Genomic DNA, 57076 nt, shown 5'->3' with positions numbered 1-57076 from the left:
ATGGCCGACAAGGGTAAAGCACTCAAGAAACCGGCACAGTCGATCAAGGAGCGGCGGGCGGAAAAACGCCGCAAACAGACGAACGCAGACGAATTCGTGACGAGGCGCAAGTCGAACTGATCCGTCGGGACCTGCCGTGACCATCTCCGCCCGAGAACTCCTCGACAGCCTGTACGAGCAGTTCACAGCCATGTCGGACCGCGCGGACGACGGCGGATCGTCGCCCTCGTTCGCGAACGGTCGCCGTGCCGCCCTGGCCCGCGCCCGCCTGTTCGCACTTGATGAGCAGGCCGCCGAATCCGCTGTGATGGTGTGATCTCCGCAGAAATCCACCGAATTCACGAACAACGTAAACAGGAAGCACACGTGAAAAGGACGCTGTCGGCCCTGGATAAAATCCAGGACAGGCTCGAGAACGAATTGGATTCCTCCCCCGCAATGTCGGAAAAGGACGCGGGCTACCGCTCCGGCATTTCCGAGGCGCTGGTATGCGTGATGGAGGTGCGCCGCTCACTCACGAGCTGACGGGTCGGCGGGACAACGGGCCCGGGAACACCGGGGCGGCGCGCGGGTGGCGCGCCGCCCCCGGTGTCTGGAGAATGGGTGAGTTCCGCTGTTCCCCGTGCTAGGAGGCGTCCGTGGCCGACGGACCGTTGATCGTCCAGTCCGACAAGACCTTGCTCCTGGAGGTCGATCACGAACTCGCCGACGCGGCACGCCAGGCGATCGCGCCGTTCGCCGAACTCGAACGCGCCCCCGAACACGTCCACACCTACCGGGTGACCCCGCTGGCGCTGTGGAACGCCCGCGCCGCGGGGCACGACGCCGAGCAGGTCGTCGATGCACTCGTCACCTATTCGCGGTTCGCGGTGCCGCAGCCGCTGCTGGTCGACGTCGTCGACACAATGGCCCGCTACGGGCGCCTGCAGCTGGCGAAGAATCCCGCGCACGGCCTGACGTTGGCGAGCACGGATCGCGCGGTGCTCGAGGAGGTGCTGCGCAACAAGAAGATCGCCCCGATGCTCGGCGCGCGCATCGACGACGACACCGTGGTGGTGCATCCGAGCGAGCGTGGCCGGCTCAAGCAGATGCTGCTGAAAATCGGCTGGCCGGCGGAGGACCTGGCAGGCTACGTCGACGGCGAGGCACATCCGATCACGCTCGATTTCGACTCCGACCCATGGCACCTGCGCGACTATCAGGAACTCGCCGCCGAATCGTTCTGGGCGGGCGGCTCCGGTGTGGTGGTGCTGCCGTGCGGTGCAGGCAAGACGATGGTCGGTGCCGCCGCGATGGCGAAGGCAGGCGCGACCACCCTGATCCTGGTGACCAACACCGTCGCCGGCCGCCAGTGGAAGCGCGAGCTGATCGCCCGCACCTCGCTGACCGAGGAGGAGATCGGTGAGTACTCGGGCGAGAAGAAAGAGATCCGCCCGGTCACCATCGCGACCTACCAGGTGATCACCCGCAAGTCGAAGGGCGAGTACCGCAACCTCGAGCTGTTCGATTCCCGCGACTGGGGCCTGATGATCTACGACGAGGTGCACCTGCTGCCGGCGCCGGTGTTCCGCATGACCGCCGATCTGCAGTCACGGCGTCGGCTCGGCCTCACCGCGACCCTCGTCCGCGAGGACGGCCGGGAGGGCGACGTGTTCTCGCTGATCGGCCCGAAGCGGTACGACGCGCCGTGGAAGGACATCGAGGCGCAGGGCTGGATCGCCCCGGCCGACTGCGTGGAGGTGCGGGTCACGCTCACCGACGCGGAACGGATGGCGTACGCGGTCGCCGAGCCGGAGGAACGATACAAGCTGTGCTCGACGGCCCGCACCAAGATCCCGGTGGTGAAGTCGATCCTCGCCAAACACGGCGACGCCCCCACCCTGATCATCGGCGCCTACATCGATCAGCTCGACGAGCTCGGTGAAGCCCTCGATGCACCGGTGATCAAGGGCTCGACGCGGACGAAGGAACGCGAGGCGCTGTTCGACCGGTTCCGCAACGGTGAACTGAAGGTTCTGGTGGTGTCGAAGGTCGCCAACTTCTCCATCGACCTGCCGGAGGCGTCGGTGGCGGTGCAGGTGTCCGGCACATTCGGGTCCCGGCAGGAGGAGGCGCAGCGCCTCGGCCGGCTGCTGCGTCCCAAGCAGGACGGCGGTCAGGCGCACTTCTACTCGGTGGTCTCCCGAGACACCCTCGACGCCGAGTACGCCGCGCACCGGCAGCGGTTCCTTGCCGAGCAGGGCTACGCGTACCGCATCACCGACGCCGACGACCTGCTCGGGCCGCCGATCGGCTGACGGTCTGTCCGGGGACCGGAACCCCTCCCATATGCTGGAGACGTGCGCCGATTCGAGTTCCCCGTCGACCTGCCCCACGCCAAGTCCGTGAACCAGACCCTCGCCGAGGTGCGAAGTCTGCGGCTCTCCGGGATCGTGGTTGCGCTGCTCTGCGCGGCAGGCGCCGCGTGGCTGCTCACGCTCGGCAAGCCCTGGGCGTACATCGTCGGCGCGGTCCTCGTCGTCGCGGCCGTCACGTCGGCGTGGGTTGCGTTGTGGGCGCCGCGGAAGGTCGGATCGGTACAGGATCTGTATCACGAGAGCCCGCTGGTGCCCGCCGTGGTCTCCGAGATCCGTCCGCGCGGATTGACGTTGCTGGCGCTGGTCGACATCGCCAAGCCCGGCACCACCGACCGCCGGTATGCGCTGGTCACCCGCAATGTGCAGGCGGTGCCCGGGCACCAGAAGCGCGTCGGCGAGCAGGTGCCGTGTGTAGCAGTGTTGTCCGACCGCACCACCCGCAACACCACCGGGTCGTGGCAGATGGTCAGCCCGATGCCGATCGCGTGGGGTACCCGGGATGCCAAGGTACTGCGCGATGCGACCGAGGCGATCGACGACGCCGAGTGGAAGTTGTTGAAGACCAAGGTCGGTCTGTCCGAGAAGGTCAGCGCGACGGACGACCACCGGCTGGTGCTCGATCGCGGCGATCTGCCGGGCGAACTGCGTTGACATGCACGTCAGGTCGTTGTCGGACGGGCGGGTCCATCTGACCGTGCCCGGCCCGCACGACGTCGACGCGATCACCGCCGCCTGCCGGGACCGGGAGATCGTGGCATGGACGACGGTGCCCGATCCGTACACCCGCGCCGACGCGGTGCGCTTCGTCGGGGACATGGTGCCCGCCGGGTGGGCGAACGCCGCGCCGACCTGGGCGATCCGCACCGACCCCGACGGCCCGCTACTCGGAGTCGTCGGCTTCCTGCACCACGAACGCACCGCGCCGGAGATCGGCTACTGGATCGCGCCGGGTGGGCGCGGCCGCGGTCTGGCCACGGCCGCGGTGGAGCTGGCGTGCGATTTCGCGTTCGCGCCGGGCGGGCTCGCCGCGTGGCGCATCGAGTGGCGGGCGTTCGCCGGGAACCGCGCGTCGGCGGCGGTCGCGCAGCGAATCGGCTTCCGGTTCGAGGGGACGCTGCGGCTCGGCAGCGTGCAGCGCGGTGTTCCGCGTGACACGTGGATCGCCGGTCTGCTGTCCGACGATCCACGTGGCCCGGTCGCCGGCTGGCCGACCTGACCCGCCGTCGGACGGCTGCGCGGCGATCCGGGCACCGTCAGGCCAGGTGCGGCAGCACCTCCTTCTCGAGCAGTTCGATGCCCGACGTGTCGTACGCCGCTTCCGGGAAGTAGAAGATCGCGTAGCCGAGGCCCTGCTTCTTCAGGGCCGTGAGATTCTCGACGATCTGTTCGGGGGTGCCGACGGCGGGCATCCCGCGGAACGCGTTGAGGGAGGCGTCGGCGGCGTCGGCGCCGACGAACGGTTCGAGCCGCGCCCGCAGGTTCTCGAGGCGCTCCTGCACCTCCGCTTCGGTGCGGCCGATGGCGACGTTGTAGTTCGCGGACCGGACGATCGCGTCGAAGTCGGTGCCCACGGCCGCGCAGTGCTCGCGCAGCAGACCCGACTTGTGCGCGAATCCCTCGGGTGTGCCGTCGAAGTTGGTGTACTGCGCGTACTTCGCGGCGATCTTCAGCGTGACTTTCTCGCCGCCGCCGGCGATCCACAGCGGAATACCGCCGTCCTGCAACGGAAGCGGACGGACGATCGCACCGTCGACCTGATAGTGCTTGCCCTGCAGGGTCGCCGAACCGGTGGTCCACGCCTGTCGGAAGATCTGCACGCCTTCGTCGAGGCGGGCGAGTCGCTCACCGGCGGAAGGGAATCCGTACCCATAGGCGCGCCACTCGTGTTCGTACCAGCCGCCGCCGATGCCCATCTCGATGCGCCCGCCGGAGATGATGTCGGCGGTTGCGGCGACCTTCGCGAGGTAGGCGGGATTGCGGTAGCTCATCGCGGTGCACATCTGACCGATGCGCACGCGCTCGGTGACGGCCGCGAACGCGGAGACGAGCGACCACGCCTCGTGCGTCGCCTCGTCCGTGGGCGCGGGCACCGTGTGGAAGTGGTCGTATACCCAGATCGATTCCCACGGGCCGTTGTCGGCGCGGACGGCGAGGTCGCGCATCACCTGCCACTGGTCGGCGGGATCGATGCCGACGAGGTCCAGTCGCCAGCCTTGGGGAACGAAAAGCCCGAAACGCATACATGTCCTATCTCGAAGGGATGTCGACGGCAGCCGGGTCGGTGACTACGTCCGAGGCACCCGTCGGTGCCGGTTGGAGCGTCCGACGCAGCCAGGGTGAGTATCGCGGAACGAAGCGGAACATGCAGGCCGCACCGGCCAGGGCGAGACCGCCGATGGTGACGGCCCCGGCGGCGAAGCCGGTTCATGCAGTGGCGGCGTCCGGTTCGGCGGCGGCGTGGCGGCTCACCGGCCGGTCCAGGCCGTAGTGGCCGCGGAGTGTCGTGGCGGTGTAGTCGGTGCGGGGCAACCCGCGCTCCTGCAGGGTCGGCACGACCTTGGTGGTGAAGTCCTCGAGTCCATCGGGCAGGTACGGCGGCATGACGTTGAAGCCGTCGGCGGCGCCTTGCTGGATCTGCACGTCGGCGGTCGCAGGATCAGCGGCAACACGTCGAACACTCTTACACGGCAACCCCCTCGGTGACGATGCGACTCCGGCAAGCGTGCAGTCCGGAGCCGACGCGCTCAACGTTTCTGCGCAGCATGATCCGAAGTTCCGGCTACGCACCCCCTAAGCTCGGTCCTCGATCGACGAGACAGGAGCACACGTGGACGGAATCGACGGCCCGGTCTGGAACCGACGGCGGTTCCTGGCCGGAATGACCGGGACCGCGGCGGCCTTGGTGGGGGTGACCTGCCTGTTCTCGACCGAGGCGACGGCACGGCCGGCAGCAGGTGCCCCGCCGGTCCGCGACACCATCGGCGGCATCCTCGCGTTCGTCGTCCCCGGCAACGACCCCTACTCGCGTCACCAGGGCATGTCCACCGATCGGGTCGGCGGCGCCACCGACGGTGCGATGGCATCGCTCGAGCACACCTTCGACCACGCGTCGCCGGTGCCGCTGCTGGGCCGTGCCGCCGGGAACCTGCCCGGCGCAGCCGCTGTCGCCGCCCTGGTCAACATGTATGCGGTCACCGTCGATGCGCGGTCGCTCGCCGGGCCGTTCGCGGCACCGTTCGCGAATCTGAGTCACACCGCGAAGGCCCGGGTCTTCGAATTGCTCGACACCGAGCCGCAATTCACCGGAACCATGCTCACCTACGTGGTCAACGCGATCCCCACGCTCGCCGCATTCGCCGCGTATTCGGAGGCGTCGGCGTTCGACCCCGGCCGCCGCGTCCTCATCGGCCGACCCGCCGGGTGGGAATTGACCCGCTACGCCGGTGTCGGCGACGGATGGGACGAGTTCGAGGGCTACTACCGAGACGTCGACCGGATCGAGGACTGAATCATGAGGGATGTGATCGTGATCGGTTCCGGCGGTGGCGGACCGGTCGTCGCGAAGGAACTGGCCGCTCGCGGACTGGACGTCCTCGTCGTCGAGGCCGGGCCGCGCTTCGCGGATCCGGAGAGCGAGTGGACGCATTTCGAGGACGACGCGAACAATCCGGTCACCGGTTTCCTCCGGCAGGGACCCGGCGACCGGTCGCGCACCCCGTGGCTGCGCGACCTTCCGCAGAACTCGTACGTGTGGCAGGTCGCGGGGGTCGGCGGTACGACCCTGCACTACTTCGGCAACTCGCCGCGCGCGGTACCCGGCGTGTTCGCCGGCTACGACGGCGCGGACCGGAACATGTACGACACGGACCACCTGTTCCCGTTCGGATACGGCGAGTTCCGCCGCTACTACGAGTGGGTCGAGGCGACCCTGCCGGTGCAGACCGCCCCGATGGGCACGAAGGAACGGATCTTCCTGCGCGGTGCGTCGGCGCTCGGACTGCCGCACCAGACGACACACGACACGACCGTCGCCTCGCACCGCGCGCAGCAGAACGCGGTCCTGCAGCCGGGCGGTACCGCCGGGCGCACCCGCGACCCGCACCGGCTGCGGCATCCCGAGGCGCAGGGTTGCACGATGTGCGGTCACTGCTATCAGGGCTGCTACCTGCCGGCGGGTGCACCCCGCAACCTCAAAGCGAAACGGTCGACGGACAACTCGTACGTCCCGATGATGCTCACCGCGGAGACGTGGTCGCCGCACGGGCGGGCCGCGACGCTGGTGACCGATGCGACGGTCACGAAGATCCTCGTCGAGGACGTACGCGGCGAGACGACCGCGCGCGGGGTGCGGTTCCGCAGCACCGGTGGGGAGGAACACGAGGAACGCGCGCAAGTCGTGGTGCTCGCGGCGGGCGCGGTCGAATCACCGCGGCTGTGGCTGGCGTCGGAGTTGCCGAACCCGAACGACTGGGTGGGTCGTGGCCTGACGGACCACCACATGGACGCGGTGTTCGGGGTGTTCGAGGAGGACACCGGTCAGACCCGGGGCGCCGGATCGAATGCGCGCGTCGACCTGCCCGGTTACGGCGGTATCGAACAGGTCGGGATGCCCCCGGCGTTGCAGGCGTATTCGCTGGCGTTCAGCGACTCCGGCATCCACGGTTACGGCCGGGCGGGCGGTGTCGTCGACGACGCCGGGGCCGACAGTCTCGGCCGGCTGGTGGGCCGCGATCTGCTGGGCACGCTCGACGACGCGAACCGGACCTTGGCGGCGCTGGTGATCACCGACGACGACGTCGAGCCCGGCAATCGGGTCACACGCTCGACGATGCTCTTGCCGGACGAGGGTGGACTGGCACCGAAGGTGACGATCCGGCACCGGCAGCGGTCCGAACGCACGCGGCGAAACCGGGAGTACTGCACCCGCAAGGCCGTCGAACTGATGCGGGCCGCGGGCGCGAAATCCGTGCACCGCTGCGACTGGCCGCCGTTGATCCTGCACGCGCAGTCCAGCATGCGGATGGGGACGAGCGAGGACGATTCGGTGCTCGACGCCACCGGCGAGGCCAGATGGGTGAAAAGGCTTTTCATCGCGGACAATTCGGCACTCGCCAACGCACTGGGCGGGCCCAATCCGACGTTGACGACGCAGGCGCTCGCGACCCGCACGTCCGAGGCGATCTTCCGCGGCTACTTCGGCGGCGACGCGTGGGTCGGGCGCGAGGACCCGGTGTCCTCCATCGACGACCGCGTCACCGCGGCGGTGATCGCACAGGGGCTGTGACCGCGCGGGGGTTGTGACCGCGGGCGGTGGCGGCGTGCGGTCACATCTCGACCGTGTCGGCCGCGGCTACTTCTCGGCGACGATCTGGATGAGGTTGCCGCAGGTGTCGTCGAAGACGGCGACGACCGCGGTGCCGATGTCCGTGGGCGGCATCGTGAACTCGACCCCCTTGGCGGCGAGCCGGGCATGCTCGGTTGCCACGTCGTCGACGGCGAACTGCGCCAACGGAATTCCGTCCTCGCGCAGTGCATCCCGATACGGCTTGACCGCCGGGTGCCCGGCCGGCTCGAGCAGCAACTGCGGTCCGTCGGGCGCGTCGGGCGAGACGACGGTGAGCCACGCGGCGTCACCGATCGGAATGTCGTGGTGCTTCACGAAACCGAGCACGTCGGTGTAGAAGGCGAGGGCGGCTCGCTGGTCGTCGACGAACACGCTCGTCAGGTTGATCCTCATCGGTCTGTCCTTTCGCTGGTGGGCCACCGCTCGGTGATCTGGGCGAGCGGACCGGGGTCGAAGTAGTGGAATTTGGATCGGCCGCGGCGCTCCGTGACGACCAGCCCGGCGGCCTCGAGCACCGCGAGATGCTGCGAGATCGCCTGGCGCGTGAGGCCGAGACCGTGACGCATGGCGAGCACGGAACAGATCTCGAACAGCGTGCGACCGTCGCCGGCCGCGAGTTCGTCCAGGATGATGCGTCGCGTCCGGTCGTCGAGCGCGTGGAAGACGTCGGCCACGAACCCACTATAGGCAAGTGACTGCTTGCCTATCAAGGACGGCGCCCCCACCCACCATGCGACCGGGCGTCGTACCATCGGACGCATGCGCGCTGCGTCGCTCGTCGATTCGTTCGAGGAACACCGGCCCCACCTGCTGTCGGTCGCATACCGACTCACCGGGAGCGTCGCCGACGCCGAGGACGCCGTCCAGGATGCCTGGCTACGCCTGGACGGTGCAGATTCCGACCGCATCGACGACCTGCGGGCATGGTTGACCACCGTGGTCGGCCGCTTGTGCCTGGACCGGCTGCGGTCCGCGGCGGTCCGGCGGGAACAGTACGTCGGTCAGTGGCTGCCCGAACCGATCGTCACCCCGCTGTCCGGGGCGGCACCCCCGGATCCGCTCGAGCAGGTCGTGCAGTTCGAGGACAACCGCCTCGCCGCGCTGGTCGTGCTCGACACCCTCACTCCCGCACAGCGGGTCGCGTTCGTGCTGCACGACGCGTTCGCCGTGCCGTTCGGCGAGATCGCCGACATCCTCGGGACGGAAACCGCCACGGCTCGGCAACTCGCGTCCCGCGCGCGGCGCATCGCGGGCGCCACGCCCCCGCCGGTCACCGACGGCGAGCACAACGCCGCCGTGCAACGGCTTATGGAGGCGATTGCGACGGGCAACCTCGACGCGGTCGTCGCGGCACTACATCCCGACGCCCGGATGATCGGCGACGCGAACGGCACCACCCGCACCGCCGTCAACGTCATCGTCGGACCGGACAAGGCCGCTCGGTTCTTCCTCGGTCTCGTCGCCAAATACGGCGAGCAGTCCCTGCTCCACTTCACGCCGGCACTGGTCAACGGGCAACTCGGATTCGTCAACAGCGGCTCCCCCGGTGACGCCACGCACCAGGGATTCCCCGGCCGCATCCTGGCGTGCACCGTCGTCGACGGGTCCGTGTGGGCGGCCTACGACATGGCGAACCCCGACAAGCTGCGACGCGTCAAGGTCCCGTCCCCGTGGACGACCGACTCCGAGAGGAAGTGAAGTGGATCAACGCCTGAGCTTCGTGACCCTGGCCGTAGCCGACGTCGCCCGCAGCCGCGCGTTCTACGTCGACGGGCTCGGCTGGACACCGACCGTCGACATCGCGGGCGACGTGCTGATGTTCCGGGTCGGCGAGCACATCGTGCTGTCCCTGTGGGATCGAGCGGCGTTCGAAGCCGAGGTCGGCGGGCCGATCTCGAGCGGTGGTATCGCACCGGTGACCCTCGCGCACAACGTCGCGACACGCGACGAGGTCGACGACGTGCTCGCCGCGGCCCGTACTGCCGGCGCCGGGAGGGTCACCGGCGGCACGGACCGCGAATGGGGCGGCTACACGGGCTACTTCGCCGACCCCGACGGGTTCTTCTGGGAGGTCGCCTGGAATCCGGGGCCGGTCGGGGAACTCGTGCTGCCCTGACCGGACACCGCGTCGGCCCACGGGACGCGGCACGCGTCGGTGCTGAAACCCTGGTCCTGAATATCCAGCGCCGAGTTCATGCGGGCCCGCATGTTCTCCAACGCGACCTGATAGGTCAGCTCGACCAGTCCGGCCCGTCCGAAACGACGCTCGAGGTCGGCGACCTGCTCGTCGGTGACATCGTCACGGACATTGCCGGTCATCGCGTCCGCGTATTCGATGGCGGCACGCTCGTCGTCGCTGTACAGGTCCGAGGTCTTGTAGTCGGCGATGTGTTCGAGCCGCTCGGTGTCGAGGCCGTCCAGGCGCTGCAGCATCGTCCCGAAGTCGACGCACCACGAGCATCCGATGTTCCAGGCCGTGCGATACACGGCGATCTCCCGCACGTTCTTCGGCAGCACCTTCGACGCACGCTGCGCGAGCATCTCGTGCACGGCGTTGCTGCGCATCAGGCCCGGGTGGTGGGCGAGCACCGTGAACGGCTCGGGCACCTCCCCGAACATGCGCGCCGCCATCTTGTACGCGACCTTGGTCGCGGGGCCGGCCTGGTCGGGGGTCACCACGGGAATGCGAGCCATGATCGTCTCCGTTCGTCACCGGCCCCGTGCGGGCCGCTCACTCCCTTGGACGAGGTAGCGTTCCCGAACGTGACACCCACTGCCCGACCGAACTCACCGCGCCCCCGCTACGCTGGCGAAATGGCAGAAGCGACGTCACCACGACCGGTCCGCACGGTCACGCGGCTCCGGCCGTTCGCGTCCACGATCTTCGCCGAGATGACGGCCCTGGCCGTGCAGCACGACGCGGTGAACCTCGGCCAGGGCTTCCCCGACACCGACGGTCCCGCGGCGATGCTCGAGGTTGCCCGCCAAGCCATCGCGGACGGCGTCAACCAGTACCCGCCCGGTCCGGGCATGCCGGAGCTGCGCCACGCGATCACTGCCGATCGCGCCGCACGGTACGGACTCGAATACGACCCCGACAGCGAGGTGCTGGTCACCGTCGGTGCAACCGAGGCGATCAGCGCCGCGATCCTCGGACTCGTGGAACCCGGTGACGAGGTGCTGCTCACCGAGCCGTACTACGACTCGTACGCCGCATCGGTGGCGCTGGCGGGCGCGACCCGGCGCGCGGTCCCCCTGGAACGTTCCGGGTCGGGTTTCGTGCTCGACGTCGACGCGCTGCGCGCCGCGGTCACCGGCCGCACCCGCATGCTGGTCGTCAACACCCCCCACAATCCGACGGGCACCGTATACGACGAGGCGACGCTGACCGCGGTCGCCGAACTCGCGTGCGAACGAGACCTGCTGGTGCTGTCCGACGAGGTGTACGAGCACCTGGTGTTCGACGGTCGCCGCCACATACCGCTGGCATCGCTGCCCGGCATGGCCGAACGCACCGTCACCGTGTCGAGCGCGGCGAAGATGTTCAACGTGACCGGCTGGAAGATCGGCTGGGCGCTCGGCCCGCGCAAGCTGATCGACGGGGTGCGCGCCGCCAAACAGTTCATGTCGTTCGTCGCCGGGGCACCGTTCCAGCCGGCGGTCGCGTATGCGCTGAACCACGAGCAAGCCTGGGTCGCCGCGCAGCGCGACGACCTACAACGCCGACGCGACCTGCTGTCCGGGGCACTGACCGACGCAGGTTTCGGTGTACTCGACTCGGCGGGAACATATTTCGTGTGCGCGGACGTCACACCGATCGGCGTGACCGACGCCATCGAGTTCTGTCGCAGCCTGCCCGAGCGGATCGGTGTCGCGGCGGTGCCGGTGAGTGTGTTCGCCGATGATCCCGAGCGGTGGAATCATCTCGTGCGGTTTGCGTTCTGCAAGCGCGACGAGGTTCTCGCCGAAGGTGTCCGACGGTTGCAGACCCTACGGGAGGCGCGCTGACGTGTCGGCACCCACGATTCCGTCCGATTTCGTGAGCCGGGCGGTCCAGCTCGCGGCCGCCGAAGGAGTCGATCTCGCACCGGCGCTGGATGCGGCGCGGATCAGCCGGGCGGTGCTCGCACAGCCGCACGCGCGGCTCACACCCGAGCAAGTCAGCCGGTTCACCCAGGTGACGTGGCAGATCACGGACGACGAACTGTTCGGTCTCGGCGAGGGACCGGTTCCGCGCGGATCCTTCCGGGTGATGTGCCTGACTCTGATCCACTGCCCCGACCTGGCGCACGCATTGACCCGCATGATCGAGGTCAACCGCGTCATGCGGACCCTGCCCGCCCTGACGCTGACGCCCGGTGCGGAAACGACTTTTCTGGATGTGGCGCTCCCCGACGTGGTGACCGAGAAGACCCGGGTCACCGTCGATTTCCTCCTGATGCTGCTGCACCGCTTCGCCGCGTGGCTGGTCGGCGGGCGGGTACGTCTGGAGTCGGTGGTGCTGCCCTACCCGCAGCCGGACCCGGTCCTCGCCCGCAGTTACGACGCGATCTTCGGGGTTCCCGTCACGTTCGGCGCCGACCGCGCGGCCCTCGAGATCGACAATTCCGCGCTGCGGTCGCCGCTCGTGCAGTCCGAGAGCACCCTCGAGGAGTACCTCCGCGAATCGCCGAATCTCATGTTGTCCGAACGTGATTACGAGTCGACCGCGTCCGCTCAGGTCCGTCGAATCTTCGAGTCGGGCATCAAGGGGCGCACCGCCAGCGCGGAGGACATCGCCGACATGCTGTCGGTGAGCGCTCCGCACCTGCGTCGCCTGCTGCGCCAGGAAGGCACGTCCCTCGGTCAGCTGCGTGAGGAGGTACTGCGCGACGCGGCGATCGCCGGCCTGCGCCGCGGTGAATCGGTGGACGACCTGTCCGCGCGGCTCGGGTTCTCCGAACCGAGCGCGTTCCGGCGTGCATTCAAACGGTGGACCGGGTCCACGCCGCGCAGCTTCCGGTGAACCGCCGGCCGGGCCACATCCGGGTCAGGCCACGCAGAATTCGTTCCCTTCCGGATCGGTCATCGTGACCCACTCGTATGGGCCCTGACTCTCCCGGTACAGGACGGTCGCGCCGGCGGCGACGAGCTTGTCGATGAGCGCATCTCGGTCGTCGCCGGCCCGAATGTCGAAGTGCATCCGGTTCTTCACCGTCTTGCCCTCCGGCACGAGCTGGAACAGCACGCGCGGCCGGGCCGGTGTGTCCGGATCGGAGATCGCGGCACCGATCTTCCACACCAGGGTGCCCTCGAAGATCTCGGTGTCGTCCTCGCTGGCATGGCCGGCGGCGATGAGACCGCGGATGAAGTTCTCGTCGCTCGGCTCGACCCGCCACCCCAGCGCGTCCGCCCACCATTTGGCCTGCGTGTGCGGGGTGTTCGAATCGACCGTCACCTGAAATTCGTATCCCATGGGGTGACGGTACTGCCCGCCACCGACAGATCAGGGACGGACGAGGATCCGGATCGGGTTGCCGACGTGGTTGTGCAGCTTCTCGATCCCCTCGGCAACGTTCTCGAGCGGCACGATCTCGCTGATCGAACGGGACAGGTCGAGCCTGCCACGCGAGACGAGCTCGGCGAGGACCTCGATGTCGATGTTCTTGTAACCCAGATGCCCGAGGACCTGCTTCTGCGACAACCCGAAGGTCGCGGTGGGGCCGAGGGACGCTTCCTGGCCGCTCAGCCCGACGACGACAACCCGTCCGCCCCGGCGCACCGCGCCCAGCGCCTGATCGAACGTGACCTTCAGCCCTGCGGAGTCGAACGCGACGTCGAGGCCCTTGCCGTTCGTCGCCTCCGCGATCTTGGCCGGGAGCTCGGGGTCGCGGGTGTCGAAGGCGTAGTCGGCGCCGAGTTCGAGAGCCCGGTCGAGGACGACGGGATCGATGTCCAGGGCGATCACCGGGACGGCGCCGACGAGCCGTGCCAGCTGCACGATGTGGGTACCGACCCCGCCGACGCCCCACACGCCCACCGCTTCGCCGACCCGGACCTGACCGGTCCGCACCACCGCTCCGTAGGGAGTCGAGACGGCATCGGCGAGAATCGCCGCCTGTTCGAACGAGACATTGTCGGGGATGCGGGTCAGGCCGCCGGCCTGCGCGACCGTGTACTCCGCCCACGCACCGTCGTAGGCGAACGCCATCAGCTGGATGTTCTCGCAGTTCGTCAGATCGCCGCGCCGGCAACTGCGGCACTGGAAGCACGGGCGCCCGGCGGACGGGATCACACGATCGCCGACCTGCCATCCGGTGACTCCCGCGCCGAGCGCGGCGATGGCGCCGGACGCTTCGTGCCCCTGCGTGACGACGGGCAGCATCGCCGGGAAGGTACCGTCGAGCAGACTCAGATCGGAATGGCAGATGCCGCAGAACTCGACCTTGACGAGCACTTCCCCGGGACCCGGAGCGGGAATCGGGACATCTTCCAGCACATTGGTTTTGATATCGGCGTGAAAGCGTGCTGCGCGCATCGTCTCGGTCATCGTCCCTCGCCTGTTCGTCGAATCCGTTTCTCGGCTGCGACCATACTCCGCGGCCGAAGGGCACGACGGCCGTACCGACCCCATCGGGCTGTGTACGTGAACGTCCGTTGCGGGTGGGGTGGGGCGAGCATGCGGGTCAGGCGCGACGAGCTCGGACAGCCTCGGCGAGACGGTCGAGCTGGTCGGCGGTCGTCGCCCAGTCGATGCACGCGTCGGTGATGGACTTGCCGTACTCGAGCTCGTCGGCCTTGCCGAGGGTCAGATCCTGACGACCCGCCTCGATGAAGCTCTCGAGCATCAGGCCGACGATGCCCTTCTCCCCCGCCACGAGCCGCTCGGCGATGTCGGCGACAACGTCGACCTGCTTCTCGTGGTTCTTGCTGCTGTTGCCGTGGCTGGCATCGACGACGACCCGCTCCGGCAGACCCGCCTTGCGCAGGCGAGCGAGGGTGTCGGCGACGGTCTCGGCGTCGTAGTTCGGGCCGCCGCTGCCACCGCGCAGGATGACGTGGCAGTCGGGGTTGCCGGCCGTTTCGATCAGCGCGGTGTTGCCGTCGAGGTCGGTGCCGGGGAACACGTGGCTCGCACCGGCCGCGCGAGTGCCGTCGACCGCGACCTGCACGTCGCCCTCGGTGGAGTTCTTGATACCGACGGGCATGGACAGCGCCGAGCACAGCTGGCGGTGCACCTGGCTGGCGGCGGTACGGGCGCCGATCGCGCCGTAGGTGACCAGGTCCGCGTAGTACTGCGGCAGGATCGGATCGAGGAATTCGCAGCCGACGGGCAGACCCAGGCTCGACACGTCCAGCAGCAGCTTGCGGCCGATCCGCAGGCCGGTGTTGATGTCGTACGTCCCGTCGAGGTGCGGGTCGTTGAGCAGACCCTTCCAGCCCAGCGTGGTGCGCGGCTTCTCGAAGTAGACACGCATGACGATGTGCAGATCGTCCCGCAGTTCGTCGGCCTTCGCAGCGAGGCGGCGCGCGTAGTCCATCGCGGCAGCCGGGTCGTGCACCGAGCAAGGTCCGACGACGACGAGCAGGCGGTCGTCGGAGCCGTCGAGGATGCCGACGGTGTCGGCGCGACCCGAACGCACGGTCGCGGCAGCGACCTCGTCGGGGGCGTGCGCGGCGCGCACGACGGACGGCGCCACGAGGGGGCTGATCCGCACGGTGCGCTGCTCGTCGAGACTGGAAGTCGAGATGCTGTCGATCTGGGTACTCATGGGGTTCGGTTTCCTGTTCTCAGGCCGACCCTCGAGAAAATGAAATTCCAGCGAGCCGGTCCGTGTCCGGCTCGTAGGTGGAAGAAGTCAGCGCTCGGTTACGCCGACCGGCCCACCCAGGGCCGGCCTACTAAACCAGAAATATGCGCGCTGCATGATGACGAGGGTAGCAGAACCTTTCGCACCCGTCGGACCCGGCTCCCTATCCACGTGGGCCCGTGGGCATGACTACGCGCCCGAACGTCGTGCTGAGTACCCCGGCAGCGGAGGTGTACCACGCGGCGACGGCAGCGGCGAGTCCGAAGTAGCCACCGACCCTCGTCAGGCCGGTTTGCTCCAGGAGCGCTCCGAGAGTCAGGAAGATGAAAGCGATGAGGAGTACCGAGAAGGTGACGAAGAGGGCGTTGCTGACCTGGGTACTGGCGAACCACATGTAGGCGGTGAAGATGGTCCAGGCCAGCAGAAAGATTCCCACCCCGATGTGCCTGTCGGCGCCCATGTCCTCGGTGGCGTAGGTGACCAGGTACCAGAAGCTCAGCCAGAAGGCGCCGTACGAGCTGAAGGCAGTCGCCCCGAAGACGTTGCCCTTGAGGAATTCCCACATTCCGGCGGCGAGCTGGGTGAGACCGCCATAGAACAACGCCACCCCGAGGACGGCAGCTTCCGCATCCGCCGAGATGAATCCGGCGTTGGCGCAGGACAGGATGAACGTGGTGAGGGCAAAGGCCGCCAGACCCAATGGCCCGGGGTCGGCGATGTGAGCGCCTCTGTGAACGGGGACGGCGATTTCGTTGGGGTCGTCTTCGGTGTACGGCATCCGCCGGCTTCTTTCTGAGGAGAAAGGACCCGGCACAGGCTCCCGGGCCTCCTTCGGATGATTCGAATACCTTCAGTGTGCGCCTCGGCAACCGGCGTGCGCCTGACAACGGGAAGCCACTTTCTGTCGGCGACCGTGTCGTGATCCGGGCCGGCGGATGGTTTCCCACGGGCGGTCCGGTCGACTACCGCACAGCGGCAGCTTCGTGCACATATGGTTCACCCGGCCGGGGGTTCGGGCCTGCACTCAGGACACTCACCGGACCCGACCCGTGCGCGGTTTCGGTAGCCGCCGCTACCGAAACCGCGCACGACCAACGTACGGAGCCAACCGCACGGAATTACGGATCACAGTGCGCGACGCAGGAACTCAACGACGTCGCGGGCCGCGGTGTGCGCCGCGGGCGCCACGCCCGGCAGGGCCGCGAAACCGTGGATCGTGTCGGGATAGTGGTGGTGTTCGGTCGCCACCCCCGCCGTCCGCAGCGCGTCGGCGTAGCGGAAGCCGTGGTCGCGCAACGGATCGTGCCCAGCGGTGAGGATCAGCGCGGGCGGCAGCGAGGCGTGCGAGGCGGCGCGGATCGGCGATGCCTGCCAGTCCTCGGTGCCGTAGCCGTCGCCGAGGTAGAGCCGTCCGAACGTCCGCATCTGCTTCGACGTGAGCAGCGGCGCGTGCGCGTGGGCCGCCTCGGACGGCCACCGCTCGTACATCTCCACCGCCGGATAGACGAGCACCTGCGCGCGCAGTGCGGGACCACCGGCATCGCGGGCGTGCAGGGATGCGACAGCGGCGAGGTTCCCGCCTGCGCTGTCGCCCATGACCGCGATCCGGTCCGGATCCCCGCCCAGTTCGGCGGCGTTCGACCGCACCCACTGCAGCGCCGCCCACGCGTCGTCGACGGCCGCCGGGTAGGGATGTTCGGGGGCGAGCCGATAGGTCGGGGACACGACGATCGCCCCGACCTGTGCGGCGACCCGACCCGCTATCCAGCGGGACTGCTCGGGCGATCCGAGGCACCAGCCGCCGCCGTGGTAGTTCACCACGATCGGACGGGGTCCGGTGCCGGCCGGTGTGTGGATGCGCAACCGGATGCCGTTGTCGATGTGCCGGTCGGCCACGGCGACCCCTGCGGCGTCGGTACCGACGACGAGCCGTCCCGGCGGAGAGTCGATCAACCGGGCCCGACGCGCCCGCAACGCGACCATCTGCGGCCCGCCGGACGGCTCGCTGGCCAGGACTCGCAGGACGGCACCGAACAAGCGGGTGCGGGCCGGCAGCGGCGTGGTGGGGATGTGCTCCATCCCGTGAATATAGGAGGTGTGACCGTCCAGCGAGTTCATCTCGCTTCCTTTTCGCTGTGCGGCAGGTATCTGCCTCGTCGAACCTGTTACCGATCCGACCCTGCTTCTTCCTGCGGAGGGTTGTATAGTCGCCGCTGCGAGCGGTTCGCCGTGCCTGTCGTGAGGAGCCCCGAAGACAACGCACGTGCGTCGAAGCACCCTGTCGGGTGCGAGAGGGAACCCGGTGTGAATCCGGGACTGTCCCGCAGCGGTATGCAGGAACGACCGCCGTCATCAGCACTGGGACCTCGCCGGTTCCGGGAAGCGACGGCCAGTAGGTTCCCGTCCGGACACGGACGTGGAGCGCCTGCGAGTCCGAAGACCTGCCGATCGTGTCGGACACGCCGTGTCCGACGGTATGCCACCTCGTGGAATGGGTGCGCGACCTGATCGGCGAATACTTCGAACCGGGTTCGAAGCAGGGGCTCGTATCGGTGATTCGTGCGCTCGTCGGGTGGCAGGCCATCAGCGACGAATACCGGAGAAACCACCCCCTGATGTCTGTATCGACAGCACCTTTCACGGCCACCGTGCTCGGCTCGGCACGTATCGGCCCCAACCGTGAACTGAAGAAAGCGATCGAGGCCTACTGGTCCGGCCGCCTGGAGCGACCGGGTCTCGAAGCGGTCGCCGCGCAACTGCGCGCGGACACGTGGTCCAGGCAACGCTCCGCGGGCCTCGACTCGATCCCGGTCGGCACGTTCTCCCTCTACGATCACGTGCTCGACACCGCTTTCATGCTCGGTGCCGTGCCCGAGCGAGTCGCCGGCATCCCCAACGACCTCGACCGCTACTTCGCGGCCGCCCGCGGTACCGCGTCCGTCGCACCTCTCGAGATGACCAAGTGGTTCGACACCAACTACCACTATCTGGTGCCCGAGATCGGGCCGGACACTGTGTTCCGGCTCGACGCCACCCGTCTGCTCGCGGAGGTCGCCCAAGCCCACACGCTGGGAGTACCGGCACGCCCGGTGGTGCTCGGCCCGATCACATTCCTGAAATCGAGCAAGCCCGTCGACGGCCAGGGCCCGCTGCTCGACCGGGTCGACGAGCTGGTCCCGCTGTACGTGTCTCTGCTCGGCCGGCTGCGCGACGCCGGAGCCTCTTGGGTGCAGATCGACGAACCGGCCCTGGTCACCGACCTCGACGACACAGATCTCGATGCTGTGACCGTCGTGTACCAGCGGCTCGGTGAGGTCCGGCATCGCCCGGCGATTCTCGTCGCTTCCTACTTCGGGCAGCTCGGCCCGGCCCTTCCGCGACTTGCCCTCACGGCGATCGACGGAATCGCGGTCGACCTGGCCAGTGGTTCTGCGGATTCGCTCACCGATGTTCCGGAGCTGGCCGACAAGCTGGTGGTTGCCGGCATCGTCGACGGCCGCAACATCTGGCGGAACGACCTGGAGCAGTCCCTCACGACCCTCATCGGGCTGCGGAATACGGCAGCAACAGTGGCGGTTTCGACGTCCTGCTCCCTGCTGCACGTGCCGTACACCGTCGTCGCCGAGACCCGGCTGGACAAGTCGTTGCGTTGCTGGCTGGCGTTCGGTGCGGAGAAGGAACGCGAAGTGGTTACGCTCGCGACCGCACTGAGCGACGGGCGTGACGCCGTCGCCGACGCGTTGGCCTCCTCACGAACTGCCGCCGCGGTGCGACGGGGCGACCCGCGTCTCCGGAATGCCCAGGTCCGGGCAGATCTCGGCGTGGTCGGCCACCATCGCGGCCGCAGCACGCCGGCGGCCGAGCGTCGCGGCGTCCAACAGGCGCGTCTCGGATTGCCTGTCCTGCCGACCACGACGATCGGCTCGTACCCGCAGACGTCCCGGATCCGGATCGCTCGCGCGGACCTGCGGGCCGGCCGTATCGAACAAGCCGAGTACGTGCACCGGATGCGTGCCGAGATCGACGACGTCATCGCCTTGCAGGAAGAGCTGGGTCTCGATGTCCTCGTGCACGGTGAGCCCGAACGCAACGACATGGTGCAGTATTTCGCCGAGCAGCTCGACGGCTTCTTCGCCACCGACAACGGGTGGGTTCAGTCCTACGGCACCCGATGTGTGCGACCGCCGATCCTGTACGGCGACGTCACCCGCAACAGCCCGATGACCGTGGACTGGATCACGTATGCGCAGTCACAGAGCGCCAAACCGGTCAAGGGCATGCTCACCGGACCGGTGACGATCCTCGCCTGGTCGTTCGTGCGCGACGACCAACCGCTGGCCGACACCGCCGACCAGGTTGCTCTTGCCATCCGGCAGGAGACGATCGACCTCGAGAATGCCGGCGTCGACATCATCCAGGTCGACGAGCCGGCGCTGCGCGAGCTGCTGCCGTTGAGAGCCGCGGACAAGGATGCATACCTCGAGTGGTCGATCGGCGCATTCCGGCTCGCGACATCGGGTGTCCGCGACGACACTCAGATCCACACCCACCTGTGCTACTCCGAGTTCGGTGAAGTGATCGACGCGATCGCCCGGCTCGATGCCGATGTCACCTCCATCGAGGCGGCCCGATCACACATGGAGATCCTCACGGATCTGGACGCCGCCGGGTTCGACCTCGGTGTCGGCCCGGGTGTGTACGACATCCATTCACCGCGAGTTCCGAGCGTCGAGGAGATCGCGTCGCTGCTGCGCAAGGCTCTGATTGCGGTTCCGGCCGAGCGCCTGTGGATCAACCCGGACTGCGGGCTCAAGACCCGCGGACCGGCGGAAGTGAAGGAATCACTGGCGAACATGGTCGCTGCGGCCAAGGCCGTGCGCGCCGAAATCCTGTGACGGACACGCGATGAACCTGTGGCCCGGACCGGCCTGTCGGTCCGGGCCACAGGTGCGGCCTGTGAGGATCAGCGTCTCGCGCATTCCCGGCCGCGGACAGCAACAGCGAGCTCAACGTGGGCGGACTGAAAGATCGAGCGATTCGTCTCGGCCCGAATCGAATTCGACAGTCCGGACCGAACCGAGGCGCCAGACGGTGAGTGACGCCACTCCGGGGTGCTGCTCGGTGATCGTCAGGCCACGACGGACCTCTGCGGGACGCCTGTGTACTCGCTGAGTGGACGAATCAGCGCATTGGACTGGCACTGTTCGATGATGTGCGCGGTCCACCCCGTGATCCGACTCATGACGAAGATCGGGGTGAACACCTCGATGTCGAAGCCCATCAGGTAATAGGCCGGCCCCGTGGGGAAGTCGAGGTTCGGCTCGATGCCGGTGGCATCACCCATGGTCGTCTCGAGAATGTCGTACATCCGCACCCACTTCTCACCACCGGTGTGTGCGGCGACGTCGAGGAAGGCCTTCTTCATCGTCGGCACCCGGGAGTCACCGTTCTTGTACACCCGGTGACCGAAGCCCATCACCTTCTCCTTGCGGGAAAGCTTGCCGCGCATCCATTCCTCGGCGAGTTCGGGTTCGCCGATCTCGAGCATGTCGTGCATCACGGCTTCGTTCGCACCGCCGTGCAGGGGACCCTTGAGGGTGCCGATCGCGGCGGTAACAGCGCTGTAGATGTCCGACAGGGTGGAGGTGACGACACGAGCGGCGAACGTGGAGGCGTTGAAACTGTGTTCCGCGTACAGGATCAGCGACACCTCGAACGCTTTCACGATCTCGGCGTCCGGCACCTTCCCGAAGCACATGTTCAGGAAGTTCTCGGCGAACCCGAGCGAGTGGTGCGGAGCGATCGGGTCCAGGCCGCGACGGCGCCGATGGTCGGCCGCGACGATCGTCGGCAGCACAGCCATCATGCGAAGTGCCTTCTCGCGATTCGCTTTCGGATCGTTGTCCCATTCCTGCGGATCCTCGGCTCCGAGGAAGCTGATCGCGGTGCGCACCACATCCATCGGATGGCAGTTCTCGGGCAGCTTCGCCACGAGAGCGAGCAGGGACCGGTCCGCACGGCGATTCGCGCGCTCGCGCTGACAGAACAGTCCGAGCTGGGAGTCGGTGGGCAGTTCGCCGTTCCACAGCAGGTAGGCGACCTGTTCGAAGCTGCAGTTCGCTGCCAGCTCCTGGACCGCGTAGCCGCGGTAGGTCAGCGAGTTGGTCTCGGGCACCACCTTGGAGATCGCGGTGGTGTCGACGACGACACCGGCCAGGCCCTTGTAGATGGTGGGGACGGCGGCTTCGGTCATCGCGGGGGTTTCGGTCATCACTGGCTCCTCGAGAGAGTGAAGTTGAAGACTCCGGAGTCGAACTCGTTGTAGCGCTCGTAGTCGAGCAGTTCGTACAGCCGTGACCGTGTCTGCATCTGGTCCACGACGGTCTCCTGCGTGCCCTCCTCGTGGATCACCCGCAGGCCCTTCTCGATGGCGCCCATCGCAAGACGCAAGGTGGTGACCGGATAGATCACCGCGTTGTAACCGATCGCCTCGAGCACCTGCGCCGGGATCAGCTGCGACTTGCCAAACTCGGTCATGTTCGCCAGCAGCGGAATATCCACTGCCGCACGGAACTTCTCGAAATCGGCGTGGGTGTGCAGCGCCTCGGTGAAGATCATGTCCGCGCCGGCATCCGCGTACGCACGTGCACGGTCGATCGCGGCGTCGATCCCGTCGATGCCAGCGGCGTCGGTGCGTGCACAGATCACGAAGTTCGGATCCCGCCGCGCGGACACCGCGGCGCGCAGCCGCCGGACCATCTCGTCGGTCGGCACGATCGCCTTGCCGTCGAGATGCCCGCAGCGCTTGGGGTTCACCTGATCCTCGAGGTGCAGACCCGAGATGCCCGCGTCCTCGAAGACCGTCACGGTGCGAGCCGCCGACATCGGCTCACCGAATCCGGTGTCCACGTCCACCAGCACAGGCAGATCGGTGGAACGCGCGATCTGGGCACTGTGCGCCGCGACCTCGGTGAGTGTGGTCAGACCGATATCCGGCAGACCGAGAGCGGCCGAGAACGCGCCCCCCGAGACGTAGACGCCCTCGAAACCGATCTCCTGGATCAGCTTGGCGGTCAGCGGATTGATGGCGCCCGGGAGCCGAGTGATCTTCTCCGAGATCAGCGACGCACGGAAGGCACTGCGCTTGTCGGCCGCGGAGGTCGTGGCGGAGATGAGACCGGACATGTCAGAACAACCCCTTCGGCGACTTCGGTGCGCGGGCGAGAACCTCGTCGGACACGGTGAACGTGAGCTGGTTCAGCTCGCCGGCCTTCAGCTCGGGGGTGCGTTGCGCGGCGTCGAGGAAACGGTCCTGCTCGGCCGGTGCGACGACCCCCTCGGCGAGGGTGCGGAACTTGGCGATGTACTGGTCGCGGGCGAACGGCCGCGCGCCCAGCGGATGCGCGTCGCCGATTGCGAGTTCGTCGACGATCACCTCACCGCTCCTCAACGTGACCTCGGCGCGAGCGCCGAACGCCTTCTCGTCGGGATCGGTCGAGTGGTAGCGGCGGGTCCACTCGGGGTCCTCCGCGGTGGAGATCTTGCGCCACAGGTCGATTGTGTCTGACCGCTGCGCACGCTCGGGCGCGTAGGAGCGCTCGTGGTGCCAGGTGCCGTCCTGAAGCGCGACGGCGAAGATGTACATCACCGAGTGATCGAGCGTCTCGCGGCTGGCCTGCGGATCGAACTTCTGCGGATCGTTCGATCCGGTGCCGATGACGACGTGGGTGTGGTGGCTGGTGTGCAGCACGATCGACGCGATCTGGTCCAGGTCGCCGATGCGCTCGCGCATCCGGCGGGCCAGGTCGATCGGTGCCTGGCTCTGGTACTCGGCCGAATGCTCCTTGGTGTAGGTGTCGAGGATGGACCGTTTGGCTTCACCCGGACCGGGCAGCGGCACATGGTATTCGGCATTCGGCCCGCCGAGCAGCCATGCGATGACACCGTCCTCGCCTTCCCAGATCGGCGACGGCGCTCCCTCGCCGCGCAGCGCCCGGTCGACGGCCTCGACGGCCATCTTCCCAGCGAAGGCCGGCGCGTAGGCCTTCCAGCTCGAGATCTCGCCCTTGCGCGACTGACGGGTCGCGGTCGTGGTGTGCAGTGCCTGGCCGATCGCCTGGTACACGGTGTCGGTATCGAGGCCGAGCAGGGAACCGATGCCGGCGGCGGCGGCGGGTCCGAGGTGGGCGACGTGGTCGATCTTGTGTTCGTGCAGGCAGATCGCACGCACCAGGTCGACTTGGATCTCGTAGCCGGTGGCCAGACCGCGGATCAGGTCCGCACCGCTGCGGCCGGTGTGCTGTGCGACGGCAAGGATCGACGGGATGTTGTCGCCCGGGTGCGAGTACTCCGCCGCGAGGAACGTGTCGTGGAAGTCGAGCTCGCGCACCGCGACGCCGTTGGCCCACGCCGCCCACTCGGGCGAGAAGGTGCCGCCGACACCGAACACAGTCGAACCGGGGAGGTAGGGGTGCGCCAGAGCCTGAGCGCGAGCGTTGGAAACCGGACGCCGTGTCAGCGACGCCGCCGCGACCGCGGCGTTGTCGATGATCCGGTTGACGATCATCTCCTCGGTCTCGTTCGGTACTTCGACCGCATCGGTGGCGACCTCGGCGATCTTCCATGCGAGGTGTTCGTGCTTGGGGAACTCTTCGGCGGAGCGATGAGTGCGGACAATGTGGGTTTTCACTGCGAACCTCCAACAGACAACTGGGCTGTTTTGCAGGTTATGCACACCACGTGGGCTGGAAAATGCCTTGCACATGGGGATTTCTGCGGATCCAACCCTGTGAATTTGCAAAAGCTGTGAAAGCCGGAATTGCTAGATTCCGCATATGCAGAAGATGTACGCCGGTGGCCGGCTGCGCCGCTTGCGCGAGGAGCAGGGGCTGACCCAGGTGGCCTTGGCGCAGTGCCTCGGGCTGTCCACCAGCTACGTCAACCAGCTCGAACACGACCAACGCCCGTTGACCGTACCGGTCCTGCTCCGCCTCAACGCAGCTTTCGACCTCGACGTGGGTTTCTTCGCTGTCGACACAGACGCTCGTCTGCTCGCCGACCTGCAGGATGTGTTCGCTGACAACCCGGAGAGCGCAGATGTCACTACTGCCGAGATCGACGAGCTTGTGACACGGTTTCCCGCCGTGGCCAGGACTCTGGTCGGCATGCACCGCCGGCTGCGCGGGGCTACAGCGCAAGTCGAGCGGTTGTCCCCGGCCCACGAGAATGGCGTCGCAGGCGTTGCCTCCTCGATGCCGTACGAGGACGTGCGCGACTTCTTCTACGACCGGCGCAACCACATCCGCGAACTCGACGACGCCGCAGAACAGATGTTTCTGTCCCACAACCTCACGCTCGGTGGACTCGACCTGCAGCTTGCACGTCTGCTCCGCGACGAACACGACATCACCGTCCGCATCCGCACCGACGAACCTGACGCTCCCGGTCCGAAACGCACCTACGATCCGGCAGCCGGCACGATCAGCCTTGCTCGCCGGCTCACCCACGGGCAGCGCGCCTTTCAGCTTGCCACCCAGTTGGCATTTCTCACCCAAAATCACACCATCGACGCGCTCGTCGACACCGCAACCGATCTTCCGCCGCAGTCACGGCCACTGGCACGCATCGGCCTGGCCAACTACTTCGCCGGAGCGTTGCTCCTGCCGTACACGCCGTTTCTGCAGGCGGCCGAAGCGTTGAGTTACGACATCGACCTTCTGTGTGCGAAATTCGAGGTCGGCTTTGAAACGGTCTGCCATCGTTTGTCCACGTTGCAGCGGCCCGGTCGGCGGGGAGTTCCGTTCTTCTTCGTTCGTACCGACAAGGCTGGCAACATCTCGAAACGGCAGTCCGCCACGGCCTTCCACTTCTCGCGCGTCGGAGGCAGGTGCCCGCTGTGGATCGTGCACGACACCTTCGCGACGCCGGGACGCATCCGCACACAGATTGCGCAGATGCCCGACGGGCGCAGCTATCTGTGGATCGCTCGCACCACCGACGAACCTTCCATCGGTGGTTTCCGATCACAACCTCGCGGGTTTGCCGTCGGTCTCGGGTGCGACCTTTCTCATGCCCAGAAGCTCGTCTACGCCCGCGGCCTCGACCTCGACGATCCGGGCACCGCTGTCCCCATCGGTGCCGGTTGCCGTGTCTGCGACCGCGCCGACTGCGCCCAGCGCGCCTTCCCCCAGATCGGCAGACCACTCGCCGCGGACGAGAACCGCGCCTCGGCGATCCCCTACGTCCCGGACAGGCCCCACTGACCCCATCACGCCGCGGTACCGCCTCACTCTCGAACGAGACCATGCCCCTCGAACATCGAACTGCCCACCACCGGGACTCGCAATGGTGGGATCACGCTGCCTGCCTGTTCTACGGTCCGGCCCTGTTCTTCGGCCCGGACCACGAAACCCGAGGAGAGCAGCAGCGCCGCGAACGTGAAGCCAAACGCATCTGTGCAACCTGCGCCGTCCGCGAACACTGCAAGCAGTTCGCACTGACTACCCGACAACCTCACGGAATATGGGGCGGGACATCAGAATACGAGCGGGGTCGAGACTCGTCGACCTATTCGGTTTCTCACTCCGCCACAGCACGGAACCGACACGACCGACGATCGACAGGCTCGGGATCCCGGCCTGAGGCCACGACATCGAAAGGTGCCGAGCATGCGTGAGTGCCCCTCGCCCGAATCGGGCGAGGGGCACCATTGCGCGTGCGGCGGCTACCGGACGACGAGTTCGCCGTCCTCGACCGCGACCGTCACCACGCCACCTTCGATGAGTTCGTCGTCGAGCAGCAGGTCGGCAATGCGGTCGTCGACCTCGCGCTGGATGGCGCGGCGCAGCGGCCGGGCCCCGAACTCGGGCTGGTGGCCCCGCTCGGCGATCCAGTCGACCGCGTCGGCCGCGATCTCGAGCTCGATTCCCTTGGCCTGCAACCGGTCCCGCGACTCGTCGAGCAGCAGGTCGGTGATGCGGTGCAGCTGTTCGGTGTCGAGCTTGCGGAACAGCACGATCTCGTCGATGCGGTTGAGGAATTCCGGTCGCATCGATTCGCGCAGCCGGCCCATCACCCGGTCCCGCAGCGGCTTCTCGGCGGCTTCGGCGTCACCGGTGGTGAAGCCGAGCGCCCCACCACGGCTGGAGATGATGTCCGAGCCCAGGTTGCTGGTCATGATCACCACGGTGTTGGTGAAGTCGACCGTGCGGCCCTGGCCGTCGGTGAGCCGGCCGTCGTCGAGCACCTGCAGCAGCGTGTTGAACACGTCGGGGTGTGCCTTCTCGATCTCGTCGAGCAGGACCACCGAGTACGGGTTGCGCCGCACCTGCTCGGTGAGCTGACCGGCCTCGCCGTAGCCGACGTACCCGGGAGGGGCACCGACGAGGCGGCTGACGGTGTGCCGTTCCCCGAATTCGCTCATGTCGACGCGGAGCATCTTGTTCTCCTCGCCGAACAGCACCTCGGCGAGCGCCTTGGCCAGTTCGGTCTTGCCGACGCCGGTCGGTCCGAGGAACAGGAAGCTGCCGACGGGCCGGTGCGGATCGGCCATCCCGGCGCGGCTGCGGCGCACGGCCCGCGCGACCGCGCGCACCGCGTCGTCCTGCCCGACGACCCGCTTGTGCAGTTCGTCCTCGAGGCCGCGCAGCCGGTCCTTCTCGGCCTGTGTCATGCGGGTCGCCGGGATTCCGGTTGCCCGCGAGACGATCTCGGCGATCAGCTCGGAGTTCACTTCCGGTATGTCGGCATCGTCCGGCCCGGCGGTCCCGGAGTCGAGACGTGCCTGCACACCGGCGATCTCGTCGCGCAGACGCGACGCCCGCTCGTACTGCTCCGCCTTCACGGCCGCGTCCTTCTCGGCTTCGAGGGTCGTCAGGCGCTCCCGCAGCGCGGTGGTGTCCACGCGCGGGGTGCGCAACCGCAGCCGGGCACCGGCCTGGTCGATCAGGTCGATCGCCTTGTCCGGCAGGTGCCGGTCCGGCAGGTACCGGACGGACAGGTCCACCGCGGCTTCGAGCGCGTCGTCGGTGTAGACGACCCCGTGGAACTCGGCGTACCGGTCGCGCAGGCCGTGCAGGATCGCGACGGCGTCCGCGTGGGTGGGTTCGCCGACGGCGACCGGCTGGAACCGCCGCTCCAGCGCCGGGTCCTTCTCGATGTGCTTGCGGTACTCGTCGAGGGTCGTGGCGCCGACGACGTGCAGTTCGCCGCGCGCGAGCTTCGGCTTGAGGATGTTGCCGGCGTCCATGGCGCCTTCGCTGCCTCCGCCACCCGCGCCGACGACGGTGTGGATCTCGTCGATGAACACGATCAATTCACCGGACTGCGCGGTGATCTCGTCGAGCACGCTGGTCAGACGTTCCTCGAAGTCACCGCGGTAGCGGGTCCCGGCGACCATCGCGGTCAGGTCGAGCTGGACGATGCGCTTGTCGCGCAACGTGTCCGGCACGTCCCCGTCGACGATGCGCTGGGCGAGGCCTTCGACGATCGCGGTCTTGCCGACACCGGCCTCACCGACGAGCACCGGGTTGTTCTTGGTGCGCCGCGACAGGATCTCGACGGTCTGCTCGATCTCGTCGGCCCGGCCGATGACCGGGTCGATGTGCCCGTCGCGGGCGCGGGAGGTCAGGTCGACGCCGAACTTGTCGAGGGTCGGGGTGGCGGACTCGGCCTGCGGCGGCGCGGTGGCCGGCTGCAGGGCGGCCTGCAGCGACTGCGGGGTCACGCCCAGCGACGCGAGCAGCCGGCCCGGCCCGCGGGTGCGGTCGGCGGCGAGCGCGAAGTACACGTGCTCGGGGTCGATGTAGGTCGAGCCGAGCGCGCGTGCCAGCTGGTGCGCCTCGAGGAGCGCGGTCCGGACGGTGCCGCTGAGCACCGGCGCGGTCGCGCCGTCCGCGGCACCCGCTTCCGGGAGCCGTTCGTCGACGGCCGCGACGACCGCGGCGGGGTCGGCCCCGGAGCGGGTCATGACCGTCCGGGCGGGGTCCTGCTCCGCCATGACGCGGAGGACGTGCAGCGCATCGAGGTCGGCGTCGCCGCGTTCGGCGGCGAAACGGGCGGCAGCGGCCATGAGGTCCTGCGTGCCGCGACCGAGGAAACGGGTGATGTCGATGCGGCCAGGGCCACCAGGCCCGAAGAATGACGGCATTCCGAAGCCTTTCTAAGAAACTTGAGTCGTACGAACTCAACTAACGTGCGGAATACCCGATCAATTCCCGCGCATGCGTGATCTGTATCACCCATACGGTTGCGCCCGTCTATATTGCGCACAACACAACGGGGTACTACTTTGTTTCTCGTGTCCGACTTATCCGCCCTCGACCAGCAGGTCTGCTTCGCCCTCTACACGGCGTCGCGGGCCACCACCGCCGTCTACCGGCCGCATCTGGACCGCCTCGGCATCACCTATCCGCAGTATCTGGTCATGCTGGCCTTGTGGGAACGCGACGGTCGCGGCGTGCACGACCTGTGCGACGCGCTCGATCTCGACACGGGGACACTCTCGCCGCTCCTCAAGCGGCTCGAAACCGCGGGGCTGATCGAACGGCGCCGGCAGAGCACCGACGAACGCCGCGTCGTCGTGCACCTGACCGACGCAGGCACCGAGATGCGCTCGGCCGCGCAGCACATCCCGGAATGCATCGCCCGTGCGTCCGGGCTCGACATTCCGGAGCTGCTCGCGCTGCGCGACACACTCCACCGCATGACCGCGGCACTCCGCACCACTCCATCGACAACCGCATCACCGACACCAGGGAGCACAACATGAACGTCCTCTACACCGCCGAGGCTCTTTCCACCGGTGCCGGCCGAAACGGCAATGTGCGCACTTCCGACGGCCGACTCGACCTCGGGCTCGCCATGCCGCCGGCCATGGGAGGCTCCGGCGACGGCACGAACCCCGAACAGCTGTTCGCCGCCGGCTACGCCGCGTGCTTCCACTCGGCGCTGCAGCTCATCGCCCGCCAGGAGAAGGCCGACATCACCGATTCCGCAGTGGGCGCCCGCGTCGGCATCGGCCCGAACGACGACGGCGGCTTCGAACTGACCGTCACGCTCGAGGTGACCCTCCCGAACGTGCCGCGCGACCAGGCACTCGCACTGACCGAGAAGGCGCACCAGGTGTGCCCGTACTCCAACGCGACCCGCGGCAACATCGAGGTCGCGCTCGAGGTGGCAGAAGACTGACGCCTATGCCCCTACTGTGGTGAGTGTGTGCAGGCAGGACGAATCGCGGCTCGCGAGGTTCACGGCGACCCTCGGTTTCGCCCTCGACGATTTCCAGCTCCGCGCCTGCCGTTCCCTCGACGAAGGCCGGGACGTGCTGGTGTGCGCGCCCACCGGATCCGGCAAGACCGTGGTCGGCGAGTTCGCCGCGACCCTCGCACTCGCCGGTGCGGGCAAATGCTTCTACACCACGCCGATCAAGGCGCTGAGCAACCAGAAGTACAGCGATCTCGCCGCGCGGTTCGGCGACGACCACGTCGGCCTGCTCACCGGCGACCTCTCGTTGCATCCGCACGCACCCGTGGTCGTGATGACGACCGAGGTGCTGCGCAGCATGCTGCACGGCGACTCCCCGCTGCTCGATGGGCTGACCCACGTCGTGATGGACGAGGTGCACTTTCTCGCCGACCGCGACCGCGGCGCAGTGTGGGAGGAATCGATCCTCACCCTCCCACCGGCCGTCCGCCTGGTGAGCCTGTCTGCGACGGTGAGCAACGCCGAGGAGTTCGGCGAGTGGATCGGCCGGGTGCGCGGCCCGACGACCGTCGTTGTCGAGGAGCATCGGCCGGTCCCGCTGTGGCAGCACGTCCTCGCCGGTGGCCGGCTGTTCGACCTGTTCTCCCCCGTCACCGGCACCGTCGACGAGCAGCTCGTCCGGTACATCGCGCACCGGCAGCTCGTCGAGGCCGCACCCGCGGTGCCCGGTCGCGGACGCCGCCGTCGCCGCACCGCGACCCCGGGCCCCGCCGGCGCCGACCGCCCGGAGGTGGTGGCGCGCCTCGAGGCCGAGACACTGCTGCCCGCGATCTGGTTCCGGTTCAGCCGCTCCGGCTGTGACGCCGCCGTCGACGAATGTCTGCGCTCGTCGCTGCGGCTGACCGACGCCGGGGATGTCGACCGAATCCGCGCGGTCGTCGAAAAGCACACGGCGACAGTGCCTCCCGAGGATCTCGATGCACTGGGTTTCGCCGAATGGCTGGACGGGCTCGAACGCGGCTTCGCGGCCCATCACGCGGGAATGGTGCCGGTGTTCCGGCACGCGGTCGAGGAACTGTTCGGGCTCGGTCTGGTCCGCGTCGTCTTTGCGACCGAGACACTCGCGGTCGGGGTGAACATGCCGGCGCGCACCGTCGTGCTCGAACGCCTCGTCAAACCCACCGCGGACGGCCCCGAGCGACTCACCCCCGGCGAGTACACGCAGCTCACCGGACGCGCCGGGCGCCGCGGCATCGACACCGAGGGGCACGCCGTGGTGCTGTGGACTCCCGAGGTGCAACCGGCGACGGTCGCCGGTCTCGCCTCCACCCGCACCTATCCGCTGACCAGTTCGCTGCGCGTCGGCTACAACACGGCTGTGAACCTGGTGGGCCGACTCGGCGCGCCCGCCGCCCGCGACCTCCTGCGGCGCTCGTTCGCGCAGTTCCAGGCGGAGAAGTCCGTCGCCGCCCTCACCGCCGCGGCCCGGACCAACACCGCGACAGTGCACGAACTCGACACCGAACTCGCTGCCGCCGAGGGATTTGCGGAATACGTGGCGCTGCGCGACCGGCTCGTCGCGGCACGCGGCGTGACGACCCCGGACGCGGTCACGGCACTGGCGCGGGCGGTGCGGTCCCATCCGGTACACCGGCGCGGCGACCGCGACCGCCTGCTCGCTCTCGCGGACCGGCGTCGCACACTCGGCGCCGACACCGATGGGATGCGCGGCCGCATCGCGACCGTCACCGGCCGCCTCACCGACACGTTCGACGGCGTGCTGGCGCTGCTCGACGAACGCGGCCACGTCCTTCTCGATCCACACGGCGGGGACGCCCACGTCACCGACGACGGGCGCCGCCTGGCCCGGATCTATTGCACCAACGATCTTCTCGTCGCCGAGTGTCTCCGCAGCGGCGCATGGGCCGGTCTCGACCACGCCGAGCTGGCGGCGGTCGCGTCGAGTGTGCTCGGTGAATCACGCAGCCGCGTACCGGCACGGTCGGGGTCGGCCACCGCCGCGGTCGACGAGGCGCTGCGCGCGACCGGGCGAATGTGGGCGGAACTGGCGGGTGCCGAACAGCGGCTGGCGCTTCCGGTCTCACCCGAACCGGATCCGGTCGCGGTCGTCGCGATCCACCGGCTCGCGCGCGGCGACGGCCTGGCCGCCGCGATGCGCGCCGTCGACAGCGACATTTCGCCGGGCGACCTGTTGCGGCGCTATCTGCGCACCCTGGATCTGGTGGGCCAGACAGGTCTGTGCGAACGCGCCGCGCTGCCCGTGCCCGGCGCGTGCGCACCCGAAACCCCCACCGCGGAACTCAGGTGAGCGAACACAACTGCTCGGACAGCTCCCAGAACTGCCGCGCGACCGTCTCGTCGTGCGAGCGGGCGTTCGACCGCACCCGATGTGGATGACCACGGGTCTCGAACAGCGTGTCGGGTCCGTAGTATCCGCCGGGCACGACGTCGGGTGAGGTCGCCGCGTACAGCGACGGCAGCGCCCCCATCTCGGCGGACTGCCCGAGGAACGGGTTGCCGATCTTCATCACCAGATCCTGGAAGCTCTCGGTGTGCGACTGCAGGTTCGTCCGGGCGTATCCGGGGTGCGCGGCCAGCGACAGCACCGACGAAACCTGAGCGGTCAGCCGGCGCTGCAGCTCGTACGCGAACAGCAGATTCGCCAGCTTCGACTGCCCGTAGGCGAGCCAGCGCTGGTAGCGGCGGTGTTCCCAGTTGAGATCGTCGAGGTGGATCTGCCCGATCTTGTGGGCCGAGCTGGAGACGGTGACGACCCGCTCGGTGATGCGGTCGAGCAGCAGGTTCGTCAGCGCGAAATGCCCGAGATGATTGGTGCCGATCTGCATCTCGAAGCCGTCGGCGGTCCGGCGCAGCGGCACCGCCATGACCCCGGCGTTGTTGATCAGGACATCGACCTTCTCGACGCCCGCGGCGAACTCGCGCACCGATGCCAGGTCAGCCAGGTCGAGGCGCTTCACCTGCGCACGAGAGCCGATCGCCGCAGCGACGACCTCGCCCTTCTTCACGTCGCGGCACGCGAGGATCACGTCCGCGCCCGCCCCGGCGAGGGCACGTGCCGTCTGCTCCCCCAATCCGCTGTTGGCGCCCGTCACGACGACGGTGCGACCGTGCTGATCCGGAATGTCCCGTGTGGTCCAAGCGGTCATGGCGGCCACCCTACGCCGGACCTCCACCATCGACGACACGTGTCCGAAACATCTGGGGGATACGGTCGCCCGCGTTGCCGGCTCCACGCCCGGCGTCGGTGACGACGGCGTCCAGTTCCGTCCGAGAGGAGTCCGCCGTGCCACCACGCCCACGCTCTGCTCTGCTTGCGCAGTTCGACGTCGACGGTCCCGGCCGCCCTCAGCAGGCGATCCTGGACGAGCTACGCCGCGTGGTCCTGTCGGGCGCGGCCCCGCCCGGCACGGCGATTCCGGTCGGCGAGGTCGCGGACCTGTTCGGGGTGAGCCGGATACCGATACGGGAGGCACTCAAGACCCTCATCGGCGAGGGACTGGTTGATCACCGGCAGAACGGCGGCTACACCGTCGCACGGTTGACCGCGGCCGAGCTGCGCGAAATGTACCTGGTGCGGGAGACTCTCGAGACGGCGTCGCTGACCGCCGCGGTCGCGCACGCCACCGCCGCGGATCATGCGGCGGCACGCGCCAGCCACGAACGGCTCGAACAGGCCGTCGCCGAGAACGATCCGGTCGCCTACCATCGGGAGAGCCGGGTGTTCCACACTGCACTGACCACGCCGTCTCGTATGTACCGGCTGCTGCACATGCTCGAATCCGCGTGGAACATCACCGAACCCGTTCAACCGATGGTTCATGTGACCGCCGACCATCGTGCCGTTCTCCACGCAGATCACGGCCGCATGCTCGACAGCTTCCTCGCCCGCGACGTGCGGGGACTGCTCGCCGCGACCGAGGTGCACAATCGCCGGCTGGACTCGGCGATCGAGACGCTGCCGGTCGACACGGGCCTGTTGAACCGGGAAGATATACAGTTCGGGTAATACAGCGGCAACACGACGCCGATAGCGTCTTCCCCATCGGACGTCATCGTCGTTGCTGGCGTTCCGGACACACACCCTCACGCGGGAATTCAGCCGAGGCCTGTCGCCGACAACGGTTTCGGCACTTCTCCCCCGCCGATGTCCAGGAGCACACATGACCGATGTGATCTCACCACCCGCCATCTCCGCCGCCGGTTCGCCGTCCGCACCGCCGTATGATCCGCGGCTGACGAACGACGACCTGGCCCCGCTGAAGGATCAGCGGTGGGGGTCGTACAACATCTTCGCCTTCTGGATGTCCGATGTACACAGCGTCGGCGGGTATGTCACGGCCGGAAGCCTTTTCGCCCTGGGGCTGGCGAGCTGGCAGGTACTGGTGTCGCTGCTGGCCGGCATCACGATCGTCTACTTCTTCTGCAACCTCGTCGCCAAACCCAGCCAGGTGACGGGTGTTCCCTATCCGGTGATCTGCCGCAGCGTGTTCGGTGTGCTCGGCGCGAACATCCCGGCGATCATCCGCGGGCTGATCGCGGTGGCCTGGTACGGAATCCAGACGTTCCTGGCGTCGGCGGCGCTGGATGTGGTGCTCATCAAGCTGTTTCCGTCGCTGGCGCCGTATGCCGTCGTGGAGGACTACGGTTTCGCCGGTCTGTCCGCGCTCGGCTGGGTCAGCTTCCTGACGCTCTGGGTCCTGCAGGCGTGTGTGTTCTGGCGCGGCATGGAATCGATCCGCAGGTTCATCGACTTCTGCGGCCCCGCCGTGTACGTCGTGATGTTCCTGCTGTGCGGGTACCTGATCTCGAAGGCCGGATGGAGCGCGATCGATCTGAACCTCGGCACGGTGACCCACACGGGCCTGGATGCGCTGCCGGTGATGCTCGGCGCGATCGCACTGGTCGTCTCGTACTTCTCCGGTCCGATGCTCAACTTCGGTGACTTCTCCCGCTACGGACGCTCGTTCGCCGCAGTCAAGCGGGGCAACTTCCTCGGCCTGCCGGTCAACTTCCTGGTGTTCTCCCTCCTTGTGGTGATCACCGCGTCCCTGACCCTGCCGGTGTACGGCGAGCTGATCACCGATCCGGTCGAGACGGTCGCTCGCATCGACTCGACCTTCGCGATCGTCCTGGGCGCACTCACCTTCGCGATCGCCACGATCGGCATCAACATCGTCGCGAACTTCATCTCCCCGGCGTTCGACTTCTCGAACGTCAGCCCGCAGCGGATCAGCTGGCGGGCGGGCGGCATGATCGCCGCCGTCGGCTCGGTGCTCATCACCCCGTGGAATCTGTACAACAACCCGGATGTCATCCACTACACGCTCGAGACGCTCGGGGCGTTCATCGGCCCGCTGTTCGGCATTCTCATCGCCGACTACTACCTGGTCCGCAAGCAGCAGGTGATCGTCGACGACCTGTTCACGATGTCGGAGAAGGGCGCCTACTGGTACCGGAAGGGCTACAACCCCGCCGCGGTGATCGCGACCGTCGTCGGCGCCGTCGTCGCGATGATCCCGGTGCTGTTCAACGACGCCCCCGGCATGCACACGACCGCGCAGTACAGCTGGTTCATCGGTTGCGGACTCGGGTTCGCGGTCTACCACCTGCTCGCGACCCGCACCCGGCTCGCGGCGCGAGTACCCGAAAACCACTCCCCCACAGAGAAAGTCGCCTGATACACATGTTCATCAAGGTCATCAACCCGAACACCACGTGGTCGATGACCGCCACCATCGAGGCGTGTGCCCGGGCCGTCACAGCTCCGGGCACACGCCTCGCGGCGGTCAGCCCTCGGATGGGGCCGGCGTCGATCGAAAGCCACTACGACGAGGCGCTCGCCGTGCCCGGTGTCCTCGCGGAGATCACGCGGGGGGAACACGACGGCGCCGACGGCTACGTGATCGCGTGCTTCGGCGACCCGGGTCTGGACGCGGCCCGTGAGATCGCGACCGGACCGGTCGTGGGGATCGCCGAGGCCGCGATGCACACCGCGAGTTTCCTGGGCCGCGGCTTCTCCGTCGTCACCACCCTGGGTCGCACGACGGGCCGGGCCCGGGACCTGGCCGAACGCTACGGGCTGCGCGACGCGTGCCGGGGTGTGCACGCATGCGAGATCCCCGTGCTGGCGCTCGAAACCGATCCCGACGCTCGCAAGATCGTCACCGAGGCGTGCTTCGACGCCCTCGGCGCGGACGGATCCGACGCCGTCGTACTCGGCTGCGCGGGAATGGCGGATCTGTGCGCGCAGATTTCCGCCGACATCGGCGCCCCGGTGATCGACGGTGTCGCCGCGGCAACCCTGACGGTGCAGTCGCTGGTCACGTTGGGCCTCACGACCGGTAAGCGCGGCGAGTTCGCGGCGCCGCCGGTCAAGCCGTACTCGGGCCTGCTCGCGCCGTTCGGCCGCGCGGAGGGAACCCGGGGGTAGGCGATCCGCTCACCGCAGCATCCGTTCGATGGCATCTCGGGTGCCGTGCGCCTTCGCTGCGTAGGCCTCGAACAGGTCGGGCGTGACCCGGGACGACGGGCCCGAGATGCTGAAACACGCCCGCGCGGTTCCCGAACGATCGCGGAGCGCCACTGCGACCGCCGAAATACCTTCGTGCAAACCCTGTTCGGTGGTGGCGTAACCACGCTTGCGGATCAGTTCGATCTCTGCCCGCAGGGCGGCGGGATCCGTCTGCGTCCGCTCGGTGACCTTGACCGGCCCGGTCGCGAGGTAGGACGTGATCTCCCGGTCCGGAAGAGTCGCCAGGTACGCCTTGCCGGTGGCCGCCGCGTGCAGGGGCAGGCGGGTACCCAGCGCGAGAAAAGCGCGGAGCTGATGCGGACTGTCGAGTCGTTCGACGAGCACCAGTTCGTCGCCGTCGGGAACCGCGAGGTGGATCGTCTCACCCACCTCGGCCTGGAGCGCCGCCAACTCCGGGAGAGCCGCCTCGCGCAGATGATCGGTCGACGCGACGGCACTGCCGATCGTGAAGGCCCTGCCGGTGATCGACCAGCTCGAATCCGCCGGGTCTGCGCGCACCCAACCGGCCCGCTGCAGAGTTCTGAGGCAGCGTTGCACCGTGCTCTTCGGGATGTCGAGACCTCGGGCAAGCTCACTGACGCCGACGGGTTGGGACGCGGCGACAGCCTCGAATACACGCAGCGCCGTGAGCACGCTGTTCACCCTTGCCTCCTCAACGCCGTCCCTTGACGGGATCCGGACGCGCTTGTAGCTTCATCGGACCACACTGTAGCACAGTGTTCCACAATACGGCACAACCCGAAAGGTTGGAACCGATGCCCGCAACCCTGCTGACTGCGCTGTCCGAGGCACGGGACGATGCTGCGCCGCTGGTCACCGTCGGAGACGACACACTCACCCGCGAGGAACTGGTCGGGGCCGCCGCCGCGGTCGCCGATCGCATCTCCGGGGCCGAGCGAGTCGCCATCGACGCGCGCGCCGATGTGAAGACCGTCGTCGCCGTCGTCGGGTGCCTGCTCGCCGGTGTCGCCGCCGTGCCGGTTCCACCCGATTCCGGCGGACGCGAACTGCAGCACATCCTCGCCGATTCGGGAGCGGAGCTCTGGCTGGGCGATCCCCGGCCCGGCCTTCCCATTCCGTCCGTCCCGATCGATCCGAGCCGACGATCGGCCACGGTCCGGCCCGAACCACCGGCCGATGCTCCCGCACTGATCGTCTACACATCGGGCACCACGGGAGCCCCCAAGGGGGTCGTCCTGCCTCGGCGCGCGATCGCCGCGAGCGTGGACGGGCTTGCGCGCGCATGGGACTGGACTCCCGGGGACCGTCTGGTCCACGGGCTTCCGCTGTTCCACGTGCACGGTCTCGTCCTGGGTGTCCTGGGTGCACTGCGGATCGGCTCGCCGCTGGTGCACACGGTGCGCCCGACACCGGACCGGTATGCCGCAGCCCAGGGCACACTGTATTTCGGCGTGCCCACCGTGTGGTCCCGTGTGTGCGCGGAACCCGCTGCGGCACGGGCACTGTCGTCAGCACGCCTGCTCGTGTCCGGAAGCGCTCCGCTCCCGGTACCCGTGTTCGAGGATCTGGTTGCGCTGACCGGTTCCGCGCCGATCGAGCGGTACGGCATGAGCGAAACCGTCATCACGATCAGCACCCGCGTCGACGGCGAGCGCAGGCCCGGCTGGGTGGGACTACCCCTCGACGGGGTGCGCACACGGCTGCGTACCGAGAGCGGCGAACTCGCCCCGCACGACGGCGAGACGCTCGGCCAGCTCGAGATCGCGGGCCCGACGTTGTTCTCCGGTTACCTGAACAATCCGGTCAAGACCGCCGAAACGATGACACCCGACGGCTGGTTCAGGACCGGTGACATCGCCGTCGTCGACCGGGGCGGCTTCCACCGGATCGTCGGCCGGGAATCGGTCGACATGATCAAGTCGGGTGGATATCGAATCGGCGCGGGCGAGGTCGAGCACGCGCTTCTCGCCCATCCCGGGGTCCGCGAGGCCGCTGTGGTCGGCGAGCCCGACGCCGACCTCGGCCAGCGCATCGTGGCCTACGTCGTGGGCGACAACCCCGACACCACAGCGATCATCGACTTCGTCGCGGCGTCGCTGTCGGTTCACAAGCGCCCCCGTGAAGTCCGGGTGGTCGACTCCTTACCCCGCAACGAGATGGGGAAAGTCCAGAAGAAGGCGCTCCTCGCCGACTGAGCCGACCGATGGGAGGTACCCGGTCCGACCGGAGGACACGGCGAATCAGGATCGACGTCTGCGCGCCGGCGGCGAGACCTCCGGGTCGTCGTCCACTTCCGGTGCCGAATCCGCTCGGTCCGTGAACAGCACCGTCGGGTTGATCGTCGCCAGATCGCGGCTCGCCGCCTCGTACAGCCCGGTAAGAATCTGCATCGAGCGGATCGCGTGGTGCAGTTTCGTCGTCACATCCGTCAGTTCGGCGAGGTTGGAGGTCAACGAATGACGGCGCAACTCCGCATACCGGTCGGTGATCTCCCTCCCCGCGGGCGTGATCGCGAAGACCGACGACGTGCCCGACTTGCTCCGTTCGAGGAGCCCCAGGCTGACGAGTTTGCGCAGGTTGTACTGCAGATTGGGTAGATCGTCGCGGTTGGTGAGCTGAGCGATCGTGGCGGTGTCCTTCGGCCGCTCCTGCATCCTGACGACGTGCAACGCTACGACCTCGTTGAACGCCAGGTCGAGGTCGCCCGCGACGTGCACGGCCTGCACCGCGAAGCGTTCGAAGCCGCGCTGCACCTGAAGAACCGCGAACTCGAACGAGGTCATCGCTTCTTCGTAGGCGTCCTGCGCCAGATGCCAGCGACGACCCGCATCGAGTTCGGCGGCCTCGCCGGTGGCCGGTTGTTCGGCGGCATTCATCGATTGCGCGCGCTTTCTGTACTGGTCACGGAAGTGACATCCAACTGCTGTCCTCTACTCAACACTGCCTCACCCGCAGCTCGCAGGCCGGGGGGCGCACTCCCACCCCAAACATTGAAGATCCATCAAATTTCTATTGACTCTTCACGAATATTGAGTAGAGTGACGTGGGACACGCCCTGAAGCAGTCCCCCTTCCTCGGTCACATCCCGAACCTCACACCACATCCGCGCCCAGCCGCGCGGACCCATCCCTGGAGGTCGAATCATGTCCGTTTCCTCATACAGTGGATCCTCCGCCGGAGTCACCCGGCAGTACGCGCCCTACGTCCAAGCGGACTGGGGCTACGCCAACCACTGGTACCCCGCCCTGATGTCGCACGAACTCGAAGACGGTACCGCCAAAGGGATCACGATCGGCGGTCACGACATCGCCCTTCGTCGCTCCGCCGGCAAGACCTACGCCGTCTCGGACCGGTGCATCCACCGTGGAGTCAAGCTCTCCGCAAAGCCGATGTGCTTGTCCGAGGGCACAATTACGTGCTGGTATCACGGATTCACCTACGGTCTCGACGACGGAAGCCTGACCACCATCGTCGGCAATCCCAACGACTCGCTGATCGGCAAGGCCGGTATCCGCACCTATCCTGTCGAAGAAGTCAACGGCATCATCTATGTCTTCGTCGGCGACCAGGACTACGGCACGCCACCGCCCCTCGAGTCCGACCTTCCCATGCGAGTAGCCAACGATCCCAACAACTCTCCTGTTCCTCACCTTCTCGACGACGGCATCGTCATCCGAGGCATCCACCGCAAACTCGTCGGCAACTGGCGACTCGCCGCGGAGAACGGGCTCGACCCGGGACACCTGCTCGTGCACTGGGACAACCAGATCCTCGTCGCGCTCGACCGCGCCCTCCCGCTCGGCGTCAACGCCCTGACGGACACGGCGACCGAGGAGATCGACATCGAGAACGGCCCGAAGGGCGTCATGAACCGGTACGACCGGCCGGATCTGTACGAGCCCGTTCTGGCGAACCCCAAGGTCAACATGAAGGCTCGCGGTACCGTGCCGCACTACTTCCGCACGTCCCTGTGGGTACCCGGTGTTCTCATGGTCGAACACTGGCCCATCACCGACCACGTCCAGTACGAGTTCTACGTGCCCATCGACGACCACCACCACGAATACTGGGAGGTCATCGTCACCCGCGCGAGCACCGACGACGAGATCGCCGAATTCAACTTCAAGTACGACAACTTCATGTTGCCGCTGGCGCTGGAGGGATTCAACAACAGCGACGTGTTCGCACGCGAGGCCACCGAGGAGCACTACACGCGCTTCGACGGATGGAACAACGAAGTCCTCTGCGACATGGACTATTCCATCATCGCGTGGCGCAAGATGGCCGCCCGTCACCCGCGCGGCTTCTTCGAATCCCCCTACGAGGACGAGGACTGACCGATGTCGCTTTCTCCGACCGAAATCCGGCCCGGCACCTCAGCAGGTACCGGCCACTGCGTACGCCTGAACTACGCCGACGTCACGAAGGAAATCGTGGTCCCTACGGGCTCCACCGTCCTCGAGGCAGCGGAGACCGCGGGGGCACGACTGGTGAACCAGTGCCGGATCGGCACCTGCGGAACATGCGTCGGCCGGGTCAGGACCGGAGAACTGGCGATGGCGGAGGGGCGCGTCTACCCACTGCGCTCCGACGAGATCGGTGAGGGCATGCGACTGCTGTGCCAGTCCCATGCCCTCGCCGAGACCGACGTCGACCTCGACTATCCGGCAGCCATGCTCGACGACCATCCCGTCGTCGCGACCACGGTCAAGGTCGCCGGGCTCGATCGGCTCGCCGACACGGTCGTCGAATTGGTCGTACGGCTGCCGAAATCACCCAGATTCTCATTCCGCCCCGGCCAGTACGTCAGGTTCCGCATACCCGGAACCGCGGAATGGCGTTCGTACTCCATGGCATCGGGTCAGCGGCACAACCGGCGCCTGGCGTTCACGATCCGTCTGCTCCCCGACGGCGCCATGTCCGACTATCTGAGGAATCGGGCGGCTGTCGGCGACGAGCTCGAAATGGAAGGCCCCTTCGGATCTTTCGGACTCGATGAGGACTCTCCCGGCCCAGTCCTGATGATCGCCGGCGGAACCGGACTGGCCCCGATGCTGTCGATGCTCGAAACCCTGCAGACGGCGCGCGAACGGCACCCGATCCGACTCGTCTTCGGGTGCGCCCGGATGGCGGATCTGTTCCATCTCGACGAGATCGAGGCGCGCCGCGGCTTCACCACCGGACTCGACGTGCGGGTCGTCGTCGACGAACCCACCGATCGGTCCGGGATTCTCACCGGAAACCCGGTGAGTGTCCTCACCCCTGAGGACGTCGCGGACCCGCGATCGTCCGCGTACCTGTGCGGCCCGCCCGCAATGCTCGACGCCGCGCACGAACGCCTGCAAGTGCTCGGCATGCCCCGCGACCGGATCCACTCCGAGCAGTTCCTGCCGAGCTGATCGAGTCCCGCCGTATTCGAACCACTCCAGCACAGATTGCGAATCACATGAGCATTTCGAGACTCGGCGCGCTCAGCGTCGACGTAGCCGATCTTCCAGCCTGGCAGCATCTCCTCGTCGATCTGCTCGGCCTCCAGACACAGCCCCGTGCGAACGAGAACGATCCCCTGCTGATCCGCATCGACGACCACCGGTACCGGATCGCGCTGTATCCGGCCGCCGAGGACAGGATTCGAGCGATCACCTGGGAGGTCGACAGCCCGGAGGAACTGCGCACGCTCGCCGATCGTGTTCGCGCCGAGGGCATCGACGTCGAATGGGCGCCGGAAGCGGACCCCGAATCCCGCAACGCGGTGGCCTCGTTCCGTTTTCTGGACGCCGACGGTTTCCCGAACGAGATCTGCTTCGGCCCGACGATCGACCACGAGCCCCTCCGGCCCGGCGGTGTCATCAGCGGATTCGTCACCGGAGAACTGGGCCTCGGACACGTCGTGCTGATGTGCCGGAAGTATCCCGAGGCGGTCGACTTCTACACGCGCGTTCTGGGATTCGACCTTTCGGACTACATCGTGTGGGACGGCGCCGATGCGACGTTCCTCCACTGCAATCCGCGCCACCACAGTCTGGCCCTGATGAACGAGTGTTTCGACTTCAACGGCGGGGACTTCAATCACCTGATGATCGAGGTGGCCTCTCTCGACGACGTAGGCAGGGCCTACGACCGGATCAACGCCGCCGGCATCGACCTCAAGATGACCTTCGGCCGACACACCAATGACGGCGTCACCTCGTTCTATCTGTCGACCCCGTCCGGCTTCGGCATCGAGGTCGGCTACGGCGGGGATCTCGTCGAGGATGGCTGGGTCGTCAAGACCTATCGCTCACCGTCCCGGTGGGGGCACGAGCCGCAGAAGGCCGGTCGGCAGTGATCGATACCGAAACCACCTATACCGCAGCAGGTTCGAGCACCGAGACCGTCGAGAGGCTACTGCGCCGCATCGATGCCCGCGACCGGGAGATCAAGGCCTGGGCGTTTCTCGATCCCGACCTGGCCCTGGCCCAGGCACGCGAGCGGGACCGCACCGCACCGGTCTCGACGCTGCACGGCACACCGGTCGGCATCAAGGACATCATCGAGACCGCCGATCAGCCGACCACCTACGGCTCGGAGCTGTGGCAGGGTCATCGGCCGCCGAAGGACGCACACGTCATTTCCCGCCTCCGGCAATCCGGCGCGGTGATCCTCGGCAAGACCACGACCACCGAGTTCGCGACGTACCGGCCGACCGCCACCCGCAACCCACACCACCTCGAGCATTCACCGGGGGGATCGTCGAGCGGTTCCGCGGCCGCGGTCGCCGACGGCCAGGTCCCTCTCGCGCTGGGCACCCAAACCGCGGGATCCGTGCTGCGTCCCGGCGCGTTCTGCGGCGTGTACACGCTCAAACCCACCTACGGGCGGTGGCCGTTCGACGGCGTCCTGCCGGTCGCACTGACCTTCGATACAGTAGGCGGATTCGCCCGCCACCCAGCACTGCTCGGCCACCTCGATCGGCAACTCCGCAACGACCACGCGAACACGCCCCTGCCCGGCCTGCCGGGACTCCGCATCGGAGTGCTGCGGCCTCCGTGGGCGAACCGGGCCAGTCCGGCGGCCGCGGCGATGCTCGAGCGCATCGTCGTCGATCTGCGCAGCCATGCCGCAGAGGTCGCCGACGTCGACGTTCCGGATCACCTCGCTGCGATCGACGAGGCACACACGCTGATCATGGCCGCGGAGGCATCGGCCGCCCTCACCGACCGGATCTCGCGCCCCACCGGCACGATCAGCGACCAGCTCGTGCGGTTCCTGGCCGCCGGCCGTGACGCCTCGGCCGGTGACATCCAGAACGCCCGGGCGGCCCTGCGCGAAGCACGGCATTTCGTCGCCACGGCGCATGCCGGGTTCGATGTGCTGCTCACCCTCGCATCGCCGGGAGAAGCACCCCGCCTCGACGCCGGCACCGGCGATCCGGTGTTCAACAAACTGGCCAGCATCGCCGGGACCCCCGCGATCGGGATGCCCACCGGGAGGGGCGAACACGATCTACCCCTGGCGATACAGCTCATCGGGCCCGCACACAGCGACCGCGGCCTCGTCGACATCGCCTCGTATTTGACGGACCGGATCGGCATCGCCCAGCGGTGCCCCCTCCCCGAGGAGCGCCGATGACCACCTCGACGGACATCCCGACACGACACCTACCGTTCGACGCGGAACGACGGGAGATGTACGAGGCCGCGTGCGCGCGACTCGATCCGAACCGGTTCCGCGACCTGCTCGTCGCGCTGATCGACATCCACAGCCCGACCGGGCGGGAACGGCCGGCGTCCGAGTTCATGGCCGACTACCTGCGCGGGACGGTCGGGATCGACGCCCGGTACCAGCCGGTGAGCGAGCACACGGGGAACGCGCTCGGTGAACACCGCGGCAGCGGCGGCGGCAGCAGACTGCTGCTCTACGCGCCGATCGACACGCACATCGATCCCGAAGCAGACGTCCCCTGGGTCGGACCCGAACTGCGACCGGACATGATTCCCCGGGCCGTTGTCGACGGCGATCTCGTCATCGGACTCGGCGCCTCGAACCCCAAGTGCATGGTCGCAGGACTGACGGAAGTCGCGCACGCGGTCGTCGAGGCGGGAATTCCCCTTCGGGGCGACCTGACGATCGGGTTCGCAGGCGGCGGGATGCCGGTGTCCATGAGCGCTCGCGACAACGTCGGAATGAGCAGCGGGGTCTTCCACCTGCTCACACACGGGGCGATGCCCGACCATGCCGTGGTGTTCAAGCCGTGGTGGGCGGTCTACCCGGAGGAACCGGGGATGTGCTGGTTCAAGGTGTCCGTCCGCGGAACCTTCGGGTACGCGGGAATCAGCCGGGGAACACCGGGATTCCGTTCGTCCATCGTCCCGGCTGCCACCGTCGTCCAGGAGATCGAAGCGTGGCTTCCCGAGTACACCGCACGCAACACGTCGGGATCGACCCTTCCGGAGGGCTGGATCTCGGCGATCCGATCCGGAAATCCGGACAAGCCGGCGTTCCCGTCGGCCACCACCGAGATCTTTCTCGACGTGCGCGTGAACCCCCGGACCACCCCCGCGGACGTGCGCCACCAGTTCGCCCGGCTGATCGACCGGATCCGGGCTGCACATCCCGACTTCGAACTCGACTGGGACATGTACGGCTCACTGCCCGGTGGCGCCACCGACCCGGAGAATTGGATCATCCAGTCCTGCCGTCGCGGCTGGGAGGAGGTCGAGGGCCGCCCGTACGAATCGACTCCCCTGCTCGGCGGGCAAACCGACGGCACCCTCATCCGCAGACTCGGCGTTCCCTGTGCCCGTATCGGTTATCCCTGGCCGCCGGCCGCCGCCCCCGCCGAACTGAACGAAGGCCTCGGCGGCATGGGCGTCGCCTCCGTCGGCGACGTGATGACCGCGGCACGCGCCGTCGTGTACGCCGTCGTCGACACCCTCACTCGTACCCGAGAGGAACTCGAACTGTGAACAAGGTTCTCAACATCGTGCCCGTTCCGGTACCGCCGGAGGCGTTGGGCGCCTTTGCCGCCCAGATTCCGCCCGCGATCGTGTTTCCGGGCTTCGAGAACGTCTTCGTCTGCGCCCAGGCCGGCGGCACGTCCCTCGACAGCGCCTACGAGACGACTCTGGCCGACGCGTTCGTGCTCGAAGCGGGCTGTCGCGCAGAAGAACAGGGCTACGCGGCGGTGTGTGTCAACTCGATGAGCGATTCCGCTCTGGCCGCACTGCGCTCACGGTTGACCATTCCGGTGGTAGCCCCCAGCCAGGCCTCGATGCTTCTCGCCGCACTGCTCGGCAAGAAGTTCTCGGTGGTGACGATGTGGCCGCAATGGCACGAACTGTACTTCAAGGCTGCCCGCGAACACGGCCTGACCGCGAAGCTGGCGTCGGTGCGCGACATCGGGGTACCGCCGAATGCAGCCGAACTTCTGGCCGGTAAGGAGGATTTCGTGTTCGAGGCGCTCGAACGGGAAGCGCGGGCAGCGATCGACGAGGACGGTGCGGACGTCATCATTCTGGGTTCGACGACCATGCACCAGAGCCACGCCTACCTCGAGAGGGTTCTCGACGTCCCGGTGCTCAATCCCGGTGTCGTGGCGTACAAGATGTGCGAACTCCTCGTCACGACCGGTCTCTCGCACAGCAAACGCGCCTACCCTTCCCCGAGCCTCGTCCAGGACGGGCTCCTGTCCGCTGTCCGTCCCCCGGTCCTGCAGAACTGAACGGAAACGATCATGACGAACGTCGCCAATCCCGAGATCGGACATAGCCTGCGCACAGGCACGTTCGACACCAACTACCACGACGTCGGCACCGGCGACCCGGTCCTGCTGCTGCACGGCTCCGGGGCGGGTGTCTCCGCCTGGGCGAACTGGCGAGGACTCATCCCCGTGCTGTCGAAGGGATTCCGTGTCATCGCACCGGATCTGGTGGGGTTCGGATACACCACGCTGCCCGACCCGGTGCGGTTCTCGATCTTCGATACATGGATCGACCAGATCATCGGCCTTCTCGACCACCTCGGCATCGAGAAGGCGCACGTGGTCGGCAATTCGTTCGGTGGCGGGCTGGCCCTGCACCTGGCGACCCGGCATCCCGACCGGCTCGACAGGATCGTGCTGATGGGCGCAGGCGGTGTGCAGATCGAGTTCACCGACGAACTCGACGCCCTGTGGGGCTACACACCGTCGGTCGAGAACATGAAGCGCATCATGGACATCATGGCGTACGACCGGTCACTCGTGACCGACGAGCTCGCCGAACTACGCTACCGTGCGACGATCCGGCCCGGCGCCCAGGAAGCCTTCGAACAGGTCTTCCCGGCGCCGCGGCAACGCTGGCTGGACGCCCAGATCGTGCCGGACGGCGAACTCGCCGCGATCGAGCACGAAGTCCTGATCCTGCACGGCCGCGAGGACCGGGTGGTACCGCTCGACGCCTCCCTCCACATGTTCCACACCATTCCCAATTCGCAGCTCCATGCATTCGGCCGCTGCGGGCACTGGACCCAGATCGAACACGCCGAACGATTCCACCGGCTCGTCGACGGGTTCTTCCGCGAAGGCCTCACCGCGTAGCCTTCCACCCTCCCGGCGCACGGGCGTTGATGCCGCATCGTGGCCGGAAATCCTGGCGACTGGAGAGAATCCATGACGATCGCAATAGTCGGTGCCGGCATCTCCGGGCTGTGCACCGCCAAGCTACTCACCGAGTTCGGATTCGATGTCACGGTGTTCGAATCCGCCCCCGACATCGGCGGGGTATGGAGCCGCACCCGGCGGTATCCCGGGGTGACCACCCAGAACAACAAAGGGACGTACCGGTTCTCGGACTTCCCGATGCCCGACGAGTATCCCGAATGGCCCACCGGCAAGCAGGTCCAGGCCTATCTGCACGACTACGCCCGCCGGTTCGATCTGGAACGCCTGATCCGGCTCGGTCACGCGGTGGAATCCGCCGACCTGGACGAGACGGCCGGAAGATGGACCCTGCGAATCCGCGAGATCGGCACGGGTGCCACCGCCGAAACCGAATTCGATCATCTGATCGTCGCGAACGGCATCTTCTGCGACCCATTCGTCCCCGAATACCCCGGCCTCGACGAATTCGTCGCGGCGGGGGGCCGGGTGTGCGCGGCATCCGATTTCAACGAACTGTCGGACGCGGTGGGCAAGGACATCGTGGTCGTCGGATACGGCAAGTCCGCGTGCGACATCGCCGAAGCCCTGAGCGAGGTGGGCCGGTCGACGACCGTGGTGGCCAGGGAAGTCACGTGGAAGATGCCTCGTCGGCTGGCAGGCGTGCTCAACTACAAGTACCTTCTGCTCACCCGGCTCAACGAGGGACTGTTCGAACACCACCAGCAGCGCGGATTCGGGCGGTTTCTCACCGGACCGGGCCGCTTCCTGCGCGACGGTCTGCTCAACGCGGTCGGCGCCGTCACGAGGCGCCAGTTGATCCTCGATCGTGTCGGTCTGGTGCCGCCGGGCCCGTTCGAACGCATCGTCCGGCACGCGGTCGGTCTCGCCACCGAAAACTTCTACGAGAAGGTCCGGGACGGCATCATCGACGTCCACCGCGGACAGGTCATCGCCGGCCTCCACGAGAAGGACGGCAGGCCGACCGTCGAACTCTCCGACGGCACGGTCCGCGCGGCCGACGCGGTCGTGTGCGCCACCGGATTCCGCCAGCACGTCCCGTTCCTCCGCGGAGACCTGCAACGGCGCCTCACCGACGAGGACGGAAACTTCGAGTTGTACCGGCAGATCCTGCCTCTCGACGTTCCACGGCTGTTCTTCGTCGGCTACGGTTCCTCCTTGTTCAGTCCTCTCAGCGCCGAAGCCGCCGCGATGTGGGTCGTCAGTTATCTGACAGAGCACCTGGATCTCCCGCCGGAGGCCGAACGCAGTGCCTTCGCCAGAGAGCGGCTGCGCTGGATGATCGATCGGACCGAGGGCAAACACGCGCGGGGGACGAACATCATCCCGTTCTCGCTGCGCCAGGTCGACGAAGTGCTCGACGAGATCGGCGTGAACGTCGGACCGCTCGTCCGATTCCGCCAGTGGCTGCTCCCTGCCGATCCCGGCGCCTACCGCGCGTCGACCGAGAAGCTGCGCCGCCGAATCGGCGAGGCGTCGGTGCGACGGCCGGTGCACCGCACACCGGCACGCTGACGGGACGATCCGCGGCCGCCCGGGGCCCGGCCGGATCTCGAGCCGCAGTCGGTGTGCGGTTCGAGATCCGGCCGGAGCTACAACAAGCCGGTGAGCCGGCGCGATCCCTCGTGCAGGAACCGCAGTTGTTCCGGGTCGGTCGGCGAGACGCGCAGCGGCGACCCCTGCAGGCACAGACCGCCGACCACCTCGGCCGCGTGGTTGCGGATCGGCACGGCCAGCGCGGACCGCCCCAGCCGGCATTCCTGGTTCTCGAAGGCGTGGCCCGCCAGTTCCGCGCGGGACAGTTCGACGCGCAGCAGCTCGGGATCGCAGACGGTGTGCTCGGTCAGGCGGCGCAGCTCGAGCCCGACCCCGAGTGCCGGGTTGTGCGCGAGCATCACCTTCCCCAGCGCATTCGCGTGGAGGTTCTTCGCGAGCAGCGCGATCCCGACGATCTCGTGATCGGGATCCTGGTCGACGAACCGCAGCCGGCCACCGGCGAACGACGCCACGTGCAACCCGAACCGGGTGTGCGAGCGTAGATCCTCGACCGTGTCGTGCAGGGTCGGCGACGGGTCCGTCGCGACCGCGGCGCGGGACAGTTCGGCGGTGCGCCGGCCGAGCGCGAATCCCGACAGGTCCGGCACCCGAACCAGGAATCCGTCCGCGACGAGCAGATTGAGCATGCGGTAGGCGGTGGTCGGCGCGACCCCCGCGAACCGGGCAATTTCCTTCGCGGTCGCACCGGGTCCGAGGTGCGCGACCGCTTCGAGCATGACCAGTGCCTTGCGCACCGCCTTCGGCTGCTGCCCGCCGAATCCCACCGCGGAGTCGACGTGTGCGGTCATGCCCCGAACCCCGCACCGGATTGCGCGGTCACGACCTGGGGCCGGCCGTCGTCGCCGAGCACAAGTTCACCGGAACCCGGTAGCAGGTCGGTGGTCTCGATGCTGTCGAACGACCCCATCGTCGTGAGGGACTCGGGCCGCCGTCGTCTCAACAGCCAGGCCCATGCGGTGCCGGACACGCCGACGATCAGCACCGCGACCGGCATCGCCCACAGTCCGTGCGTGATGCCGTCGAGCACCAGATATCCGAGCAGGCCCGCGCCGACGGCGGCAACGCCGGCCGACAATGCGGTGGTCGACGGAGCGTCCTCCCCGATCCGTCGCAGGAACCGAAGGCACGACACCGCGAGCAGTGTGTAGGCGGTGACGATCGCGACTTCGACGAAACCGTCGAACGGTGTGGAATCCCCCACGAACACCAGCAGATACACCCACGCGCCGATCGCGCTCGCCAGCGTGAACCAGCCGACGGCGACGTACGGGGTGCGCAGCCGATCGTGGATCCGCGACAGCGACCTGGGCACGGTTCCCTCGATGCCCATCGCCAGCAGCAGGCGGGATCCGGCCTGCGCGCATCCGAGGGTGGAGGCGAGCCACGAGCAGGTCACCCCGATCTTCACCGCGATCACCATCCCGAGGCTCGCCCCGGACGCGGTGCCGTCGAAGTAGGCCGCGACGACCGAGTCGGCGTGCCCGGACATCGCGGCCCAGCCCGCGAAGACGAACACGGCCCCGCACACCACCGGGGTGACGAGCACGGCACGCGAGACGGTCGTCAGCGGCCGCCTCGCCTCCGCTCCGAAGAACGCGGCGCTCTCGAAACCGGCCATGCTGAACACGACCGTCATCGCCAGGAACGGCAGCGTCCCCGATACCGCAGGGCCACCGCCGGTGCCGTCGAGGTCGGGTCCGGCGAGCATCAGGATGCCGATCAACACGAGCGAGCAGGCCTCGACGAGGAGGATCGCGCGGGTCGCGAATCGCACCCCGCGCACGGTGATCACCGCGACCGTCCCGGCGACCAGCGCGGCCGCGAGCAGCAGCGGTCCCGTGCCCGGCAGCTCGATCCCCAATGCGGTCCCGATCCCGAGAAGGCTGACGGCGGAGTTCGCGAGCACCGAGATCGAGATGCCGAGATAGGCGAGCAGCAGTGCCGCCCCGACGGTCAGGGTCGCGCGGCGCGAGAGCCCGTGGAAAGCGAAGCTGTACAGCGAGCCTGCGGCGGCGAGGCGTCGCGTGAACTGGGTGATGCAGTAGGCGACGGCGACCACGACCGCGGTGGTCCCGAGGATCGCGGCCAGACCGCCGAAGCCGGGTTCCGCCGAGACGATCCAGGCGGCGATGAAGATCATCCCGGTCGCCGGCGCGACGGTCGACAGCGACTGCCCGATCAGGTCCACCTGGGACAGCTGCCGTCGGCCGAGCGCCCGTAGCGGCGAGAACACCGGCGCCGCGGCAGGTTCGGTGTTCCAGGATCTCGCGATGGCGGCGGCGAGCGCGCCACCGATCCGCGAACCGCCAACTCCCCGCCTGCCGCTGCTCACCGGGCCACCGTTCCCTTCGTCGGCCCGTCTCGAACCGGGCACCGGTGTGACGGTAGGGATCGATTGTTGCCGCCGCGTTTCGACGACGGTGCGCTCCGCGCCGGCGGCGATAATCGGAGCATGGCCAATTCGCCCTCCGGTGACTCGATTCTCGACCGCGTCGTCCGCATCCTCGAATCCTTCGACGACACCCAACCGGCGCTGACCGTCAGCTCCCTGTCGCGCCGGTCCGGTATCCCGCAGGCGACGATGTATCGGCTCGTGGGCGAGATGGTGCAGCACGGCATCCTCGCGCGGGAACCGGACGGCAGGGTGCGGTTGGGCCTGCGCCTGTGGGAACTCGTCGCGCGCAGCTCACCGGCGAAGGATCTGCGTGAGGCCGCTCTGCCGTTCCTGCAGGACGTGCAGTCGGTCGTGCATCAGCACACGCAGCTCTCCGTGCTGCGGGACGGTGAGGTTCTCGTCCTCGAGCGGCTCTCGTCGTCCGGCTCGGTGATCAACCAGGCCTCGGTGGCCGGCCGGTTGTCTGCGCACGACACGTCGATGGGCATGGTCATGCTCGCGTTCTCCCCGGCCGAGGTGCAGGAGGAGTATCAGCGACTCCACACCGACGTGGATATTCGATTCTCCGCTGCGGCAGGAGATTTCCGTCGCGCGCTGGCGGAGATCCGGCGCCGCGGATTCGCGAGCTACGACGGCGTCCTCGACGACGGCACCACGGGGATCTCGGTGCCCGTGGTGGATCGGGCCGGGCAGGCTGTCGCGGCACTCGGGGTGGTGGTTCCCACCGGGGTCGCCCAGAGGCAGGCGATCATCGCGGTGCTCATGGCCGCCGCCAGGGGCATCGCCCGCGCGGCGGGGGAAGAGCCCCCGGGACGGACCACCTCAGATTTTCTCGTTCAATGAGAAGGCCTGTTCGTTTCGGGTGAGAGCCACACCACACTTGCGTTCGTCCCTGAGCATCCCGCCCCGAAAAGGAACATCCATGAGCGCACCCCGCACGACCGTCACCACGCAGGTCGGCATCGTCGGCGGCGGCCCCGCCGGGCTGATGCTCTCGCATCTGCTCGCCAAGGCGGGCATCGACAACATCGTCGTCGAGAAGCGCGATCACGAGACCATCCGCACCACCCACCGTGCGGGCATCCTCGAGCACGGATCGGTGAAGCTGCTCAACGACAGCGGGGTCAACGGTCGCGTCCTGTCCGAGGGCCACCGGCACGACGGCATCGACCTGCGGTTCGGCGGCCGGAGCCACCGCATCGATTTCCAGGACCTCGTCGGCGAGTCGGTGTGGCTGTACCCGCAGAACGAGGTGTTCGTCGACCTCGCCGCGGCGCGGGAACGCGACAGCGGCGACGTCCGATATTCCGTCCGCGACACCGAGGTCCTCGACGTCACCACCGACACCCCGAAGATCCGCTTCACCGAGGCCGACGGCACCGAGGTCGAGATCCGATGCCGCATCCTCGTGGGCGCGGACGGATCACAGAGCATCTGCCGCCGGGCGATCCCGGCGGATGTGCGCTCCGACCACTTCATCGAGTATCCGTTCGCCTGGTTCGGCATCCTCACCGAAGCACCCCCGAGTGCTCCCGAACTGATCTACGCCCGCTCCGAGCACGGATTCGCGCTGATCAGTCAGCGCAGCGAGACCGTGCAGCGCATGTACTTCCAGTGCGACCCGGCCGAGGACGCCTCGGCCTGGACCGAGGAGCGCATCTGGGACGAGCTGCAGCGGCGGGTGGAGGGCCCGGACGGCCTGGAGCTGAAGCGCGGCAGCATCTTCGAGCAGATGGTTCTGCCGTTCCGCTCCTACGTGTGCGAGCCGCTGCGGCACGGAAACCTCTTCCTCGCCGGCGACGCCGGCCACACCGTCCCGCCGACCGGCGCGAAGGGCCTGAACCTCGCACTGGCGGACGTCGGCCTGCTGTTCCACGCCCTCGACTCCTTCTTCTCCGCCGGATCGAGCACGCTGCTCGACGCCTACAGCGAGACCGCGCTGCGGCGGGTCTGGAAGGCCCAGAACTTCTCGTACTGGATGACCTCCATGCTCCACACCCGTTCCGATGCAACCCCATTCGAGCGTAAGCGGTCCCTCGGCGAGCTCGCCGCAGTCACCGGTTCCCGCTACGGGCAGCAGTACCTCGCCGAGGGGTACACCGGCTGGCCCGACAACTGACGCCGGATCGTCCCCGTCCCTCCCACTTCGACACGCGAGGTTCCCGTGCTCCATCTGCCACCACGGTTCATCCGCCCCGAGGGCGTGCACCCACCCCTGGACTTCCCGGACTACCGGACCACCGCCCTGCGCCGGCCTGCACAGCCGCTCACGCTGATCCCCCAGCGCCTCGGCGAGCTGACCGGTCCAGTCTTCGGAGAGGACCGGGTACACGACGGCGACTCCGACCTGACCCTCGCCAACGGCGGCGAGGCGGCCGGCCAGCGCATCATCGTCCACGGCCGCGTCCTCGACAGCGACGGCAAGCCCGTTCCGCACACCCTCGTCGAGGTGTGGCAGGCCAACGCCGCCGGCAGGTACCGCCACGTGAACGACAGCTGGCCCGCCCCCCTCGACCCGCACTTCAACGGTGTCGGCCGTTGCGTCACCGACGCGCAGGGCGAATACCGTTTCACCACCGTCAAACCCGGCGCCTACCCGTGGCGCAACCACCACAACGCGTGGCGGCCCGCGCACATCCACTTCTCCCTGTTCGGTACGGCGTTCACGCAGCGGCTCGTCACCCAGATGTACTTCCCGGACGACCCGTTGTTCTTCCAGGACCCGATCTACAACTCCGTGCCGGCCGAGGCGCGCCACCGCATGGTCAGCGCCTTCGACTACGACACCACGGTCGACAACTGGGCCCTCGGGTTCCGCTTCGACATCGTGCTGCGCGGCAGCGAGGCCACCCCCTTCGAGGAAGAGGAGGACGACGATGAGTGACTTCGCTCCTCGTTACGCCGTCACCCCCGGCGACCAGAGCACCGCCACCTTCGGCCCGACGCCGTCCCAGACTGTCGGACCGTACTGGAAGATCGGCCTCGACTGGGGCACCGACGGCGAGAACGTCGTGCCCGCAGACACTCCCGGCCGCGTCACCGTCCACATCACCGTCCTGGACGGTCACCGCGAGCCGGTCGCCGACGCGATGATCGAAACGTGGCAGGCCGACACCGACGGCCGCTACGGCACAGACGGTTTCCGGGCCTTCGCCCGGAGCGCCGCCGACGACGACGGCACCGCCGTCGTCCACACCGTCAAGCCCGGATCCGACGGCGAGCAGGCGCCGCACCTGCTGGTCGGGATCTTCGCGCGCGGCATGCTGGACCGCCTGTACACGCGCATGTACTTCCCCGAGGACCTCGCGGCGCACGCGACCGATCCGGTGCTCGCGGCCCTGCCCGAGCCGCAACGCGCCAAGCTCGTCGCCGACAAGTCCGACGACGGCTACGAGTGGACGGTGTACGTTCAGGACCTCGATCCGAACGGTGCGGAGACACCGTTCTTCTCGATCTAGACGGGAGCTGCGTTGTCCGAGCCGGCACGATCCGACCACACCCGCGGGAGCTTGTTCGACCCCGTCTTCGGGGCCGGGGATCTCGCGCCGATGTTGTCCGATCGCGCGTGGCTGACGGCCCTGCTCGACGTCGAGGTGGCGATCACCCGCGCCGCCCGGCACCACGGCCGCGCCACGGCGGACGACGTCGCGGCCGTCGCCGCGGCGGCCGGGGAGATCGCCCGCGAGCTGGACCCCACCGAACTCGGCAGGCTCTCCGCTGCCGGGGGCAATCCGGTGATCCCGCTGGTGAAGATCCTGCGGGAGCGTGCCGACGCCCCGGCCGGCGCCGTGCACGTCGGTGCCACCAGCCAGGACGTGCTCGACACCGCACTGATGGTGCTGGCCCACAAGGCGGGCCGGCACGTCGTCACCGACCTGCGGACCGCGGCCGATGCCGCGGCACGGCTCGCATCCGCGCACCGCGACACTCCGATGGTCGCCCGCACTCTGGGCCAGCAGGCATTGCCCACGACGTTCGGGGCACTCGCGGCGACCTGGCTCGTCGCGCTCGACGACGGCGTCACCGAACTCGAGCGGGCACTCGAGATGCTGCCTGCCCAATATGGCGGGGCGGCAGGTACTCTCGCCGCGGTATACCCCGACGGACCGGCGTTCGCCGACACGCTCGCCGACCTGCTCGGTCTCGCCCGGCCGGTCGTGCCGTGGCACACCGCGCGCACGCCGATCACGCGCCTCGCCTCCGCGCTCGGTGTCGCCACCGGCTCGGTCTCGAAGGCCGCCACCGACGTGGTGCTCATGGCCACGACAGAATTCGGCGAGGTCAGCGAGGACGCACCCGGCGGGTCCTCCGCGATGCCGCACAAACGCAACCCGGTCGCGGCGATCACCGCGCGGGCCGCCGCACGCCGGGTGCCCGGCCTGGTCGCGACCGCACTCGCCGCCGCGGACCACGAGTTCGCCCGCGCCGCCGGGGCCTGGCACGCGGAGTGGGAGACCATCACCGATCTGATCCGGCTGTCCGGCGGTGCCGCACATCAGCTTTCGGTGAGCCTCGGCGGGTTGCACGTGCATCCCGACGCCCTGGCCCGCAACCTCGGGCTGACGGGCGGTGCGATCCTCGCGGAGAAGGTCACCGCGGCGCTGGCCGAACACACCGACGATGCCCGCGACATCGTCACCGCCGCGGCGGTGGCCGGCACCCCGCTCGACCGCGACCAGTCGATCACCGGGCATCTCGGCGCCGACCGGGTGCGCGAGCTGCTCGACCCCACCCGCTATCTCGGTCACGCCGGCGATCTGGTCGACCGCGCGGTCGCCCGCCACGAGACAACGAAAGGACCGGCATGACCGTCGCTCTCCACTACGAACAGCACGGCGATCCCTCCGCGCCGCCCGTGCTGCTGCTCGGGTCGCTCGGTTCCGACCTGTCGATGTGGGAGCCGCAGATCGCCGCGCTCTCGCCTCTCGCACACGTCGTCGCTGTCGATCACCGCGGGCACGGCAAGTCACCGGTCGCCGACGGGCCGTACGCGATGGACGACCTCGGCGGCGACGTCGTCGCGGTGCTCGACGCGCTCGGTCTCGACTCCGTCCACGTCGTGGGCCTCTCACTCGGCGGCGCCGTCGGGCAGTGGCTCGCCGCCCGCCATCCGGCACGGGTACGCACGCTCACGCTGCTGTGCACCTCCGCAGCGTTCCTTCCGGCCGAACCGTGGCGGGACCGGGCAGCGACCGTCCGCGCCGAGGGGGTGGCCTCGATCGCCGAGTCGATCGTCGGCCGCTGGTTCACCCCCGAGCTCGCCGGCCGCGACCGCGCCCTGATCACCCGCCACGTCGCGATGGTGTCGGCGACGAGCGGCGAGGGCTACGCCGGCTGCTGCGAGGCGCTCGCGACATGGGACGGACGCGCCGACCTGGACCGGATCGTCGCGCCCACTCTCGTCGTCGCGGGTGCGCAGGATCCGGCGACCCCACCGGAGGTGATGCGGCAGCTCGCCGACGGTATCGCCGGCGCCGCATTCCACATCGTCGGTCCCGGCGCGCATCTGGCGAACGTCGAGCAGGCCGGCCGGATCACCGCCCTCGTCCGGGAGCACATCACCCGCGCGACCCCCGCCGGTGCGCAGCGCACCGCCGCTTTCGAACAGGGCATGCGGGTGCGGCGGTCGGTGCTCGGCGACACCCACGTCGACCGGGCGATGGCGGCGGCAACCGAGATCACCGCGCCGTTCCAGGATTTCATCACCCGCACCGCGTGGGGCGACATCTGGGCCCGGCCCGGCCTGGACCACCACACCCGCCGGCTGCTGACCCTGGCGATTCTCACGGCCGTGGGCAACGAGCACGAACTCGACATGCACATCCGGGCAGCCCTGCGCGCCGGGATGAACCCGGACGAACTGGTCGAGGTGTTCCTGCACACCGCCGTCTACGCGGGTGTACCCAACAGCAACCGGGCGTTCGCGCTCACCAAGGACGCGGTTGCGGACGGGGAAGCACCGTCGCACGTGCAACCCGGACCGGCGGACGATTGACGTCCTCCCCGGCCTGAAGGCTGGGGATTCCTGCCAGCGCCGGCGGCGCTCTCGGTGGGTTCCTGTTTCATCGAGTCGTGCTCCCCGCTAGGCGGGCAGGCTTACCGTCTCTCCGCAGGCGTTTAACCTCTCCGCCCGTCCGGCGGCGAGGACGTTGACGGCGGCATTGCGATCGCGGTCGTGCACAACCCCGCAGGGACACGACCATTCCCGCACCGACAACGGTTTCTTCCCGTCGACACGCCCACAGGCCGAGCACGTG

54 protein-coding genes, 1 pseudogene and 1 riboswitch are annotated in these 57076 nt (G+C 68.1%); of the genes and pseudogenes, 35 read left to right on the top strand and 20 right to left on the bottom strand.

From position 1 onward, the window contains the following. Positions 1 to 136: 136 nt before the first annotated feature. The 5 genes from RZ1_RS06635 to RZ1_RS06620 all read left to right on the top strand — a co-directional run bounded on the left by RZ1_RS06635 (position 137) and on the right by RZ1_RS06620 (position 3573). On the top strand, positions 137 to 316 hold the full coding sequence (locus RZ1_RS06635) for a hypothetical protein (protein ID WP_072810325.1): 180 nt from the start codon (positions 137 to 139) through the stop codon (positions 314 to 316). Continuing rightward, complete coding sequence (locus RZ1_RS29900) at positions 313 to 525, top strand: hypothetical protein (protein ID WP_139281784.1); 213 nt, start codon at positions 313 to 315, stop codon at positions 523 to 525. Before RZ1_RS06635 ends, RZ1_RS29900 begins: the two co-directional genes overlap by 4 nt. Before the next feature lie 113 nt (positions 526 to 638). Next, positions 639 to 2297 (top strand): DNA repair helicase XPB, encoded by a 1659-nt coding sequence (locus RZ1_RS06630; protein WP_072810324.1) that lies wholly within the window; start codon positions 639 to 641, stop codon positions 2295 to 2297. A gap of 42 nt (positions 2298 to 2339) precedes the next feature. Continuing rightward, complete coding sequence (locus RZ1_RS06625) at positions 2340 to 3008, top strand: DUF3239 domain-containing protein (protein WP_072810322.1); 669 nt, start codon at positions 2340 to 2342, stop codon at positions 3006 to 3008. 1 nt (position 3009) lies between these two features. Further along, positions 3010 to 3573, top strand: coding sequence for a GNAT family N-acetyltransferase (locus tag RZ1_RS06620; protein WP_072810320.1), 564 nt, complete (start codon positions 3010 to 3012; stop codon positions 3571 to 3573). A 37-nt stretch (positions 3574 to 3610) separates the two neighbouring features. Here RZ1_RS06620 and RZ1_RS06615 read toward each other — a convergent pair whose 3' ends face one another. Further along, positions 3611 to 4597: an LLM class F420-dependent oxidoreductase gene (locus RZ1_RS06615; protein ID WP_072810319.1), complete on the bottom strand. Its 987-nt coding sequence runs from the start codon at positions 4595 to 4597 to the stop codon at positions 3611 to 3613. 184 nt (positions 4598 to 4781) lie between these two features. Further along, a pseudogene (locus RZ1_RS06610) lies at positions 4782 to 4988 on the bottom strand (LLM class flavin-dependent oxidoreductase); the annotation flags it as partial. Positions 4989 to 5184: 196 nt separating this feature from the next. Here RZ1_RS06610 and RZ1_RS06605 point away from each other — a divergent pair. Both RZ1_RS06605 and RZ1_RS06600 read left to right on the top strand, forming a co-directional pair. Beyond that, on the top strand, positions 5185 to 5865 hold the full coding sequence (locus RZ1_RS06605; RefSeq protein WP_238071857.1) for a hypothetical protein: 681 nt from the start codon (positions 5185 to 5187) through the stop codon (positions 5863 to 5865). 3 nt (positions 5866 to 5868) lie between these two features. Then, complete coding sequence (locus RZ1_RS06600) at positions 5869 to 7641, top strand: GMC family oxidoreductase N-terminal domain-containing protein (protein WP_072810317.1); 1773 nt, start codon at positions 5869 to 5871, stop codon at positions 7639 to 7641. 66 nt (positions 7642 to 7707) lie between these two features. Here RZ1_RS06600 and RZ1_RS06595 read toward each other — a convergent pair whose 3' ends face one another. Both RZ1_RS06595 and RZ1_RS06590 read right to left on the bottom strand, forming a co-directional pair. Continuing rightward, the gene (locus RZ1_RS06595) at positions 7708 to 8094 is read right to left on the bottom strand and encodes a VOC family protein (RefSeq protein ID WP_072810316.1); all 387 of its coding nucleotides are present in this window, start codon (positions 8092 to 8094) and stop codon (positions 7708 to 7710) included. Continuing rightward, on the bottom strand, positions 8091 to 8375 hold the full coding sequence (locus tag RZ1_RS06590) for an ArsR/SmtB family transcription factor (RefSeq protein ID WP_072810314.1): 285 nt from the start codon (positions 8373 to 8375) through the stop codon (positions 8091 to 8093). Before RZ1_RS06590 ends, RZ1_RS06595 begins: the two co-directional genes overlap by 4 nt. A gap of 85 nt (positions 8376 to 8460) precedes the next feature. Between RZ1_RS06590 and RZ1_RS06585 the strand changes: the two genes are divergently transcribed. Both RZ1_RS06585 and RZ1_RS06580 read left to right on the top strand, forming a co-directional pair. Further along, positions 8461 to 9399 (top strand): sigma-70 family RNA polymerase sigma factor, encoded by a 939-nt coding sequence (locus RZ1_RS06585; RefSeq protein ID WP_072810312.1) that lies wholly within the window; start codon positions 8461 to 8463, stop codon positions 9397 to 9399. 1 nt (position 9400) lies between these two features. Continuing rightward, positions 9401 to 9817: a VOC family protein gene (locus RZ1_RS06580; protein WP_072810310.1), complete on the top strand. Its 417-nt coding sequence runs from the start codon at positions 9401 to 9403 to the stop codon at positions 9815 to 9817. Here the strand turns inward: RZ1_RS06580 and RZ1_RS06575 are convergent. Beyond that, positions 9739 to 10395, bottom strand: a complete 657-nt coding sequence (locus RZ1_RS06575) for a carboxymuconolactone decarboxylase family protein (RefSeq protein ID WP_139281783.1) — start codon at positions 10393 to 10395, stop codon at positions 9739 to 9741. The two genes, RZ1_RS06580 and RZ1_RS06575, sit on opposite strands and share 79 nt — an antisense overlap. Before the next feature lie 120 nt (positions 10396 to 10515). Here RZ1_RS06575 and RZ1_RS06570 point away from each other — a divergent pair, with 120 nt between their 5' ends. After that, the gene (locus RZ1_RS06570) at positions 10516 to 11709 is read left to right on the top strand and encodes a pyridoxal phosphate-dependent aminotransferase (protein ID WP_072810308.1); all 1194 of its coding nucleotides are present in this window, start codon (positions 10516 to 10518) and stop codon (positions 11707 to 11709) included. A 1-nt stretch (position 11710) separates the two neighbouring features. After that, positions 11711 to 12706: an AraC family transcriptional regulator gene (locus tag RZ1_RS06565; RefSeq protein ID WP_072810306.1), complete on the top strand. Its 996-nt coding sequence runs from the start codon at positions 11711 to 11713 to the stop codon at positions 12704 to 12706. Between the two features lie 24 nt (positions 12707 to 12730). On the opposite strand, the gene RZ1_RS06560 is transcribed toward RZ1_RS06565, so the two are convergent. The 5 genes from RZ1_RS06560 to RZ1_RS06540 form a co-directional block, all read right to left on the bottom strand. Next, positions 12731 to 13156, bottom strand: coding sequence for a VOC family protein (locus tag RZ1_RS06560; protein ID WP_072810304.1), 426 nt, complete (start codon positions 13154 to 13156; stop codon positions 12731 to 12733). A 30-nt stretch (positions 13157 to 13186) separates the two neighbouring features. Continuing rightward, positions 13187 to 14230 (bottom strand): zinc-binding dehydrogenase, encoded by a 1044-nt coding sequence (locus tag RZ1_RS06555; RefSeq protein WP_072810302.1) that lies wholly within the window; start codon positions 14228 to 14230, stop codon positions 13187 to 13189. 136 nt (positions 14231 to 14366) lie between these two features. Continuing rightward, positions 14367 to 15452 (bottom strand): 3-deoxy-7-phosphoheptulonate synthase, encoded by a 1086-nt coding sequence (locus tag RZ1_RS06550; RefSeq protein ID WP_072810300.1) that lies wholly within the window; start codon positions 15450 to 15452, stop codon positions 14367 to 14369. A gap of 202 nt (positions 15453 to 15654) precedes the next feature. Further along, a complete protein-coding gene (locus RZ1_RS06545) occupies positions 15655 to 16269 on the bottom strand; it encodes an acetate uptake transporter (protein ID WP_072810298.1) in 615 nt (204 codons plus the stop codon). A 347-nt stretch (positions 16270 to 16616) separates the two neighbouring features. Continuing rightward, positions 16617 to 17609: an alpha/beta hydrolase gene (locus tag RZ1_RS06540; RefSeq protein ID WP_238071858.1), complete on the bottom strand. Its 993-nt coding sequence runs from the start codon at positions 17607 to 17609 to the stop codon at positions 16617 to 16619. 134 nt (positions 17610 to 17743) lie between these two features. Beyond that, a riboswitch (cobalamin riboswitch) is annotated at positions 17744 to 17951 on the top strand. A gap of 155 nt (positions 17952 to 18106) precedes the next feature. Between RZ1_RS06540 and metE the strand changes: the two genes are divergently transcribed. Next, positions 18107 to 20386, top strand: coding sequence for a 5-methyltetrahydropteroyltriglutamate--homocysteine S-methyltransferase (gene metE, locus RZ1_RS06535; protein ID WP_072810628.1), 2280 nt, complete (start codon positions 18107 to 18109; stop codon positions 20384 to 20386). A gap of 233 nt (positions 20387 to 20619) precedes the next feature. Here the strand turns inward: metE and RZ1_RS06530 are convergent, their stop codons facing one another. Genes RZ1_RS06530 through prpD form a run of 3 tightly spaced genes read right to left on the bottom strand, consistent with a single transcriptional unit; the run spans position 20620 to position 24180 of the window. Further along, positions 20620 to 21744 (bottom strand): bifunctional 2-methylcitrate synthase/citrate synthase, encoded by a 1125-nt coding sequence (locus RZ1_RS06530; RefSeq protein WP_072810626.1) that lies wholly within the window; start codon positions 21742 to 21744, stop codon positions 20620 to 20622. Between the two features lie 17 nt (positions 21745 to 21761). Next, positions 21762 to 22676 carry a methylisocitrate lyase gene (prpB, locus tag RZ1_RS06525; protein ID WP_072810296.1) on the bottom strand — a complete coding sequence of 305 codons (915 nt, stop codon included), beginning with the start codon at positions 22674 to 22676 and terminating at the stop codon, positions 21762 to 21764. Between the two features lies 1 nt (position 22677). Further along, positions 22678 to 24180, bottom strand: a complete 1503-nt coding sequence (prpD, locus tag RZ1_RS06520) for a 2-methylcitrate dehydratase PrpD (protein ID WP_072810294.1) — start codon at positions 24178 to 24180, stop codon at positions 22678 to 22680. 145 nt (positions 24181 to 24325) lie between these two features. On the opposite strand from prpD, the gene RZ1_RS06515 reads away from it, so the two are divergent. Next, entirely contained in the window at positions 24326 to 25753 is a 1428-nt protein-coding gene (locus RZ1_RS06515; RefSeq protein WP_072810293.1) for a short-chain fatty acyl-CoA regulator family protein, read from the top strand. Between the two features lie 41 nt (positions 25754 to 25794). Next, positions 25795 to 26166, top strand: a complete 372-nt coding sequence (locus RZ1_RS31820) for a WhiB family transcriptional regulator (protein WP_072810291.1) — start codon at positions 25795 to 25797, stop codon at positions 26164 to 26166. A gap of 48 nt (positions 26167 to 26214) precedes the next feature. On the opposite strand, the gene RZ1_RS06505 is transcribed toward RZ1_RS31820, so the two are convergent. Beyond that, positions 26215 to 28638: an ATP-dependent Clp protease ATP-binding subunit gene (locus RZ1_RS06505; RefSeq protein ID WP_072810290.1), complete on the bottom strand. Its 2424-nt coding sequence runs from the start codon at positions 28636 to 28638 to the stop codon at positions 26215 to 26217. A gap of 150 nt (positions 28639 to 28788) precedes the next feature. Between RZ1_RS06505 and RZ1_RS06500 the strand changes: the two genes are divergently transcribed. Genes RZ1_RS06500 through RZ1_RS06490 form a run of 3 tightly spaced genes read left to right on the top strand, consistent with a single transcriptional unit; the run spans position 28789 to position 32022 of the window. Beyond that, complete coding sequence (locus RZ1_RS06500) at positions 28789 to 29259, top strand: MarR family winged helix-turn-helix transcriptional regulator (protein WP_072810288.1); 471 nt, start codon at positions 28789 to 28791, stop codon at positions 29257 to 29259. Beyond that, positions 29256 to 29678, top strand: a complete 423-nt coding sequence (locus RZ1_RS06495; RefSeq protein ID WP_072810286.1) for an organic hydroperoxide resistance protein — start codon at positions 29256 to 29258, stop codon at positions 29676 to 29678. The genes RZ1_RS06500 and RZ1_RS06495 overlap by 4 nt, the downstream gene beginning before the upstream one ends. 25 nt (positions 29679 to 29703) lie before the next feature. Next, entirely contained in the window at positions 29704 to 32022 is a 2319-nt protein-coding gene (locus tag RZ1_RS06490; protein ID WP_072810625.1) for a DEAD/DEAH box helicase, read from the top strand. Here RZ1_RS06490 and RZ1_RS06485 read toward each other — a convergent pair. Next, positions 32015 to 32881, bottom strand: coding sequence for an oxidoreductase (locus tag RZ1_RS06485; RefSeq protein WP_072810284.1), 867 nt, complete (start codon positions 32879 to 32881; stop codon positions 32015 to 32017). The two genes, RZ1_RS06490 and RZ1_RS06485, sit on opposite strands and share 8 nt — an antisense overlap. 137 nt (positions 32882 to 33018) lie before the next feature. On the opposite strand from RZ1_RS06485, the gene RZ1_RS06480 reads away from it, so the two are divergent. The 3 genes from RZ1_RS06480 to RZ1_RS06470 all read left to right on the top strand — a co-directional run bounded on the left by RZ1_RS06480 (position 33019) and on the right by RZ1_RS06470 (position 36165). Then, positions 33019 to 33741, top strand: a complete 723-nt coding sequence (locus RZ1_RS06480) for a GntR family transcriptional regulator (RefSeq protein ID WP_072810283.1) — start codon at positions 33019 to 33021, stop codon at positions 33739 to 33741. A 154-nt stretch (positions 33742 to 33895) separates the two neighbouring features. After that, positions 33896 to 35413, top strand: a complete 1518-nt coding sequence (locus RZ1_RS06475; protein WP_072810281.1) for an NCS1 family nucleobase:cation symporter-1 — start codon at positions 33896 to 33898, stop codon at positions 35411 to 35413. Between the two features lie 5 nt (positions 35414 to 35418). After that, the gene (locus tag RZ1_RS06470) at positions 35419 to 36165 is read left to right on the top strand and encodes an aspartate/glutamate racemase family protein (protein ID WP_072810279.1); all 747 of its coding nucleotides are present in this window, start codon (positions 35419 to 35421) and stop codon (positions 36163 to 36165) included. 9 nt (positions 36166 to 36174) lie between these two features. Here the strand turns inward: RZ1_RS06470 and RZ1_RS06465 are convergent, their stop codons facing one another. Beyond that, positions 36175 to 36909 (bottom strand): IclR family transcriptional regulator, encoded by a 735-nt coding sequence (locus tag RZ1_RS06465; protein ID WP_072810278.1) that lies wholly within the window; start codon positions 36907 to 36909, stop codon positions 36175 to 36177. A gap of 113 nt (positions 36910 to 37022) precedes the next feature. Between RZ1_RS06465 and RZ1_RS06460 the strand changes: the two genes are divergently transcribed. Continuing rightward, positions 37023 to 38423, top strand: coding sequence for an acyl-CoA synthetase (locus RZ1_RS06460; RefSeq protein WP_072810276.1), 1401 nt, complete (start codon positions 37023 to 37025; stop codon positions 38421 to 38423). A 45-nt stretch (positions 38424 to 38468) separates the two neighbouring features. On the opposite strand, the gene RZ1_RS06455 is transcribed toward RZ1_RS06460, so the two are convergent. Beyond that, positions 38469 to 39104 carry a winged helix DNA-binding protein gene (locus RZ1_RS06455; RefSeq protein WP_083583553.1) on the bottom strand — a complete coding sequence of 212 codons (636 nt, stop codon included), beginning with the start codon at positions 39102 to 39104 and terminating at the stop codon, positions 38469 to 38471. Between the two features lie 267 nt (positions 39105 to 39371). On the opposite strand from RZ1_RS06455, the gene RZ1_RS06450 reads away from it, so the two are divergent. The 8 genes from RZ1_RS06450 to RZ1_RS06415 all read left to right on the top strand — a co-directional run bounded on the left by RZ1_RS06450 (position 39372) and on the right by RZ1_RS06415 (position 48382). Beyond that, positions 39372 to 40565: a Rieske 2Fe-2S domain-containing protein gene (locus RZ1_RS06450; RefSeq protein ID WP_072810274.1), complete on the top strand. Its 1194-nt coding sequence runs from the start codon at positions 39372 to 39374 to the stop codon at positions 40563 to 40565. A 3-nt stretch (positions 40566 to 40568) separates the two neighbouring features. Next, complete coding sequence (locus RZ1_RS06445) at positions 40569 to 41627, top strand: FAD-binding oxidoreductase (RefSeq protein ID WP_072810273.1); 1059 nt, start codon at positions 40569 to 40571, stop codon at positions 41625 to 41627. 47 nt (positions 41628 to 41674) lie between these two features. Next, on the top strand, positions 41675 to 42556 hold the full coding sequence (locus RZ1_RS06440; protein WP_072810271.1) for a VOC family protein: 882 nt from the start codon (positions 41675 to 41677) through the stop codon (positions 42554 to 42556). Further along, positions 42553 to 43839: an amidase gene (locus RZ1_RS06435; RefSeq protein ID WP_072810269.1), complete on the top strand. Its 1287-nt coding sequence runs from the start codon at positions 42553 to 42555 to the stop codon at positions 43837 to 43839. The genes RZ1_RS06440 and RZ1_RS06435 overlap by 4 nt, the downstream gene beginning before the upstream one ends. Further along, positions 43836 to 45176, top strand: a complete 1341-nt coding sequence (locus RZ1_RS06430) for a M20 family metallopeptidase (protein ID WP_072810268.1) — start codon at positions 43836 to 43838, stop codon at positions 45174 to 45176. The genes RZ1_RS06435 and RZ1_RS06430 overlap by 4 nt, the downstream gene beginning before the upstream one ends. After that, positions 45173 to 45931 (top strand): aspartate/glutamate racemase family protein, encoded by a 759-nt coding sequence (locus tag RZ1_RS06425; RefSeq protein ID WP_072810266.1) that lies wholly within the window; start codon positions 45173 to 45175, stop codon positions 45929 to 45931. Before RZ1_RS06430 ends, RZ1_RS06425 begins: the two co-directional genes overlap by 4 nt. Before the next feature lie 12 nt (positions 45932 to 45943). Further along, complete coding sequence (locus RZ1_RS06420) at positions 45944 to 46786, top strand: alpha/beta fold hydrolase (RefSeq protein ID WP_072810264.1); 843 nt, start codon at positions 45944 to 45946, stop codon at positions 46784 to 46786. Positions 46787 to 46858: 72 nt separating this feature from the next. Next, a complete protein-coding gene (locus tag RZ1_RS06415) occupies positions 46859 to 48382 on the top strand; it encodes a flavin-containing monooxygenase (RefSeq protein ID WP_072810262.1) in 1524 nt (507 codons plus the stop codon). 77 nt (positions 48383 to 48459) lie between these two features. Here RZ1_RS06415 and RZ1_RS06410 read toward each other — a convergent pair whose 3' ends face one another. Then, the gene (locus RZ1_RS06410) at positions 48460 to 49212 is read right to left on the bottom strand and encodes an IclR family transcriptional regulator (protein ID WP_072810260.1); all 753 of its coding nucleotides are present in this window, start codon (positions 49210 to 49212) and stop codon (positions 48460 to 48462) included. Next, a complete protein-coding gene (locus RZ1_RS06405; RefSeq protein ID WP_238071929.1) occupies positions 49209 to 50756 on the bottom strand; it encodes an APC family permease in 1548 nt (515 codons plus the stop codon). The genes RZ1_RS06410 and RZ1_RS06405 overlap by 4 nt, the downstream gene beginning before the upstream one ends. 120 nt (positions 50757 to 50876) lie before the next feature. Here RZ1_RS06405 and RZ1_RS06400 point away from each other — a divergent pair, with 120 nt between their 5' ends. The 6 genes from RZ1_RS06400 (at position 50877) to pcaDC (ending at position 56814) form a co-directional block, all read left to right on the top strand. Next, positions 50877 to 51662 (top strand): IclR family transcriptional regulator, encoded by a 786-nt coding sequence (locus RZ1_RS06400; RefSeq protein ID WP_072810620.1) that lies wholly within the window; start codon positions 50877 to 50879, stop codon positions 51660 to 51662. 79 nt (positions 51663 to 51741) lie between these two features. Beyond that, positions 51742 to 52938: a 4-hydroxybenzoate 3-monooxygenase gene (locus RZ1_RS06395; RefSeq protein WP_072810259.1), complete on the top strand. Its 1197-nt coding sequence runs from the start codon at positions 51742 to 51744 to the stop codon at positions 52936 to 52938. Between the two features lie 45 nt (positions 52939 to 52983). Continuing rightward, positions 52984 to 53703: a protocatechuate 3,4-dioxygenase subunit beta gene (gene pcaH, locus RZ1_RS06390; RefSeq protein WP_072810257.1), complete on the top strand. Its 720-nt coding sequence runs from the start codon at positions 52984 to 52986 to the stop codon at positions 53701 to 53703. Further along, positions 53696 to 54277: a protocatechuate 3,4-dioxygenase subunit alpha gene (gene pcaG / locus RZ1_RS06385; protein ID WP_072810255.1), complete on the top strand. Its 582-nt coding sequence runs from the start codon at positions 53696 to 53698 to the stop codon at positions 54275 to 54277. The genes pcaH and pcaG overlap by 8 nt, the downstream gene beginning before the upstream one ends. A gap of 12 nt (positions 54278 to 54289) precedes the next feature. Continuing rightward, positions 54290 to 55627 carry a lyase family protein gene (locus RZ1_RS06380; protein ID WP_072810254.1) on the top strand — a complete coding sequence of 446 codons (1338 nt, stop codon included), beginning with the start codon at positions 54290 to 54292 and terminating at the stop codon, positions 55625 to 55627. After that, positions 55624 to 56814, top strand: a complete 1191-nt coding sequence (gene pcaDC / locus RZ1_RS06375) for a bifunctional 3-oxoadipate enol-lactonase/4-carboxymuconolactone decarboxylase PcaDC (RefSeq protein WP_072810252.1) — start codon at positions 55624 to 55626, stop codon at positions 56812 to 56814. Before RZ1_RS06380 ends, pcaDC begins: the two co-directional genes overlap by 4 nt. 87 nt (positions 56815 to 56901) lie before the next feature. Here pcaDC and RZ1_RS06370 read toward each other — a convergent pair. Beyond that, positions 56902 to 57076, bottom strand: a 175-nt coding sequence (locus RZ1_RS06370) for a zinc ribbon domain-containing protein (RefSeq protein ID WP_139281782.1), incomplete at its 5' end; no start/stop codon positions are given.

The sequence above is a fragment of the Rhodococcus zopfii NBRC 100606 = JCM 9919 genome, assembly GCF_001895025.1.
GTDB classification, from domain to species: Bacteria; Actinomycetota; Actinomycetes; order Mycobacteriales; family Mycobacteriaceae; genus Rhodococcus; species Rhodococcus zopfii.
The sequence above is the reverse complement of the archived record's forward strand: the minus strand, read 5'-3'. Positions and strand labels throughout refer to the sequence as shown.

What these genes read in the sequence shown, in the direction of transcription:
- RZ1_RS06620 (WP_072810320.1), top strand. Translation starts at nt 3,010, where the DNA reads ATGCACGTCAGGTCGTTGTCGGACGGGCGGGTCCATCTGACCGTGCCC.
- RZ1_RS06615 (WP_072810319.1), bottom strand. Translation starts at nt 4,597, where the DNA reads ATGCGTTTCGGGCTTTTCGTTCCCCAAGGCTGGCGACTGGACCTCGTC.
- RZ1_RS06600 (WP_072810317.1), top strand. Translation starts at nt 5,869, where the DNA reads ATGAGGGATGTGATCGTGATCGGTTCCGGCGGTGGCGGACCGGTCGTC.
- RZ1_RS06595 (WP_072810316.1), bottom strand. Translation starts at nt 8,094, where the DNA reads ATGAGGATCAACCTGACGAGCGTGTTCGTCGACGACCAGCGAGCCGCC.
- RZ1_RS06585 (WP_072810312.1), top strand. Translation starts at nt 8,461, where the DNA reads ATGCGCGCTGCGTCGCTCGTCGATTCGTTCGAGGAACACCGGCCCCAC.
- RZ1_RS06575 (WP_139281783.1), bottom strand. Translation starts at nt 10,395, where the DNA reads ATGGCTCGCATTCCCGTGGTGACCCCCGACCAGGCCGGCCCCGCGACC.
- RZ1_RS06570 (WP_072810308.1), top strand. Translation starts at nt 10,516, where the DNA reads ATGGCAGAAGCGACGTCACCACGACCGGTCCGCACGGTCACGCGGCTC.
- RZ1_RS06560 (WP_072810304.1), bottom strand. Translation starts at nt 13,156, where the DNA reads ATGGGATACGAATTTCAGGTGACGGTCGATTCGAACACCCCGCACACG.
- RZ1_RS06555 (WP_072810302.1), bottom strand. Translation starts at nt 14,230, where the DNA reads ATGACCGAGACGATGCGCGCAGCACGCTTTCACGCCGATATCAAAACC.
- RZ1_RS06550 (WP_072810300.1), bottom strand. Translation starts at nt 15,452, where the DNA reads ATGAGTACCCAGATCGACAGCATCTCGACTTCCAGTCTCGACGAGCAG.
- RZ1_RS06545 (WP_072810298.1), bottom strand. Translation starts at nt 16,269, where the DNA reads ATGCCGTACACCGAAGACGACCCCAACGAAATCGCCGTCCCCGTTCAC.
- RZ1_RS06540 (WP_238071858.1), bottom strand. Translation starts at nt 17,609, where the DNA reads ATGAACTCGCTGGACGGTCACACCTCCTATATTCACGGGATGGAGCAC.
- metE (WP_072810628.1), top strand. Translation starts at nt 18,107, where the DNA reads ATGTCTGTATCGACAGCACCTTTCACGGCCACCGTGCTCGGCTCGGCA.
- RZ1_RS06530 (WP_072810626.1), bottom strand. Translation starts at nt 21,744, where the DNA reads ATGACCGAAGCCGCCGTCCCCACCATCTACAAGGGCCTGGCCGGTGTC.
- prpB (WP_072810296.1), bottom strand. Translation starts at nt 22,676, where the DNA reads ATGTCCGGTCTCATCTCCGCCACGACCTCCGCGGCCGACAAGCGCAGT.
- RZ1_RS06515 (WP_072810293.1), top strand. Translation starts at nt 24,326, where the DNA reads ATGCAGAAGATGTACGCCGGTGGCCGGCTGCGCCGCTTGCGCGAGGAG.
- RZ1_RS31820 (WP_072810291.1), top strand. Translation starts at nt 25,795, where the DNA reads ATGCCCCTCGAACATCGAACTGCCCACCACCGGGACTCGCAATGGTGG.
- RZ1_RS06505 (WP_072810290.1), bottom strand. Translation starts at nt 28,638, where the DNA reads ATGCCGTCATTCTTCGGGCCTGGTGGCCCTGGCCGCATCGACATCACC.
- RZ1_RS06495 (WP_072810286.1), top strand. Translation starts at nt 29,256, where the DNA reads ATGAACGTCCTCTACACCGCCGAGGCTCTTTCCACCGGTGCCGGCCGA.
- RZ1_RS06485 (WP_072810284.1), bottom strand. Translation starts at nt 32,881, where the DNA reads ATGACCGCTTGGACCACACGGGACATTCCGGATCAGCACGGTCGCACC.
- RZ1_RS06475 (WP_072810281.1), top strand. Translation starts at nt 33,896, where the DNA reads ATGACCGATGTGATCTCACCACCCGCCATCTCCGCCGCCGGTTCGCCG.
- RZ1_RS06470 (WP_072810279.1), top strand. Translation starts at nt 35,419, where the DNA reads ATGTTCATCAAGGTCATCAACCCGAACACCACGTGGTCGATGACCGCC.
- RZ1_RS06460 (WP_072810276.1), top strand. Translation starts at nt 37,023, where the DNA reads ATGCCCGCAACCCTGCTGACTGCGCTGTCCGAGGCACGGGACGATGCT.
- RZ1_RS06455 (WP_083583553.1), bottom strand. Translation starts at nt 39,104, where the DNA reads ATGAATGCCGCCGAACAACCGGCCACCGGCGAGGCCGCCGAACTCGAT.
- RZ1_RS06450 (WP_072810274.1), top strand. Translation starts at nt 39,372, where the DNA reads ATGTCCGTTTCCTCATACAGTGGATCCTCCGCCGGAGTCACCCGGCAG.
- RZ1_RS06445 (WP_072810273.1), top strand. Translation starts at nt 40,569, where the DNA reads ATGTCGCTTTCTCCGACCGAAATCCGGCCCGGCACCTCAGCAGGTACC.
- RZ1_RS06440 (WP_072810271.1), top strand. Translation starts at nt 41,675, where the DNA reads ATGAGCATTTCGAGACTCGGCGCGCTCAGCGTCGACGTAGCCGATCTT.
- RZ1_RS06430 (WP_072810268.1), top strand. Translation starts at nt 43,836, where the DNA reads ATGACCACCTCGACGGACATCCCGACACGACACCTACCGTTCGACGCG.
- RZ1_RS06420 (WP_072810264.1), top strand. Translation starts at nt 45,944, where the DNA reads ATGACGAACGTCGCCAATCCCGAGATCGGACATAGCCTGCGCACAGGC.
- RZ1_RS06415 (WP_072810262.1), top strand. Translation starts at nt 46,859, where the DNA reads ATGACGATCGCAATAGTCGGTGCCGGCATCTCCGGGCTGTGCACCGCC.
- RZ1_RS06410 (WP_072810260.1), bottom strand. Translation starts at nt 49,212, where the DNA reads ATGACCGCACACGTCGACTCCGCGGTGGGATTCGGCGGGCAGCAGCCG.
- RZ1_RS06400 (WP_072810620.1), top strand. Translation starts at nt 50,877, where the DNA reads ATGGCCAATTCGCCCTCCGGTGACTCGATTCTCGACCGCGTCGTCCGC.
- RZ1_RS06395 (WP_072810259.1), top strand. Translation starts at nt 51,742, where the DNA reads ATGAGCGCACCCCGCACGACCGTCACCACGCAGGTCGGCATCGTCGGC.
- pcaG (WP_072810255.1), top strand. Translation starts at nt 53,696, where the DNA reads ATGAGTGACTTCGCTCCTCGTTACGCCGTCACCCCCGGCGACCAGAGC.
- pcaDC (WP_072810252.1), top strand. Translation starts at nt 55,624, where the DNA reads ATGACCGTCGCTCTCCACTACGAACAGCACGGCGATCCCTCCGCGCCG.